General features: G+C 44.1%; 46 protein-coding genes, 1 tRNA gene and 1 pseudogene (1 of these 48 only partly in view). 24 read left to right on the forward strand and 24 right to left on the reverse strand.

All coding sequences use genetic code 11. The annotated features are described in order from the left end of the window. Nucleotides 1-106 precede the first annotated feature (106 nt). The 5 genes and pseudogenes from vxrA (at nt 107) to AC6I8Y_RS18240 (ending at nt 4,495) form a co-directional block, all read left to right on the forward strand. Nucleotides 107-1,534, forward strand: a complete 1,428-nt coding sequence (vxrA, locus tag AC6I8Y_RS18220; RefSeq protein ID WP_394151055.1) for a sensor histidine kinase VxrA — start codon at nt 107-109, stop codon at nt 1,532-1,534. Next, nucleotides 1,509-2,168, forward strand: coding sequence for a response regulator transcription factor VxrB (gene vxrB, locus AC6I8Y_RS18225; protein ID WP_128648732.1), 660 nt, complete (start codon nt 1,509-1,511; stop codon nt 2,166-2,168). Before vxrA ends, vxrB begins: the two co-directional genes overlap by 26 nt. Then, entirely contained in the window at nt 2,168-3,046 is an 879-nt protein-coding gene (locus AC6I8Y_RS18230; RefSeq protein ID WP_498022557.1) for a DUF2861 family protein, read from the forward strand. The genes vxrB and AC6I8Y_RS18230 overlap by 1 nt, the downstream gene beginning before the upstream one ends. Before the next feature lie 91 nt (nt 3,047-3,137). Beyond that, a pseudogene (locus AC6I8Y_RS18235) lies at nt 3,138-4,272 on the forward strand (conjugal transfer protein TraF). Nucleotides 4,273-4,345: 73 nt separating this feature from the next. Further along, nucleotides 4,346-4,495, forward strand: a complete 150-nt coding sequence (locus AC6I8Y_RS18240; RefSeq protein ID WP_081935824.1) for a YoaH family protein — start codon at nt 4,346-4,348, stop codon at nt 4,493-4,495. 1,199 nt (nt 4,496-5,694) lie between these two features. Here AC6I8Y_RS18240 and yciH read toward each other — a convergent pair. Both yciH and AC6I8Y_RS18250 read right to left on the reverse strand, forming a co-directional pair. Then, a complete protein-coding gene (yciH, locus tag AC6I8Y_RS18245) occupies nt 5,695-6,006 on the reverse strand; it encodes a stress response translation initiation inhibitor YciH (protein ID WP_042471618.1) in 312 nt (103 codons plus the stop codon). Nucleotides 6,007-6,010: 4 nt separating this feature from the next. Continuing rightward, nucleotides 6,011-6,376, reverse strand: coding sequence for a DUF3319 domain-containing protein (locus AC6I8Y_RS18250; RefSeq protein ID WP_042471621.1), 366 nt, complete (start codon nt 6,374-6,376; stop codon nt 6,011-6,013). Between the two features lie 93 nt (nt 6,377-6,469). Between AC6I8Y_RS18250 and AC6I8Y_RS18255 the strand changes: the two genes are divergently transcribed. After that, nucleotides 6,470-7,426 carry a tyrosine-type recombinase/integrase gene (locus AC6I8Y_RS18255; protein ID WP_498022558.1) on the forward strand — a complete coding sequence of 319 codons (957 nt, stop codon included), beginning with the start codon at nt 6,470-6,472 and terminating at the stop codon, nt 7,424-7,426. Here AC6I8Y_RS18255 and AC6I8Y_RS18260 read toward each other — a convergent pair. Together AC6I8Y_RS18260 and AC6I8Y_RS18265 are read right to left on the reverse strand one after the other, a co-directional pair. Beyond that, nucleotides 7,423-8,418 (reverse strand): D-alanine--D-alanine ligase, encoded by a 996-nt coding sequence (locus AC6I8Y_RS18260; RefSeq protein ID WP_394151060.1) that lies wholly within the window; start codon nt 8,416-8,418, stop codon nt 7,423-7,425. The genes AC6I8Y_RS18255 and AC6I8Y_RS18260 overlap by 4 nt on opposite strands. Before the next feature lie 157 nt (nt 8,419-8,575). Beyond that, nucleotides 8,576-9,196 (reverse strand): SPOR domain-containing protein, encoded by a 621-nt coding sequence (locus AC6I8Y_RS18265; protein WP_498023051.1) that lies wholly within the window; start codon nt 9,194-9,196, stop codon nt 8,576-8,578. 265 nt (nt 9,197-9,461) lie between these two features. Between AC6I8Y_RS18265 and AC6I8Y_RS18270 the strand changes: the two genes are divergently transcribed. Further along, nucleotides 9,462-12,140, forward strand: a complete 2,679-nt coding sequence (locus tag AC6I8Y_RS18270; protein WP_498022559.1) for a bifunctional acetate--CoA ligase family protein/GNAT family N-acetyltransferase — start codon at nt 9,462-9,464, stop codon at nt 12,138-12,140. Between the two features lie 51 nt (nt 12,141-12,191). Here AC6I8Y_RS18270 and AC6I8Y_RS18275 read toward each other — a convergent pair whose 3' ends face one another. Next, complete coding sequence (locus tag AC6I8Y_RS18275; RefSeq protein WP_234496752.1) at nt 12,192-13,079, reverse strand: LysR family transcriptional regulator; 888 nt, start codon at nt 13,077-13,079, stop codon at nt 12,192-12,194. Nucleotides 13,080-13,276: 197 nt separating this feature from the next. Between AC6I8Y_RS18275 and AC6I8Y_RS18280 the strand changes: the two genes are divergently transcribed. Next, a complete protein-coding gene (locus tag AC6I8Y_RS18280; protein WP_498023053.1) occupies nt 13,277-15,478 on the forward strand; it encodes a TonB-dependent hemoglobin/transferrin/lactoferrin family receptor in 2,202 nt (733 codons plus the stop codon). 115 nt (nt 15,479-15,593) lie between these two features. On the opposite strand, the gene AC6I8Y_RS18285 is transcribed toward AC6I8Y_RS18280, so the two are convergent. Beyond that, on the reverse strand, nt 15,594-15,959 hold the full coding sequence (locus tag AC6I8Y_RS18285; protein ID WP_128648771.1) for an NADH:ubiquinone oxidoreductase: 366 nt from the start codon (nt 15,957-15,959) through the stop codon (nt 15,594-15,596). A gap of 505 nt (nt 15,960-16,464) precedes the next feature. On the opposite strand from AC6I8Y_RS18285, the gene AC6I8Y_RS18290 reads away from it, so the two are divergent. The 3 genes from AC6I8Y_RS18290 to AC6I8Y_RS18300 all read left to right on the forward strand — a co-directional run bounded on the left by AC6I8Y_RS18290 (nt 16,465) and on the right by AC6I8Y_RS18300 (nt 20,457). Beyond that, a complete protein-coding gene (locus tag AC6I8Y_RS18290; protein WP_252017209.1) occupies nt 16,465-17,697 on the forward strand; it encodes an L-lactate MFS transporter in 1,233 nt (410 codons plus the stop codon). Nucleotides 17,698-17,886: 189 nt separating this feature from the next. Then, nucleotides 17,887-20,241 (forward strand): fatty acid cis/trans isomerase, encoded by a 2,355-nt coding sequence (locus AC6I8Y_RS18295; protein WP_498022560.1) that lies wholly within the window; start codon nt 17,887-17,889, stop codon nt 20,239-20,241. A 30-nt stretch (nt 20,242-20,271) separates the two neighbouring features. Next, nucleotides 20,272-20,457: a hypothetical protein gene (locus tag AC6I8Y_RS18300; protein WP_042471637.1), complete on the forward strand. Its 186-nt coding sequence runs from the start codon at nt 20,272-20,274 to the stop codon at nt 20,455-20,457. A gap of 120 nt (nt 20,458-20,577) precedes the next feature. Here AC6I8Y_RS18300 and AC6I8Y_RS18305 read toward each other — a convergent pair whose 3' ends face one another. Continuing rightward, nucleotides 20,578-21,675 (reverse strand): Fic family protein, encoded by a 1,098-nt coding sequence (locus AC6I8Y_RS18305; protein WP_252017211.1) that lies wholly within the window; start codon nt 21,673-21,675, stop codon nt 20,578-20,580. Between the two features lie 120 nt (nt 21,676-21,795). Further along, nucleotides 21,796-24,717, reverse strand: coding sequence for a TMAO reductase system sensor histidine kinase/response regulator TorS (torS, locus tag AC6I8Y_RS18310; protein ID WP_498022561.1), 2,922 nt, complete (start codon nt 24,715-24,717; stop codon nt 21,796-21,798). Nucleotides 24,718-24,877: 160 nt separating this feature from the next. Here torS and torT point away from each other — a divergent pair, with 160 nt between their 5' ends. Then, nucleotides 24,878-25,906: a TMAO reductase system periplasmic protein TorT gene (gene torT / locus AC6I8Y_RS18315; protein ID WP_498022562.1), complete on the forward strand. Its 1,029-nt coding sequence runs from the start codon at nt 24,878-24,880 to the stop codon at nt 25,904-25,906. Between the two features lie 160 nt (nt 25,907-26,066). Continuing rightward, a complete protein-coding gene (locus AC6I8Y_RS18320) occupies nt 26,067-26,522 on the forward strand; it encodes a methylglyoxal synthase (protein WP_128648739.1) in 456 nt (151 codons plus the stop codon). Nucleotides 26,523-26,605: 83 nt separating this feature from the next. On the opposite strand, the gene AC6I8Y_RS18325 is transcribed toward AC6I8Y_RS18320, so the two are convergent. Beyond that, a complete protein-coding gene (locus AC6I8Y_RS18325) occupies nt 26,606-27,493 on the reverse strand; it encodes a LysR family transcriptional regulator (RefSeq protein WP_394151066.1) in 888 nt (295 codons plus the stop codon). A 256-nt stretch (nt 27,494-27,749) separates the two neighbouring features. Between AC6I8Y_RS18325 and AC6I8Y_RS18330 the strand changes: the two genes are divergently transcribed. Then, nucleotides 27,750-28,118, forward strand: a complete 369-nt coding sequence (locus AC6I8Y_RS18330) for a MaoP family protein (RefSeq protein WP_128648740.1) — start codon at nt 27,750-27,752, stop codon at nt 28,116-28,118. Nucleotides 28,119-28,266: 148 nt separating this feature from the next. On the opposite strand, the gene AC6I8Y_RS18335 is transcribed toward AC6I8Y_RS18330, so the two are convergent. The 7 genes from AC6I8Y_RS18335 to AC6I8Y_RS18365 form a co-directional block, all read right to left on the reverse strand. After that, nucleotides 28,267-28,704, reverse strand: a complete 438-nt coding sequence (locus tag AC6I8Y_RS18335; protein WP_042471642.1) for an ATP-dependent zinc protease family protein — start codon at nt 28,702-28,704, stop codon at nt 28,267-28,269. Between the two features lie 4 nt (nt 28,705-28,708). Next, complete coding sequence (locus AC6I8Y_RS18340) at nt 28,709-29,728, reverse strand: succinylglutamate desuccinylase/aspartoacylase family protein (protein ID WP_498018965.1); 1,020 nt, start codon at nt 29,726-29,728, stop codon at nt 28,709-28,711. Between the two features lie 2 nt (nt 29,729-29,730). Next, on the reverse strand, nt 29,731-30,636 hold the full coding sequence (rimK, locus tag AC6I8Y_RS18345; RefSeq protein ID WP_128648742.1) for a 30S ribosomal protein S6--L-glutamate ligase: 906 nt from the start codon (nt 30,634-30,636) through the stop codon (nt 29,731-29,733). Between the two features lie 490 nt (nt 30,637-31,126). Beyond that, on the reverse strand, nt 31,127-32,140 hold the full coding sequence (gene galE / locus AC6I8Y_RS18350) for a UDP-glucose 4-epimerase GalE (RefSeq protein ID WP_394151068.1): 1,014 nt from the start codon (nt 32,138-32,140) through the stop codon (nt 31,127-31,129). Between the two features lie 98 nt (nt 32,141-32,238). Further along, entirely contained in the window at nt 32,239-33,648 is a 1,410-nt protein-coding gene (locus AC6I8Y_RS18355) for an FAD-dependent oxidoreductase (protein WP_394151069.1), read from the reverse strand. A gap of 254 nt (nt 33,649-33,902) precedes the next feature. Then, entirely contained in the window at nt 33,903-36,335 is a 2,433-nt protein-coding gene (locus AC6I8Y_RS18360; RefSeq protein ID WP_498022564.1) for an ABC transporter permease, read from the reverse strand. A 3-nt stretch (nt 36,336-36,338) separates the two neighbouring features. Next, the gene (locus tag AC6I8Y_RS18365; protein ID WP_234496740.1) at nt 36,339-37,013 is read right to left on the reverse strand and encodes an ABC transporter ATP-binding protein; all 675 of its coding nucleotides are present in this window, start codon (nt 37,011-37,013) and stop codon (nt 36,339-36,341) included. Here AC6I8Y_RS18365 and AC6I8Y_RS18370 point away from each other — a divergent pair. The 4 genes from AC6I8Y_RS18370 to AC6I8Y_RS18385 all read left to right on the forward strand — a co-directional run bounded on the left by AC6I8Y_RS18370 (nt 37,012) and on the right by AC6I8Y_RS18385 (nt 42,828). Next, complete coding sequence (locus tag AC6I8Y_RS18370) at nt 37,012-37,620, forward strand: arylesterase (protein WP_498022566.1); 609 nt, start codon at nt 37,012-37,014, stop codon at nt 37,618-37,620. The genes AC6I8Y_RS18365 and AC6I8Y_RS18370 overlap by 2 nt on opposite strands. 140 nt (nt 37,621-37,760) lie before the next feature. Then, complete coding sequence (gene fabV, locus AC6I8Y_RS18375) at nt 37,761-38,957, forward strand: enoyl-ACP reductase FabV (RefSeq protein WP_498018970.1); 1,197 nt, start codon at nt 37,761-37,763, stop codon at nt 38,955-38,957. A gap of 545 nt (nt 38,958-39,502) precedes the next feature. Further along, nucleotides 39,503-41,044: a putative bifunctional diguanylate cyclase/phosphodiesterase gene (locus tag AC6I8Y_RS18380; protein ID WP_498022568.1), complete on the forward strand. Its 1,542-nt coding sequence runs from the start codon at nt 39,503-39,505 to the stop codon at nt 41,042-41,044. Between the two features lie 128 nt (nt 41,045-41,172). Beyond that, on the forward strand, nt 41,173-42,828 hold the full coding sequence (locus tag AC6I8Y_RS18385) for a P-loop domain-containing protein (protein ID WP_498022570.1): 1,656 nt from the start codon (nt 41,173-41,175) through the stop codon (nt 42,826-42,828). A 33-nt stretch (nt 42,829-42,861) separates the two neighbouring features. Here AC6I8Y_RS18385 and AC6I8Y_RS18390 read toward each other — a convergent pair whose 3' ends face one another. The 4 genes from AC6I8Y_RS18390 to AC6I8Y_RS18405 form a co-directional block, all read right to left on the reverse strand. Next, the gene (locus AC6I8Y_RS18390; RefSeq protein WP_498022572.1) at nt 42,862-43,473 is read right to left on the reverse strand and encodes a DNA-J related domain-containing protein; all 612 of its coding nucleotides are present in this window, start codon (nt 43,471-43,473) and stop codon (nt 42,862-42,864) included. Nucleotides 43,474-43,605: 132 nt separating this feature from the next. Next, nucleotides 43,606-44,007: a hypothetical protein gene (locus tag AC6I8Y_RS18395; protein WP_042471662.1), complete on the reverse strand. Its 402-nt coding sequence runs from the start codon at nt 44,005-44,007 to the stop codon at nt 43,606-43,608. 109 nt (nt 44,008-44,116) lie between these two features. Then, nucleotides 44,117-45,169 carry a 3-deoxy-7-phosphoheptulonate synthase AroG gene (gene aroG, locus AC6I8Y_RS18400; protein ID WP_042471666.1) on the reverse strand — a complete coding sequence of 351 codons (1,053 nt, stop codon included), beginning with the start codon at nt 45,167-45,169 and terminating at the stop codon, nt 44,117-44,119. 204 nt (nt 45,170-45,373) lie between these two features. Further along, nucleotides 45,374-48,118 carry a M16 family metallopeptidase gene (locus tag AC6I8Y_RS18405; protein WP_498022574.1) on the reverse strand — a complete coding sequence of 915 codons (2,745 nt, stop codon included), beginning with the start codon at nt 48,116-48,118 and terminating at the stop codon, nt 45,374-45,376. Nucleotides 48,119-48,254: 136 nt separating this feature from the next. Here AC6I8Y_RS18405 and AC6I8Y_RS18410 point away from each other — a divergent pair, with 136 nt between their 5' ends. After that, nucleotides 48,255-49,871, forward strand: coding sequence for a VRR-NUC domain-containing protein (locus AC6I8Y_RS18410; protein ID WP_498022576.1), 1,617 nt, complete (start codon nt 48,255-48,257; stop codon nt 49,869-49,871). A gap of 81 nt (nt 49,872-49,952) precedes the next feature. Here AC6I8Y_RS18410 and AC6I8Y_RS18415 read toward each other — a convergent pair whose 3' ends face one another. Beyond that, nucleotides 49,953-50,633: a MaoC family dehydratase gene (locus AC6I8Y_RS18415; RefSeq protein ID WP_042471672.1), complete on the reverse strand. Its 681-nt coding sequence runs from the start codon at nt 50,631-50,633 to the stop codon at nt 49,953-49,955. Between the two features lie 332 nt (nt 50,634-50,965). On the opposite strand from AC6I8Y_RS18415, the gene AC6I8Y_RS18420 reads away from it, so the two are divergent. Then, a tRNA-Ser gene (locus AC6I8Y_RS18420) sits at nt 50,966-51,056 on the forward strand. Nucleotides 51,057-51,308: 252 nt separating this feature from the next. Then, nucleotides 51,309-52,232, forward strand: a complete 924-nt coding sequence (locus tag AC6I8Y_RS18425) for a LysR family transcriptional regulator (RefSeq protein ID WP_234496731.1) — start codon at nt 51,309-51,311, stop codon at nt 52,230-52,232. Between the two features lie 38 nt (nt 52,233-52,270). Here the strand turns inward: AC6I8Y_RS18425 and nfsB are convergent, their stop codons facing one another. Continuing rightward, complete coding sequence (gene nfsB, locus AC6I8Y_RS18430; protein WP_234496730.1) at nt 52,271-52,924, reverse strand: oxygen-insensitive NAD(P)H nitroreductase; 654 nt, start codon at nt 52,922-52,924, stop codon at nt 52,271-52,273. A 134-nt stretch (nt 52,925-53,058) separates the two neighbouring features. Beyond that, entirely contained in the window at nt 53,059-53,946 is an 888-nt protein-coding gene (locus tag AC6I8Y_RS18435) for a LysR family transcriptional regulator (protein WP_498022578.1), read from the reverse strand. A 171-nt stretch (nt 53,947-54,117) separates the two neighbouring features. Between AC6I8Y_RS18435 and AC6I8Y_RS18440 the strand changes: the two genes are divergently transcribed. Both AC6I8Y_RS18440 and AC6I8Y_RS18445 read left to right on the forward strand, forming a co-directional pair. Then, a complete protein-coding gene (locus tag AC6I8Y_RS18440) occupies nt 54,118-55,191 on the forward strand; it encodes a linear amide C-N hydrolase (protein ID WP_498022580.1) in 1,074 nt (357 codons plus the stop codon). A gap of 100 nt (nt 55,192-55,291) precedes the next feature. Continuing rightward, nucleotides 55,292-55,594 carry a hypothetical protein gene (locus AC6I8Y_RS18445; protein ID WP_042471687.1) on the forward strand — a complete coding sequence of 101 codons (303 nt, stop codon included), beginning with the start codon at nt 55,292-55,294 and terminating at the stop codon, nt 55,592-55,594. Here the strand turns inward: AC6I8Y_RS18445 and AC6I8Y_RS18450 are convergent. Further along, complete coding sequence (locus tag AC6I8Y_RS18450; RefSeq protein ID WP_394151091.1) at nt 55,591-56,469, reverse strand: LysR family transcriptional regulator; 879 nt, start codon at nt 56,467-56,469, stop codon at nt 55,591-55,593. The genes AC6I8Y_RS18445 and AC6I8Y_RS18450 overlap by 4 nt on opposite strands. Nucleotides 56,470-56,602: 133 nt before the next feature. On the opposite strand from AC6I8Y_RS18450, the gene AC6I8Y_RS18455 reads away from it, so the two are divergent. Then, on the forward strand, nt 56,603-57,671 hold the 5' portion of the coding sequence (locus tag AC6I8Y_RS18455) for a linear amide C-N hydrolase (RefSeq protein ID WP_498022583.1). The gene runs 5 nt beyond the window's last position; 1,069 of the gene's 1,074 nt are visible here — the first part of the coding sequence; it begins with the start codon at nt 56,603-56,605; the stop codon falls past the right edge of the window.

Genomic DNA, 57,671 nt, shown 5'->3' on the forward strand with positions numbered 1-57,671 from the left:
TAATTGCGTGCACTTAGCTTTCATCTTGCCGATAATGTGTAAAAATCCATGCCAACAAACGATCTACAAGACACGTCTTTTGAAGAACTTAGTTTATACAATACTGATGACGCTACCACTTAGCTTTTCGTTCGCGGCGAAAGCTGAGTCTTTGCCCGAGCGTATAGATAAGTTCGTTGAGTTCTTTGACTACGAGCAAGCGAATGCGTCATACGACGTCAGAGTGATCCAAGCTGACTACCCAACACAGCTTTTAACGCCAGTGTCTATGCTCCCTCAAACAACCAAATATCCACTGAAGGAAATTCAACAGCTTTATCGGTTAGCAGAAAACTGTAGTGGCACATTACCGCTCAGTCCGTTGATTACCGAGCCTTTGGTGTATACGAGAGCAATGTGTGGTGGTCGTAAACTATCAACTAAGTGGTTCGCGAGGAGCGGATTAATCCACCCCGGCGGTGGTACATACGCGGCTCGGTATATTCTTAAATATCCTGAGAAAAAAGATGAACTGCAAAAGTTCATGCACATTAAAGAGCGTGAACTTGCACCTCCTGGCTCGCTACTAGGGCGACTGCAAATCATGGATGAACCGACGGTGACGTCTTTGATCCGTGGCTCTTCAATGTTTGTTGAAAACTCGGAGCTTTGGCTAAGGCGAGGGGATATCTACTATCTCTTTGAGTCAAAAGTTTGGCGTGAAAATGCAAAGCAAGCTGGGTTGAACTATCAGTTAGCGTCTCAAACCAATACTTGTTTCGTTCAAAGAGGTAACTTGTGTTGGGAAGTTGAGGATCATTCCGATGTACTAAGAATTAGTATGATCGTACTGATCATTGCCAATATCCTTTTGGTGATTGGCTGGTCCATTTATCGTTGGAACACCAAGCGACAAGAGATGAAAAGCAGAATGTTAGTTCTGCAGATTTTAACTCACGAACTCAGAACACCCATCGCTAGCCTCTCTTTAACAGTAGAAGGTTTTCGTAGAGAATTTGAGCACTTACCCGAAACTGTATATGATGAGTTCAGAAGGTTATGTGAAGATACACGTAGATTGCGTCAGTTAGCGGAAGCGAGTAAGGATTATTTGCAATCAGATAACAAACCTCTTTCAACAGAATGGCTACCTTCCGTTCAAGATTGGCTAAGCTATAAGGCAGAGGAAGAGTTTGAAGCTGACGTAAAATTGACTATCAATCAAGATGTAGCAGCTAAAATAAACATCTATTGGCTGGGCACTTGTATCGATAACTTGATACGTAATGCCATTAAGTACGGCGTTGCACCAGTGAGTTTGAATGTCGTGACATCATCAAATTCACTCAGAATTGAAGTAATAGATGACGGACAATTAACGGCTAAGGATTGGCGAGAGCTTCGAAAGCCATTTGTAAGTAAAGCTGGATTAGGGCTAGGACTTACGATAGTAGAATCCATGGTTGGCCGAATGGGCGGGAAAATGTCCCTTATCGGTCCACCAACAACCTTTATATTGGAGATACCTTGTGAAACAGACACTGCTACTTGTTGAAGACGACAAGAATCTAGCTGATGGCCTATTGGTAAGTTTGGAACTGGCGGGTTACAACTGCCTGCACGCAGAACTTATCTCTCAGGTAGAGCAGCACTGGGAAGAAGCAGACTTGGTAATTCTCGACAGACAACTTCCTGACGGTGATTCTGTTGAACACCTAGCAGGATGGAAGCAGATCAAAGATGTGCCAGTTATCCTATTGACGGCACTTGTTACAGTGAAAGATAAAGTAACGGGTCTAGACGCTGGCGCTAATGACTATCTAACGAAACCATTTGCAGAAGCTGAGCTTTTTGCTCGCATTCGTGCACAGCTTCGCGCGCCTGAAACAGACTCTGAAGATGCTTCCAAGGTCGTGACTGATAGCTTAGTTATCGACAAAGCAACACGTGAAGTGAACTACAAGGGCGAGCTTATTACATTGACTCGAACTGAGTTCGATTTGTTGCTGTTTTTGGCGAGTAACCTAGGTCGCGTATTCACTCGTGACGAGCTGCTGGACCACGTTTGGGGTTACAATCATTTCCCAACAACTCGTACTGTTGATACACACGTGCTTCAGCTACGTCAGAAATTACCTGGACTTGAAATCGAGACACTACGCGGTGTCGGTTATAAAATGAAAGGCTAATGTTCAGCACACGCAAACTTGCAATTATCGCGCTACTTTCGGCATCAACATCTGTTGGTGCCGATTGGTTTGAAGGTACATCAACCATTTCTCAAGCGCATAAACACTTACTAAACAATGACCTCGAATCTATGTTTCAGTCATTGGTCGAAGAGTGGCAACAACAACCAACGAAAAGTCTGAAATCTCATATCAATAGGCTTTTTTTACAATCTCTGAGTGTGGATTGTGGTAAAGGATACTCTTCACATCCCTTACCGGATTGGGTCGAGAACGTTGTGGTAAGACAGCAAACGATCCAAAGCCCAGGTCGCGATACCTATCTTTCGACGATTGAATTAGATTCCGACCGTGTAGTGTCGGAAATTAGCTTGAAAAAATGGGTTGATAAACGTGTCTCAAACGACAGTGAATTCTATGTGACCGCGAACGGTGACGGTGTAACAGATTCGACAACGTATGGAATTCGCTACAACCTTACATCTCCTCTAGAGGTTGGGTTATATAGACTGGACGTTTCTCTTGTTGATGGTGACAGTTGGAGTCAGTGGCTCATCTTTACTAACCAACCTTTGAAACAAACAGTAAGGTGGTCAGCCAAAGATAAATGGCAGATCGAGAAAAACGCATTACTCAATCCTTACTGTCCTTTACCTAAGCTCGAAGTTGGTTTGTTTGACTATATCGATGGTAAATATACCCAGGTGTGGGGGAAAGAATACGAGTCTGATTATCCAACGACACTCGACACCTCAGATATCGCACCCGATCGTTATGTGTTGGCCGTTTCAATGAAGCAAAGTCGCTGGCAAGGGCCAATTCTTTTTGAACGCGCTCAGATACTTAACAAGACATTTGATGTGTCGGCAGATGAGTAGCACATTTTTACATATAATCTAGTTCTAGAGCTAAAGAAATTGAAATAGACGCCGTTAATACCTAGACAAAGGATTAACGGCGTTATTTTTTATGAACACAAAACTCAAAAAACTCACTCTCTTGTGTGCTACCGCAACGGCTTCTGGCCACTTGGCAGCGTCTACCATTGCCATCGATGCACGTGGTGATGCGATGGGGGGAACGGGGGTTGTGTCCGCGTCTTACTTAACCGCCCCCTTTTATAATCCTGCGCTTACTGCGATCTATCGTAGAAATGATGATGCTGGAATGTTGGTTCCAACTTTAGGCATTAGTTATGATGATCAAGATAATATGCTTGATAAAGCAGACGCCGCTTTCAATGCCGGGACTGCTGCGGAAGCCGAAGCAGCTCTAAATACACTGTCAGGTACACAAGCTAACGTAGATTTTGGTGGTGCTGTCGCTTTTGGCTTACCTAATAGATACATAGCAGCAAATATTTTTGGCAAGGCTTATGTCGAAAACGTCGCAACACCCGATATAGCATCAGACTTAGATCCTCAAGACAGAGCCCAAAACTCGGCGATTAAGACAGCCTCCGTAGCGGTTACAGAGATCGGTATTTCACTAGCCAAATACCAAACGCTTTTTGGCCAGCATTTCTCATTCGGAGTCTCACCAAAACTACAGCGCATTTATACCTACACCAGTGTTAACTCACTACAAGACTTCAAGTTTGACAACATTCGTGAAGAATCAACGGGCGAAACTGCACTTAACCTAGACGCCGGTGCACTTTGGTTTCATGGGCCATTTAGAGTTGGTTTCTCTGCTAAGAACATGTTGTCACGAAACATACAGACAAAAAGTGGTGTAACTCGCATTGGTTCACGTGATGTTGCCTATGGTTATGAGTACCAACTACAACCACTGTATACGGTAGGTGCAGGATTTATCGCAGACTACTTTCAGTTCTCAGTCGACTATGACATTAACAAAGAGAAAAAAATTTACCCAGTTTGATGATGATGTACAGATGTTCAGAGCAGGTGTAGAAGTAGACCTTGTTCGCCAAATTCAATTAAGGGGAGGGTACTACAAAAACCTTGCTCGTGATTCGGAAGGGACACTTACTGCTGGTATCGGTTTACGCCCACTCAACATTATCGAACTTGATATTGCTGCGAGTTACACATCGCCACAAGCCATGGGTGCATCCATTAACTTTGTCGCGACCTATTAGTTAAATGACTTGCGATAGAAACCAGATCCGCTATAGTCCGTCCATTATCAATTTCCGATGAGTTGGAAGAATTATGTTTGATGATTTAACGTTAAGCCATGAAGAACAGCAAGCCGCAGTAGAAAAAATCCAAGAGCTTATGAAGCAGGGCATTAGTACTGCTCAAGCAATCAAGATGGTTGCTGAAGAGATCCGCGCTGAACAAAGCGACAAAGACAGCTAAGCTAGTTTGAATAAGTCTCAACCCTCCAATTGGAGGGTTTTTTTATGTCTGAAGTATAGGTATTAATAAATCGAATAGATAGGAAGAAAAGCAACGAAACGCCAGCCTTCAAGCGAACATCATACTAGGATTTTGAGATATAACCAATCAATTCAACAGGATACGGCAGAGCAAATCACTGGGTGTGATTAATGGAAAGTGCAATCTGTAACTAAGTTACAAACCTAAATCTGCGAGCTAATATTACTAGTGAAATATTCTGCCTTATTTGAGAGGGCTACAAAAGCAGTAAGTATTCACATATGATCTTCGAAGATCTTTGTTCAGGAGGAAGCCGCCTAGTATGTAGCATTAGAAAAATAGCCAGGTGCGATAAAACATAGGCAATAAGACATCTCGATAATTAAAGTTACGATGTCACAATACTAGTGTGAATCCGTGCTTAAACTCAGTCGACTTGTTGATACGTAGACGTAGACTTACTCCCGATTCGGTTTGTTTAAGGAAGTAGACGTGCTTCGGCTTACTCAAAGGCGGAGAGATTTTTATTAATAGTGTCCGCATCGAAAAGCATTAGTTTTGCATGTTCGTTTCTATGATTGCTACCGTAAGACTACATATCAACAATTGCGTCACTATGAGACAGTTCAAGTTCGTCACCGGTTTTAAGTAAGAACACTGGATGCTTACGAATGGGCAACCGAACTTTTGGCGAAATGGTTATTATAAGAATGGTAACGTCAGGGTGAACAATTCCATAACTAGGGAGTTTAGACTTTAAATTCAATCCCATAATCCAGATTCGATTGTTAAGCTGTAGACTAGTGTTTGTAGAAAGCACTTGAGTTCAACGTCAATTTGCCAAATGGATGGTTGGTGTATTGAGGTTCAACGTGTTGTTTTAAAAATTCAAATGGAAATTGGCTGTCGGCTGTAAACCGGACATTACTATGTTGCTCTTACAACCTTAGTGCGCATTATGTATATTATGTTAAATTAAGGCTTAATCTCCTTAAAATCTTTGTCCCATACGCTAACCTTCTCCTCTCCGGACACGCTATTTAACGATAACGCTGATTTACCATAAAATACCTAATAACCACATTATCTTAATCTATCGATTTAGATAATGTGGTTCTAGATACGACAATGCCAACACATTCATTGTGTTGGCATTGTTTGTTCGAGTCTTAGTTACGTTAGCCGCCAGCGAGTTTGACTGTGTAGCCTTTCTTTTCTAACGCAGCTTTGATTTTATCTCTTGCGTCGCCTTGAATCTCGATCGTTCCATCTTTAACAGAACCACCGCAACCACAAACTTTCTTAAGCTCTGCAGCCAAAAGCTTTAGAGGTGCGTCATCAAGATCTAAACCTGTAATAATTGAAACGCCTTTGCCTTTGCGGCCCTTAGTTTGTTTTTGGATTCGCACAATACCATCGCCTTTTGGACGTTCTGGTTTCTGCTTTTCTTCTTTAATGCGGCCTGTTTCCGTTGAATATACGAGAGTCATAGTATTACTTTGCTTGTTCTGCTTTTTTCTTTGCGACTAGGTAAGCTTCGATATGTCGCTGAATAGCAAGCTTACCACCTTTGATAAGTTTACCATTAAACATGCAATACCACGCGTTGTTTTCACCGGTATCGTTCTTAATAGTGAAGCCATGGAAGTTTTCTTGCGCACCTTTAGACGGCGCTCTTTCCGAACTCGCTGCTAATGTAGAAGGATCGATAATTGAAGCAGTATCGCACCACCAATCTACACTCTTTTTAACGGCTGCCAGCGTGCCCTGCAATTCACGGTTTTTTATGGTGACCTTCCAAACTTGATTGGAAGAGCCTATAGATTTAAGGGTAAACCCTCGATAACTCGCTAGAGCCATAAAGACTTGTCTCTTATATCGTTGATGTAACACTGTCCGTCGGACATGTTATCAGTTATTGTATGGCAATCAATTAAGTTATAGTGCATTAGTATGAAAAAAGACATACCTCGGATTACAGAATCTGACAAAGCTAACAGATTTAAACACTTACTTAGTTCAGGAATAACCCCAGATGAGTTTAATGAACTGACTGCTCACCGATATTCACGTAGTACAAATCTGGCAATGGCAAAAGACTGGCGTGTCTTTAACGATTTCTGTTTAGAACGCTCGCGTCCCTCTTTACCTGCAACTTCGCCCTCTGTTCTAGAGTTCATCGAACACGTGAGTTCAAAGAGGAAATTTAGCAGTATTAGACGTTACGCGGTCACTATATCCGTTGTACATTACATTCTAGGTTATAAAGACCCTACTCAAGCACGTGAAGTAACTCTTGTTATGAGTAAACTTAAGCTTTCAGGAGAATCACAGGTAAAGCAGACAATACCATTTACCTCCGCTCACCTAGCGCAAATTCATACTAAATTAGCCGGTAGTGACGTAAAAAAGGACGCGCGAGATCTCGCTATGTATTATTTGCTTTATGAGTGCGCATTGAAGCGCCGTGAGCTCAAAGCTATGAAAGTAGAGGATATTTTAGAAGATGATGGGCGTTACGCCGTAACTATAGACGAAAGATGTTATCCATTATCAGCCGAAGCAAGCGCAAGCTTAAGCCGTTGGCTGGTACATGTTCCCTACTCTTATTTGTTCCGTGCTATCGATCGACATGGCAACGTCGGAGAAACTCAACTTGATGATTCGTCTATCCATCGTGTCTTACAAAGAGCAAGTCAAATATTAGGTCTAGACGACTCGTTAGGTTTCTCTTCTCAATCAGGGCGTGTCGGAGCGGTTCAAGAAAAGACCCGTGAGGGAATGAAAATACGCGAGATACAGGAGTTTGGACGTTGGCAAAGTCCTGCAATGCCACTGCAGTACAGTGGCAAAACGTCGTTGTCAGAACAGCAAAAAGCGATTTTTAAAACTAAGAAAAACTACGATTAGCGAAAAGCTGATTCGATACAGTCACTTAAAAAGTCGGAAAATGGTACACCTGAATGTTCAACCATTTTCGGAAACATTGAGATAGGCGTCATTCCTGGGAAGGTATTCACTTCGTTTAGATAGATTTTGTCGTCATCCGTCAGGAAAAAGTCGATACGTGATAAGTGTCGTAACTTCATTTGCGTAAACACTTTTCTTGCCGAGTCCTGAATTAAATCACGCTGGGCTTGCGTCAAGTTAGTGGCCTCAACCGTCGTCGTGGAGTGACTATCGGCGCTGTATTTCTCATCATAGCTATAGAACGAACCATCTGGAGCCGTTACTTCTCCTGGCTGCGTAATAACCAGCTTGCCCTCAAACTCATAGGCAGCCACTTCGAGCTCTCGCGGTTTAACCGACTGCTCTACAACAACTTGATCAGAATATCCAAACGCTGCATCAATTGATTCATCAAGCTTTGCCTTATCAGTGACGCTGTAACACCCAACTGATGAGCCCTGTTTCGCAGCCTTAACGAAGACTTTGCCCCACTTATCAAACGCTTCATGAGATGCGTTATGAGCCTCATCGTCATTATCCGTCAGAAAAAGGTAAGGTGTGTTTGGAATCCCAAGTGTGTCATACCATAATTTGGACGTAATTTTGTTGAAGCTATTACTGCTCGCCTCTGGCCCACATCCTAGATAAGGAATATTCGCCATTTCAAACAACGATTGAATATCACCCGTTTCCCCAGGAAAACCGTGAATACATGGCACCACATAATCTATGTCCAGTTTAAGATGCTCACCAACCAGTGCTTTTTGGTTTAGGTCTAGTACCACAAGGTTCCCATCACTGCATTTCCAGCCATCAGTCGTGATCTCAACTCGAGTCACGTTGAATCTAGCGTTTAATTTAAGCTGACTTTCTAGATAGTTGGCAGATACAAGAGAAACTTCGTGTTCGGCAGAACCGCCACCACACAGAAGAAGAATATTGAGTTTTGACATCTTAAGCTTGTCCTTAGATTGCTTTCATCGAATGATAAACGATTGAAGAGGAAGATTCAGTCCAAAATCTGTTAAAACTGATATTTATTCGATTAGGTGGGCAGATTACATACAAAAACGCCCAGCGCTTCAGCACTGGGCGTTTTCTCACTAATTCTTAGTTCAGTTTGCTTAACGTTGGATAATCAGATTTCTTGATTTTATCGATACTACGAACAAACGGCTTTAGGTCTTGGAACTCTTTTGGTAGCGTCTGGATAGCTTGCTTAGCTTTCACCTTGGATGCAAAGTCTCCATACAACAAGGTGTACCATTTTGTACCGTTAACCACTTTATAGTTTTGCCATACTGGCTGAGTACCTTTAGGTAGTTTGTCAGCAAACTGTGTGACCTTATCTTGACTACCCACGGCTACCACCTGAATGGTATATCCAAAACGGTAGTCTTGCTCTGCTTGTTTCTTCGATGGCGGTACAATCTTCACGACTTTACTACTTTCAGCTTGTTGAGCCGTAGCTGGAGCCGGTTGTGATTTGGTCTTCGCTGCCGTTGATTGCGGTGCTACTTGTTGTTTTGGTTCGCTTTTTTGAGCGGCAGTGACCGGTTTTTTCTCTGCAGCGACTGTCGTTGTAGTCGCTACAGCAACGGGAGCTGCTGCTTTCGCTTCTACTGGTTGATAGTCCTCACGATAACTTTCCGACTTTACTTCTGTTGTGTAATCACCAGAGGCGCAAGCTGCCAACATAGCCGCCAAGCTCACTATCACTACTTTCTTCATTGTATCACTGCCTGAATTCATTGTTGCTTATCCTTAATCAGACAGGAACGATTAGAATTTGAGATTCAAAGTGCCTGTCTTATCTACCTGTGACATGTTACACAATAATTGAGGTACAGCAATACGTTATCTCCAATTTTAAGAGCATACTAGCTTTAATCGATTTAAAGCTAGACTAGTATTGTCTGGTATATGTACTCGCTGCTTTAATGTGTCTAAAGCAGTGGCTGTTGCTCGGTTTCAATATCCGCTTTAGGGAGAATCTATGTCGTTGGATACACTTTTTAAACCTACTTCAATTGCGGTTATTGGCGCGTCGAGCAAACCAAGTCGTGCAGGTAGCGTGGTGATTAAAAACCTTTTGATGGGGGGCTACCAGGGCACAATATTACCCGTACATCCAAAATACAAATCGGTAAATGGAATACTTTGCTACCGTGCCATAAGTGAACTTCCTCTGATCCCGGATATCGCAATTCTGTGTACCCGCGGCGACCGTAATGTGGACATTATTAATGACCTCGCTATTGCAGGTGTAAAGGTTGCGATCATTATGGCGTCAGACATGTCTGTACTCTACGATGAACAACTTACCATCGAGCAAAAGTGCCAACAGATAGCGCAACAGGCCGGAATGAAAATCGTCGGGCCCAACAGCCTTGGTGTTCTTCTTCCGTGGCAAAACTTTAATGCTTCTTTTTCTCCTGTTGATTGCTTACCAGGGAAACTTGCATTTATCTCTCAATCGTCGGCGGTATGCACAACGATCCTCGATTGGGCAAACGACAAAGGGATCGGCTTTTCGGCCTTTGTTTCTATTGGCAGCGGTAGCGACGTCGATTTCGATGACATACTTGATTATCTATCGCGGGATAGTAAAACCGAAGCAATTCTCCTCTATGTTGACTCTGTAAGAGACGCTCGTCGGTTCCTCTCTGCTGCTCGTGCTGCATCACGAAATCGTCGTATCTTGGTACTCAAGGCTGGGCGTCATCAAACTGGTACCCCTAACGTCTCAGCGACTGCTGCTTCTTTTGATATCGTTTACGATTCTGCGATTCAAAGAGCTGGTATGTTGAGGGTAAACAATACTCATGAGTTGTTTGCAGCGGTTGAGACACTCACTCATTCGGTGCCTCTTCGTGGTGAGCGCTTAGCGGTTATTACTAATGGTATGGGGCCAGCCTTAATGGCGCTAGATACCCTAGCTGATAAAGGCGGAAGTCTCGCTCAGCTATCTACGGATACCATCGAGGTGTTAGATACAGTTCTCCCAAAAACGTGGTCTAAAACCAACCCTATTGATTTGGGAGGCGATGCGACGGCTGATCGGTATTGTAAAGCCGCTCAAATTATTCTTGATAGCGAAGATATAGATGCGCTACTTATCATGCACAGCCCTTCAGCAACGGCGGAGTCGACAAGTACTGCCCAGAAGATCATTGAGACCGTCCAAAAACACCCTAAATCCAAACGCTTTAATATCCTCACTAACTGGTCTGGCGAAGCTACCGCAAAAGAAGCAAGACTTCAGTTTACCAAACAAGGGATCCCCACCTATCGGACGCCGGAAAGTGCAGTCACTGCCTTCATGCACCTCGTAGAGTACCGACGAAATCAATGGCAGTTAATGGAGACACCCACCACCACCGACTCATATACCACTGAGCAACTCGATAAAGCGCACGATTGGTTAGCCGGACATATTTCAGCATTGCCTGATTCAACAGGCTCGACCGCTCTAGAATCTCACGTATGTGAACAACTTTTTGATCTATTAAATCTGCCGACGTTACCCACTTGGCTCGCTCACGAGCCTACGGAAGCAATACATCTTGCCGATAAGATTGGTTATCCTGTTGCGGTCAAACTACGCTCGCCCGATATTGCCCATAAGTCTGATATTCATGGCGTGATGTTAAACCTGAAAGACTCTCAGGAAGTCGCAAATGCCGCTCAATCTATCCTTGACCGAACTCGCCTCTCCTACCCTGATGCTCGAATCGAAGGTCTAACCGTCCAACAAATGGCTAAGGTCGCAGGCGGTCAAGAGATTAGGATAAAGGTTCTATCCGATCCTACGTTCGGCCCTGCTATTTTTATTGGCCAAGGAGGGTCAGATTGGAACATCGCCAAAGAGGCGGTGACAGCATTGCCTCCACTAAACATGGCACTGGCTCGATATCTGATCATTAACGCCATCAATAAAGGTGTACTGAAATTTCAACAGTCGACTAACACAATAAACCTTGCGAAACTTGCTGGATTTTTAGTGAAGATATCGCAAGTCGTTGTTGCCTGTCCGGAGATTCATGAGCTCGATATACATCCACTTCTACTCAATGGCGACGACATTACTATCTTAGATGCGTCGGTAGTCATAAAACGCTTTGAAGGTGACCCACAAGCTAGACTCGCGATCCGCCCGTATCCAACTGAGATGGAACAGGTTTTGACGCTTCGTGATGAGACTAGAGTATTACTTCGCCCTATTAGACCTGAAGATGAGCCGTACCACGCCGACTTTATTAATAACGTGACGAAAGAGGATTTGTATAAGCGTTTCTTCTCAGATGTTGGAGAGTTCAATCATGAAGCGCTCGCCAATCTAACTCAAATTGACTATGACCGAGAAATGGCGTTTGTCGCCGTCGACCTGAGCCACAAAACTCCGCATATTATTGGTGTATCAAGAGTGCTGGTCACACCTGATAACAGTGATGCGGAGTTTGCCATCCTGATTCGCTCCGATCTAAAAGGAAATGGTCTAGGTCGTATACTCATGAACAAAATCATCGACTACTGTAAGAATAAACAGACCAGGCAAATCTCTGGTATGACAATGCCGACAAACAGAGGCATGTTAACCCTAGCTCAGAAACTAGGGTTTGAACTAGACGTACAGTTCGAAGATGGCGTTGCAGATATGGTACTCAAGCTGTAAAGCTAAGTTCGTGAGTTCAGTTTTGAAGTGACAATGGGGGCGAAAACGCCCCTATTTTAGATCCCACTCTTTTGTCAGGTGTCGTATACACCATGACTTAGCTTCACCGATGTTGTTGCGTTTCCATGCCAAAACAACATCAATCTTTGCGACTTCAGTGTTTGCTATTTGTTTAAGTGAACCTTGCTGGATCAACTTCTCAGCGACTTGTGTTGGGAGTGTTCCAATGCCCAAGCCAGAAATTAAAGCTTCAACCTTCGCATCTAGGTTGGAAACGGTCAATCTAGGTTGCTTCTCTAAGATGTTAACGCTTAGCGCTGGTTGCTCTCTTGCAGTGTCGGCTATCGCAATAACACGGTATTTACTTCGAGCGTCACTGTCGAAGTCCCCCTTTCGCTTATGGACATAATGATCGGAAGCCGCTACCCATGTCATTGACATTTCGCCAAGCTTTTCCGCTTTAACACCTTGTGGCAAGACTTCAGGCTGTGGGCAGACGAGTAGATCACAGCGACCTTCATTGAGCGACTCCCAGCATCCTGCTAGCACTTCCTCTTCAAGCTTGATACGAGTTTTACTGACCATTCCTAGCTTGTCGACCAGATCAAAGAAATTGTTCACCGGAATAATGCTGTCGTAAGCAATGGTTAGGTCTAGCTCCCATCCATTAGCAATCAACCTAGCCTCATTGATCATGCTCTCGGTGGCTTGCAGTATCACTCGCCCTCTTTCCAAGATGAGTTTGCCCGCCTCTGTAAGGGTCGCTTTATGCCCTGAGCGATCAAAAATCATGATGTCTAAGTCTTGCTCAAGCTTTTGCATTTGATAACTCAGAGAAGACGTAGCGCGATCAAACTCGCCGGCTGCAGCAGCGAACGAGCCTCTGCGCTCTATTGCATCAAGAATAGTCAGTGCTTCTAGTGTAATCGATACCGACATTAGCAGTCCTTTTCAGTGAAAACTCTTAACTTACTGACAGTGATAGCAAAAACAATGCAAGAACACAACGTGAGTATTTTATAACCACTCAATCACATTTATTAATGAAAATAATAGTAATTCTCATTATGATCTGTATTATTTTCGGCAACTGCCCTTTGAAGGCTCACACACAATCAAAATTATGGACTAAAATGATGTATCAGTTTCCTTTCAAGAAGCAGCTCATTGCGACTTCAGTTTTAATGGCAATTGCCCCCCAAGTTTTCGCAGAGAACGAGCAAAAAAAGTTTGACGAAGTCGTTGTTGTTTCGGCTTCTAAAACACCACAAGCCTACTCAGATGTATCGACTTCTATCAGCAAAGTGTCTAGCGAAGAGTTCGAGCAGGCAATGGCGAATGACGTTAAGCAAGCCGTGAAATACCTACCCGGTGTAGAAGCTGAAGGTAGTGGTCGTTTCGGACTGTCTGGCTTCAACATTCGTGGTATGAATGGTTCGAGAGTCAAGATAATGGTGGATGGTGTACAACAACCTGTCGCCTACAATCCTGGTGCTGGCGAACAGAGAAAATATCCAAATGCCATTGAAGTCGACACCTTAGCAACTATCGAGGTGAACAAAGGTGCCTCCTCTTCGGTATTTGGCTCTGACGCCGTTGGTGGTGCTGTCGTCATGCGCACTAAAAATCCGGACGATGTTTTGGTGACTGATGGAGATGAGCACCGATTCGGTATTAAGACCGGTTACAGCTCTGCAGATGAGAACTTCAAAACCACTGCCACTTGGGCAATGCGTCAAGACAAACTCGAAACCTTACTGATGCTGACTTATGCAGATGGTTCAGAAACAAAAACACACGGTAGTGGCGCAGATGTGGTTGGTGACCAACGTGGTGCGGCTAACCCAGCAAGTAAGCAACTTGGCAACGTACTCGCCAAAGCGTTTTACCAGTTTAACGATAACCACCGTATTGGCCTGACTGGTGAGTATTATGACTTTACACACAAAGAAGACGAACTTTCTTACTACGGGATTTCTATCCCAATGGGCCCTGGTTTTGATTTCACCTATAACAGCCGTAACACCGAAGATAGAAACAAGCGTTTACGCCTAGGCTTTGAGCATGAGTGGCAAGTCAATGCGGCTATTGCAGACGATCTAAAATGGTCGGTCAATTTTCAAGACAGTAGCAGCCTAAACAAAAACTATGACAACACTAACATTTACGGTGACCGCTTAAGACAACGAGATGCGCAAGACAGTACTTGGCAATTCGACACTCAGCTAAATAAGCAACTCGATTTTGATAGCCACTATCACCTACTTACTTATGGTTTGAACTACAAAAACAATAAGTTTCAGCTAAACAACGATGACTTCAAGTCTAGTGGCGATACGGTAGGTTCAACGGGCGTACCAGATGCAACAACCGAGAACTTTGGGTTATTCGTCGAAGATCAGATTTTCCTTTTGAACGAGCGCCTTGTATTGAATGCGGGTCTTCGTTACGACAGCTTTAAGACTGATCCGAAAGCGAGCGAAGGATACACCAACGAAATAAGTCCGTATCAAGACGACGACTTCTCAGCCAAACTTGGCGCGGTATATCATCTATCCCAGCAGTACAGCGTATTTGGTCAAATTAGCCAGGGTTTCAAAGCGCCGACGGTTCACGACCTTTACTATACCTATAACCAAGGTGCCATCATCAAAGCAAACCCTGAGCTAAAGTCAGAGCGCAGCTTATCTTATGAACTTGGCTTTAGAAGCCAATCGAATGTCGCTAAATATGAACTAGTCGGTTTCTACAACCAATATACCGATTTCATCTCTAGTAAAGATCTAGGCACTGATCCTGACAGCGGTAAAGATGTTTACACTATGGTGAACTTAGATAACGTTGATATTCGAGGCGTTGAGTTCTCCAGTGATGTTGCGTTAGATGAGCTTCTGGGAGCTCCGCAAGGCCTATATACTCGATTTTCGTTGACCTACACCGATGGTGAAGACAAATCGACAGGTGAACAGCTTGATACAATCACCCCGCTTCGTTCAGTTTTCGCTTTAGGTTACGACAATCTTCAAAATAACTGGGGCTTGTTGAGTTCGGTAACAATGGCAAGTAGAAAGACCGACTGGCAAGACAATGATCAACCTGACAGTGAGAAGAATGTTGACGCCCCAGGTTACGCGGTTGTTGATTTAACGGCTTACTACAGACCGATGCAGGATCTAACGCTTCGTGCCGGCCTATTCAATGCGTTCGATGCCAAATATTGGTTGCATGACGACCTTCGCTACAAAACGGTTGTGCCGGGCTCAATGAGTCCAAAAAACTATGATCTATATACTCAACCTGGTCGCAACTGGTCGGTAACGCTAGAATACCTCTTCTAAGCCAAAGGTAATTAACGACTGGCACAAAAAAACGCCTCATTATTTATATGATGAGGCGTTTTTCTATATGAGGTGAGTTAGCTAGGTAACATACCTTGGAAACAATAAATAGACATTAAGCAGTTTGAGCTTTAAGTCCTTTAGGTGCTGGAGTAATGCTGTCTTTGTAACTAAACCACAAATAGCTCACCGCGATGAGGTAGAACAAGTAAGACAGTGCAAACACGATTGGCGAAGTAATTAAATCATTTGAGATGCTCAACCCTACCCCGACTACGGTCACTGTTAGCTTAGCGATCGTGCCTAATAGAAGCAGTCCCATAGCGAATTGTGGGAAACGCATGCTTGCAAACGCAATCATGTAACACGCGCCTACCGCTAGCGAGGCAATTGATAAACCAAGTAAATAAGAGTGGATATGGTCAGCGGCAGCGTAACCAGCGCCTAGAGACACACCAAGTAACATTAGGATTTTTGTCATGAACATAAGTCACCTCAATAAACAAATACAATCGCGATTGAAATGTCCATTTTCAATTTTTAAATCTCATTTTACGTGTATTGTTATCCCTAATTAAATTGATTTCAAGCTCATTTTTTAACCACTACAAGGGCAGTATTCACTCATTAATTTTCTGTTACATATAGACAACATTAGAAAACCCAAATCCACTTCACTTACAGTATGTTACGTATTTTACTTTGTGTTAACTTCATATTGTAACAATGTATTTACAACATAACTTTTTTCAGCTCTTGCTAAATTTGTGATCCAGCGACTTTGCGTAATAAGAGACACTATAAATTAAACTCAATTTTACATATCCATTACATAAATAAGTTAATTGAATTTATTCGGAAAAATCGATTCCAATTGTAGGAATATTGGTTATAATCCGCGCTCGATTGCGCTATCTGTTGATAAACGCAAACTAAATTTGAGTGTTTAACCCCCCGAACGTTGTTCGACATATCAGAGAACAAAAATGAGCAAGATTGATAAAGCAATGCGAATTCTGATTGCAGGATTCTGTATCAACCTTTGTCTTGGCATCCTGTATGCTTGGAGTGTATTTAATAAAGCCCTAGTGAGTGAATGGGGTTGGAGCGCAGCTGATGCGTCTTCACCTTACGCGATCGCGACCATCACTTTTTCTATCTGTCTTCTAGTAGCGGGCGTACTTCAAGATCGCATGGGTCCACGTAACATCCTTATCTTGGGTGCGACGCTAACGGGTCTAGGTATGATTGCATCAAGCTTTGCTGAGTCAGTAATGATGCTTAACATCACGTTCGGTATGATCACAGGTGCAGGTATCGGTTTTGGCTATGCATGTCTGTCACCTTCAGCAATGAAATGGTTCCACCCTTCTAAGAAAGGCATGGTAAACGGTCTAATTGCAGCAGGCTTTGGTCTAGCAGCTGTCTATCTTGCTCCCCTAACCTCTTCTCTGATTGGTTCTATGGGTATTAGCTCTGCATTCATGGTTCTTGGTGTTGGTGTCCTTATTATTGCAGTCCCTCTAGCAGCGACTATCAATAACCCACCAGCTGGTTATCAACCAGAAGCGCCAAAAGTAAAAGCGGGTCAAGCTCCGGTTCAAGTTAAGAAGGCTACTGACATTAGCTGGAAGGCAATGCTGAAAACCCCTCAGTTCTACTCACTATGGGTAATGTACGCATTTGCTGCTGCAGCAGGTCTTATGATCATCGGCAACATCACGAACATTGCAAGTGTACAAGCTAACCTGCCAAACGCAGTGTACTTGGCATCACTACTGGCTATCTTCAACTCTGGTGGTCGTATTGCTGCTGGTATCCTATCTGATAAGATTGGTGGCGTACGTACGCTGATGCTCGCGTTCATCCTTCAAGGTGTGAACATGGTATTGTTCTCAACGTTTACGTCTGAGTTCATGCTGATCATCGGTACCGCAGTTGCGGCGGTTGGTTACGGCACGCTACTAGCGGTATTCCCATCACTGACAGCCGAGTACTACGGCCTTAAGAACTACGGTACGAACTACGGCGTTCTTTATACCTCTTGGGGTATTGGTGGTGCTATCGGTGCAGCGATCGTTGGTTACTCGATGACTCACGGTGGCGGTTACAACCTAGCTTACACAATTTCAGCGGTGATGATGGGCGTATGTATCGTACTTTCACTTGTCACTAAGCCGATTACAGAAGAGAAAGCAGCGGAACTTAAAGCAGCATAATTCTTTTGGTTTATATAAATACCATCGCATTGAAAGCCTGACATTTATGTCAGGCTTTTTTTTGGTCTTCTTTCTACTTCAATGGGCATCTTTCTTCGTTAAATATTGGAAAATTATTGATTTATCCATGAAAATTAGCACTATGCACGAAGGAACGACTCGCACTACGCGACGCATTGAGAGCACACTATGACAACAAGACGATTTTCTTTAACACTGCTAATCCTCATCTTTTCTGGATGTGCGACCTATGCAGGCCTCAATTATGACCAGCTATTTGGTCAGCCCGAAGTTAGAGAGAGGACGGTCCCCCCTTCTTCGCCAGAAGCGGATGTATTCCTAACTAAGGTAAAACCAATCATCGATAATCGCTGTGTTGTGTGTCATGCCTGTTACGATGCTCCATGCCAATTAAAACTATCATCCGTCGACGGAATCGACAGAGGAGCCAGTAAAGAACTTGTTTATCAAGGGACCCGTTTGACAGCATCACAACCAACGAGACTGTTTGAGGATGCACAAACAACCGCAGAGTGGCGTGAGCTTGGCTTTTTTCCAGTGTTAAACGAACGCGAACAATCACTCGCTGGTAACTTAGACGCAGGTTTAGTAGCAAGAATGCTCACGCAAAAAGCGCGTCATCCACTACCTGAAACGGATCAATTAGAAGGCTTCGATTTCTCTATTGCACGTGAGCAAGTCTGCCCGACTATTGAAGAATACGACGCCTACGAGGCAGAATATCCTTTGTGGGGCATGCCGTATGGAATGCCAGCAATCACCAATAGTGAATATCAAACCCTTATCTCTTGGCTTGGCAGCGGCGCGAAAATGAATGCTCCTTTGCCACTGACAGAAGAAGAGCAAGGGCTGGTGGATGAATACGAAAAACTACTCAACAACGACGCGTTGAAGAACCAACTTACCGCTCGCTACATATACGAGCACCTCTATCTTGCCCATCTCTATTTCTCAGAAGTAGAAACGGAACGTCGCTTCTTTACGATAGTTCGTTCATCCACTCCGCCTGGGCAGCCAATTAAACGTGTGGTGACTCGACGCCCATATGATGATCCGGGCGTTGAGCGTGTGTATTATCGCTTGGTTGCTGTGCGCAGCACCATCGTTGATAAGACTCATATGCCATTTGCACTCAACATGCCACGACTTGAGAGTTGGTATCAGTGGTTTATCGAACCTAACTATAAAGTGGCTGAGTTACCGAGTTACGATATCTCGGTATCAGCAAATCCAATGACAGCCTTTAAAGATCTACCCGTCAAAGCAAGATTTAGATTCATGCTTGATAATGCTCAGAATACCATCATGGCGTATATCAAAGGTCCAGTTTGCCGTGGTCAACTTGCCCTTAACGTGATCAATGATCGTTTCTGGGTGTTCTTTCTGGATCCTGAAAAATCTGATCTACCAGAAGTCGACGAGTTCTATCAGCAACAGGCGGATAACCTCAAACTTCCAAGCGAACTTGAGAGTAATACTGTCCCTATTACCAATTGGGTCAAGTATGCAAATCAGCAAACTCGCTATTTAGAAGCGAAGTCAGAGTTCATGAATAAATGGTTTGAAGGTGGCAAACACCTCACGACCGATGTGCTCTGGACGGGTGATGGAGAAAACCCAAATGCGGCTCTGACCGTATTCCGCCACTTCGACAGCGCATCCGTAGTTCAAGGGCTCGTTGGCAATCAACCCAAAACGGCTTGGATCTTAGATTACGCCCTTCTGGAGCGAATTCATTACCTGCTTGTGGCCGGTTTTGATGTTTACGGTAATTTTGGTCATCAGCTCATTACTCGCATGTTCATGGACTTCTTAAGAATGGAAGGTGAAAGCAACTTCTTAGCACTGCTACCAAACACGGTTCGCCATGAAGAGTTCAGCAGTTGGTACCAAGAGCAAAGCCCTCAATTTAGTGAGTTTTTGCAGCGTAACATCAAACCATTTAGTCAACCGACTCAGGTGTTGTATCTGACGCAAGACTACAAAAAAGAGTTGTTTGATAAGCTAGAGAAAGAGCTAGCACCTGTTTTACATGATCGCTTTGATATTGTGAATACGGGGCTTTCTTCTGAAAACGAAGCATTGCTGCGTAGTATCGACGACATCAAAGGCGAAGGGCTCAAGACAGTACCTCAGATCGTCATGGTGATGATCGAAGCTGAAAATGGCAACCAGCAGTTGTTTACCCTGCTCCACAACAACGCTCACATTAATATCTCGAGCCTGTTCTCTGAAGAGAAAAACCGCGACTACAAAAACGATGACTTCACCTTCGTTCGAGGTGTGATCGGTAGCTACCCAGGTGCGTATTTAAGTCTCAAAGAGTCAGACATAGAAAATTTTGTCAAAACTCTGCGAGGCATCCAAGGAGAAGAGGACTACGTGAAATTGCTAGACAATTATGCAGTTAGACGAACCTCTAAAGATTTCTGGGGATTTAGCGATCAAGTTCATGAGTTTTACCAGCGCACCCAGCCTATCGAATGTGGTCTATTGGACTATAATCGATTTGAGAACAGATAGGTGCTCTCGTTAGCTCTTAGGAGGTGTGAGATGAGCATTAGAGATAGCATTGAAGCCATCGAGCAACAGATTTATGTTGCCTGTTCAGACGGTGACTACGAGACCGTCAACATGTTGGAACACCAACTCGAACATTTGAGAGGACTCTCAAACAAAGGGTTAGATGAAGACCCATATGCAGTTGAACACCGTACTTACTTCGAAGATGAGTGGTAGGCTTGAATACTGCACATACAACAAAGGGCTCACATTGTGAGCCCTTTGTTTATTAAGTGAGATGTTTATTCGGTGATTTTAATTTTGCGATAGAGACGGATGTCATCATCCTTCTAAAGTTTACACTGGAAGCTGATATCTCGTACTTCGCCCACCACCTGACTTAACCAAGCATCCTTGTTCTACTAACGCCGCCAAATGTCGTGTTGCGGTTGGTTTACTCACTTTGGCGACTTTGTGGTACTGAGTAGTATTGATGCCATCTGAAAAATCGCCATCCAACATACGATTGATCACTTTCATTTGTTCTTTGGTTAACGTCGTTTGGTCGACATTGCGCCAGAAGTTGGTCTTGTATACCGTCTGATTGATTTCCTTGTGTACCTCATCGAACGTTTGGTTCAGCGTATTAAAAAACCAAACCAACCACTCAGTAATGTTCATATCGCCTTTCTGAGTCTGCTCCAAGACCTGATAATAGCTTTTCCGATTCGCAAGGATACCCACAGACATTGCGTAGAAACGAACCGACTGATGTTCAGCCTGCGCTAACGCAAGGTCTGTCAATAAACGAGTGATACGACCATTCCCGTCGTCCAGTGGATGAAGCGTGACGAACCACAAATGAGTAATAGCTGCTCTAAGTAATGGATCAAGCGACGTATCACTCAGCGAATCATTGAACCAAGAGATAAACAACTTCAGTTCAGCGTTAAGTGCGTCTCGGCCAGGCGCTTCAAAGTGCACGATAGGTTTATCGATACGGCCAGACACAACTTGCATCGGCGCCGATCCGCGAAGTTCACCGCCCGTGACGGGGTTAAACATCGTGTACCCCTCGGGGAATAGCCTAGCGTGCCAATGTAAAACCCTTTCAAGCGTTAACGGTTCATCAAGGTTTTCAACGGCATCTAGCATAATTTCTGCTAGCCCATCAGTCTGGTCAGTGGTTGGAAAAGGGTGTTCTTCCGTCATACCAAGTCTATTTGCCAATGACGAGCGAACGGAGAAAGCGTTCAGTTTCTCGCCCTCTATCGCACTAGAGTGGATGATATTAGCCAACAGGGTATCTAACATACTCTCTTTGTCATCGACTGCATGGTTGAACATCTTGCCAAGTAGGATGCCCTGATTTAACCGAGTCTGCCTAACCAGTGGCTCAATGATCTCTTTATCCCAATGAAAATTTGGCCAGTCAGACTGCTGCCAGATCCACATGATGACTCCTTGATTTGATTACACCCAACAATCTAATCAAATTATGATTCGAATATTGCCGTTAATCAACTCATAATTCGATTAGATAAAGCATGGTGATCAAATCAATGAACTTGAGATTTAACCTGTATATTCATCCAGTATTGTTATTAAATGCTTGCTAGCGTGCGCCTGAGCATTTATTAACAACTCCAAAAGCTCTAAAAAGCGTCCAATATGGTCGTCGGCAGTTTCAATCGCTAAACAGACTTCAAACAACTGAGATAAGCCCAATGCAGCAGCACAACCTTTAAGCTTGTGAGCTAATGATTTCACCATCGCCTCATCGTCTGTCTGTGCCGCTATCTCCAAGTCTTTTATTGTCGTTTCGCTCGACTCAATAAACGCATTGACGATCTTCCGCACCCGTTCAACACCCAAGACGCTAATATCCCCCCTTACCACACTCTCATCAATTATCGCGATCTCATCCAATGTATTGAACGTGACGGTTTCACTTGGACTGTTCACAGGTTTGAATACCTCAACTTTGCTAGCTAAGTGTTGCTGGATGATGTCACGAAGATCTTCTCTATCAACAGGCTTTGGCAGATATCCGTTAAAGCCTGCTTCCAAGTAGGACTCGACTTCCTCGGTGAACACATGCGCAGAGACGGCAATCATCGGTGTTTTACCTTCTTGGCCGCGCTTGCGCTCTATTTGTTGGAAAGCATGTAGAAGATCCACACCACTACAGTCTGGTAGATTAATGTCGACTAACGCGATGTCGAACTCATGTTGTTCAAACATCACCTTGGCATCTTCACCCGTTTCAGCAGCAATCACATGGTGTCCCATATTCACCAAGAATCCTTCAGCCACCATAAGATTTACTGTGTTATCTTCTACCAGAAGAACACGACCATTTACCGTTTCAGCACCACCTATCGGTGTTGTGATCTCTTGACCTTCTAGAGTGCACTGTTCGAGCGGAATAACAAACCAGAAGCGGCTGCCTTCACCAAGGTATGAATCGACATAAATACCGCCGTTCATCGCGCGAACCAATTTCTGGCTTATCGCAAGCCCCAAGCCAGTGCCTCCAATTGCTGAATGCCCCGAATCTGCTTGGGTAAAGGCTTCGAACAGCGACAGTTGATCTTCGGGACTTATACCAATGCCAGTATCCGACACTTCTATCATGACGCAGCTTTCATCGTCTGGGTCCAGAGATACATAGATATCGACTTGGCCTTCTTGCGTGAACTTAATGGCATTTCCTACAAGGTTATTGAGCACCTGACTCAGTCTTGTTACGTCACCGCAATACACATCTGAGACATCACCCTCGATATGGAAGCGAAAGTCCAGATTCTTTTCCAAGGCTTTACCTAGCATCAATTGATAACAGTCTTGCACCATACGGTAAAGGTCAAACGGCTTGTTACGGATCTCTAAATGACCTGCTTCTATCTTTGAGTAATCAAGCACATCATTAAGAATGGCTAACAGGTTTTGTCCGCTACGGTTGATGGTTTCAAGGTAACTTCTCTGTTGTTGATTCAGAACTGTATCTTCCATCAGTGCCGCTGTGCCGAGGACACCATTCATTGGCGTACGAATCTCATGACTCATGGTTGCTAGGAAGGCAGATTTTGCACGGTTAGCCTGTTCTGCTGCATTACGCGCTTTGGCGTGGTTGAGTACTTCTTGATTGAGTTTTTCGTTGCTGGTCTGAAGCTGCAATGTGCGCTCAGTAACCACCTGTTCGAGTTGGTTTTTGTGTGACTCTAACTCTTTCTTAGCTTTGGCTTCTGCTTCCGCGACGACTTTAAGCGCCTGAGCGGTATTTCTCGCCGTGATAATGGCTTGCCCCATGTGAGCAAGTTCGTCATTTCCCTTGACGCTTACATCAACATTGAGTTGCCCCTTGGCAATTGAAAGTAAGGCGTTGGAATACTCTGCTAAACGCTTGACGACCGAAACGTACACAACGCGCCAAACAATCAGTACAACAACCAGGAAGCCGATGATGGATAATACACCAAGTGTCCATTGTGCATAACTTAAAGTTCTAGATAAGTCGTCGACCGCTCTAGTGGTCGCTAGGTTGGATTGATCTACGAGTTTGGACACTGTTGCATTTAACTTAGTGAATAGCTCTAGTGTTTCTTGCATTAACGTTTGCGAGCGCTGTTTTTCGTAATGCTTTTGCTTAAGAGAGCTGAAAATGGATTTCCCATCGGCAAGGCCTTTTAACAGTTCCGCCATTTGCGCCGACCGTGTGGGATCCTCTACGCCAGGAACGCGTCTCTGCATGATGTTGATATTGGACTTATACTGACGCTGGAGCTCTTCAATACGTCCAAGGTCTGATACCGTGCGAGCTTCTTCAATTTGATTCAAAGTTTTAAATGCGAGTAAGTGGAGCTCATGTAACCGCTCAGACAGATCAAGATCGACTTCCACTAAGCTATCTAATGCGTCCAAGGCCGCCGATTTTTGTTCTTGCTCTAATAAGCCATAGATATGAGTGACGTTTGCCACAGCGATAGTGCTGGTATTTAGTACTTGAGTACGAGTCAGTTGCTCCAGTTCATCAGCTTGAACACGTAGTTTAGACGTTTGCTCGTTGATCGACTGGTCAAGGGTGATAGTTTGCTCTACTGAACTTCCAAGCTCAGCAAGACTATCGATAATAGATTGTACGGTTTGCTCCAGTTCATCGAGTAGTTTGGAGTCAAAGGAATCGGAACCAAGTGCTTTGATGTGCATTAGCAGGGATTCAAGACGACTAAATAGAACACGTCCTGCTTCTTGATGCTGAGACTTAGTTTTCGCATTAGAAAGTACTTGGACGGACGCAATAATCCGCGAGCTCAACTCAGACACTTCACGAGCTTCTATCATAGAGGGTATTGCTGTATCGACAACATTGCGCTCTGTTTTTGCGACGAACGAAAACCCAGATACGCCTATCGCTGTAGAAAGCAATACAAGCATCGCCATGACCAAAAATGAAAACAACAGCTTTCGACCAATGCTGGCTTTGGAGAGCAACATAACCACCCCTATAGAATTCCCACTTTTTACGTCCAAAGCTTAATTGGCAGTGGTTAGGCTGAGCCAACCAATCACATATAGTGCTTGCCGATACGGAATGGACTGTATTACGCTATATTTTGCAATGTTGGCGACCGAGATACCACTACACGTTTACGATATGCCTAAGAATAATCACGTTTTTTCGACCATTTGTGCCTTAATTGCCACCACGAGCGTGCCGTTTTTGTCCGCCGAAGCAATTGCAGCACAATCTAAACCGGGTGAAGCAGCTGAAAAAGTCTGTGCTATCTATCCACACCTGAAAGATTCCTATTGGTTATCCGTTAACTACGGAATGGTCATGGAAGCGGAAAAACAGAACATTAACCTGAAAGTATTTGAATCAGGTGGCTACCCGAATGTCGATAAACAACGCTCACAGCTTGTTGCTTGTCGCGATTGGGGAGCTGACGCCATTATCCTAGGTACCGTATCGCCTACTGCCTTTAGTAATGATCTAAGCCAATATACTAAAGATACGCCAGTTTTCGCGACGGTGAATCATTTGGTCGCAGACAAAGCTCAAGAGTCACACATAAAAGGTGTTGTGGGTGTTGATTGGTACTGGATGGGTTATAAAGTCGGTGACTTCCTCGCGAAGAAACACCCCAAAGGAAGTGGCACAGTCGATATCGCATTTTTACCGGGCCCTCAATCAAGTGGCGGTACCAAGCCTGTGATTCTAGGTTTTTTACAAGCGATAAAAGGGAGCGATGTTAACGTAATGGAAACCCTTTGGGCTGATAATGACAAAGAGTTACAGCGTAACCTAATTCAGGAAGTTATCGAGAACCATCCTGCCCTTGATTACATTGTCGGCAGCGCGGTGGCGATTGAAGCCGCCATCAGCGAACTTAGAAACAACGAAGCTCGCAAAGATATCGAACTACTGTCTATCTACCTCAGTCATGGCGTATACCGAGGACTTCTGCGCGGAAAAGTTGAACTCGCGCCCACTGATAAAATGGTTGAGCAAGGAAAGCTATCAGTACAACAAGCGGTAAGCTACCTAAGAGGACAAGCCTATCAACCAGACTTAGCGCCAAAGATTGAAGTCCTGTCACCAAAAGTATTGGATGAGAGCATAGTAGCTGAATCGCTATCCCCTAGCGCGTACAGACCGATATTTAGCGTCGAAGCAGATTAACTGTCACAGATATCAATTATGGTAATTGCACAGCAAATGACTAACATTTAGTATCAAAGGCTTACTATAAATAATCTTAGATAAGATGAGATTTCAATGACTATTCACCAATATCAGTAATTATTGGAATCTACAGGTTAAAATTTAGGAAACAAAATACATGCAAAAAACCATTCGCACTATGCCAGCGCACAAACACATTGCTCTGGTGGCACACGATCATTACAAACCAGAACTTCTTCGTTGGGTACAAGAAAACAAAGAAAAGCTACAGGGTCACTTCTTGTATGCAACTGGAACGACGGGAAATATGCTGAGCAAAGAGACTGGGCTTGCGATTAAAAGTATGATCAGTGGTCCAATGGGCGGTGACCAACAGATCGGTGCACTGATTTCCGAAGGTAAACTAGACATGCTTATTTTCTTCTGGGATCCACTCAATGCGGTTCCACACGACCCAGATGTGAAGGCATTGCTTCGAATCGCAAGTGTCTGGAATATCCCTGTAGCAACAAACCGTGCTACGGCTAACTTCCTCTTCGAATCAAATCTACTTGAACAAGAAGTGGAGATTGAAATACCAGATTACGACGCTTACTTGGCTGAGCGAATCTAACAATAGTCACTCCCTACTTCTAGATAGATTAAATCCCTGCAAAAGCAGGGATTTTTTGTGTGTAGTATTAACAGTCGAACCCTTTACTCTCCACTTTCACCCGCTTGTTGAACCACGAATGATGTGGTTGGTTCAACGGTATTAATCAAGGACTCTACCTGCAAAATCGCCTCTAGAGACGTGCTGTTCTTGCGATAGCTAATATAAAGGGGACGAGACCACTCATCCGCACCTTCGACTCTGTGGAGCTGTCCAGACTCAATAAATGGCTCTACCAATGACGCGGGTAGATAAGCACAGCCGCCCTTCTCTAACACAAAATCTAGAGCGATACGTCCGGTCGAGGTACGCAAGTAAGGTGCTGGAATACTTGGATGACGATCGGCATGTTCAAAACCAAACTGTGTCCCCCAGTCTACATAAACGTATTTACTCGTGAATGCGGTTTCGATATTACTCGGTTCTGTAGATACCAAAACCAATGAAAGTTCGGATATCTGATGGCTCTTAAACTCTTCAACTTTGAATGGATCAAAAGAGAATGCGACGTCCAAGGTTCGCTCCAATAGCTTTCGGTTAAGCTGCTCACGACTTAATGACTCAGCGACAAAGCCATAACCCGAGAGAGAGTCGGTGACAACACTTAAACCGTTTTGGAGGTACGCATCCCAGATATTCGGAGTGCCGCCCAGTGTTAGCTGCAGCGCCTTATTACTTTCAAGGGATAAGTCGAACGTCGCTTGTTTTAGTGTCGATACCATAACTTCTGCGTAACCGATTAACCTCTGTCCTGCAGAAGTCAGTTGTATGTTGTTGCGGTGGCGAGTAAACAAACGAGTATCAAAGTATTCTTCAAGTTGTTTGATCCGAGCGCTCACCGCCGCTTGCGTAATGTAGAGGTTTTCGGATGCGCGACCGAAGTGTTTTTCCTTAGCGACTTCAAGGAAGGTTTGGAATACTTTTACGTCCATATCATGACTCTTATGATTATTCTAAGTTTTAGAGCTAACGTTTTGGTTAGCCACGTATTCTTACACAGTTAAGCTTACTTTAAGCATAAATAAAATTTGTGAGTTCGACAAAAACAATTCGTTATCTTTCTTTGTCATTTCCAACTATTTTCAGCATCGAACCAACACGGGATTCTAAGGCTTTAACGACGTCTTTGGATGGCATTCTAGCTCCCTGAATACCCTTGCTTTACTACCTATTTGCTTTGAGGTCTCTATGACTGAAACTCTATTTCGCCACGGCAAGAAACGTTTTTTTGATGCAGTAAAGTTCCCACGCGGATTCGCGAAATCGGGTGACTTTACACTTATGGAAGAAGACATCTTAGTGACTTATGGAGAAACAATGTTAGCACTTGAACGTGGTGACATTACTCCAGAAAACGCTGAAGAAAAACACTTCACAAAAGTGATCGTGAACCCGAGTAAGGCGAAGTCCAAACTGGAACATACCTGGCTTAAATACGTACGCTTAGCACGCGGAAGAAGAGCATTCCATACGTTGAACAGTAAGTCGAAGTTCCATGAGACTCCGAAAGACTACGATTACGATATGGAAAACGATGACGTTTTAGAGCCAGCATAAGTGTTGTGATCTTCCCTCCTAAACGCAAAAGTAGAGCACTGTGCTCTACTTTTTTTTTGCTCCTTTACTAGCCGCTAAATTATCCACTGTCGGCTAATAAGAAAGCCGCACAAAGGCGGCTAAACAGTTACTTTTGATTAATAGTCGATTAATCGATTAGAAACGCACGGCTTGGGTCAACATACACTTTATCGACCATGGCCTCGCGCCCTAGCAGCATCATATAAGACATATCTTGGCGATTACTCAAGGTTATCTCGATTGGCCACTCTCTATCACCCAGTCTAAACAGAGTTTGAATGACACAGCGCTGTTCAGAATCCCCATTCGATGACTTGATTCTTCGCGAATCATGAATCAAAGACTCGCAATGAACGATTTCATCGAGATGGTAGATGTCAGGGTGCAGATCATACTGAACATAAAGGCGACCATCTCGTTTCACTCGTTTGAGATTATCAACATGCAGAGACGATGTTTTTGCTCCCGTATCGATACGCACTTCCAAGTCAAAAATACCTAACTCTGGAAGACTGCATACCTCCAAGTTACCAATGATCATTCTGTCGTTATATGTATTGGGCATAGTGTTACATGCTCGGTTCTACTGGAACAATCGAGTCTTGCATGATTTCGATGTGTTCAAATACCTCTTCTGCGCTATCTCCAAAATACGCAATGTGATACATGGCTTCCCCTTCTTGAACAAGAGGAATATTTTGCTTGCCAATGATGATGCCTGCTCGGTTAGATTTTACTTGCTTGATGTTGTTACCTAATGGTCCGTTGATATCAGCAAGCACTTCACCTTTTTCTACCATAGATCCAAGCTGAACGTATTCCTTAACGAACCCACTCGCACCCGCCCGAGTCCAATCACTACGGTTAGCAATGAATGGTTCCGTTTTCGCCTTAGAAACTCGTTTACGGGTCATTCCCAAGGCTTTTAGTACGCGAAGTACGCCCTTGACCCCCATCTGAATTGACAGCTCATCAAATCTCAAAGCCTCTCCCGCTTCATATAAAAGCACTCTGGCGCCATTGTTAACTGCCGCTTCACGTAGTGAGCCATCGCGAATGTTCGCATTCAGCAATACAGGCACTGCAAACGCTTCCGCTAGACGCTTTGTCTCTTCGTCTTCTAAGTTGGCTCGAATTTGAGGTAAATTCGAGCGATGAATCGCTCCCGTGTGCAAGTCAATGCCATAGTCACAGTGAGAAACCACGCTTTCCAAAAAGATGTGAGCAAGCCTACCTGCCAACGAGCCCTTCTTGGAGCCTGGGAAACAACGGTTTAGGTCTCGACGATCAGGCATGTAGCGACTCTGATTGAGTACACCGTAAACATTGACCATAGGCACATAAATCAAGGTGCCACATTGCAGTTTCAGGTTCTCTGCAATAAGGCGACTAATGATTTCGATACCATTAAGTTCATCCCCATGAACCGCAGCACTAACAAACACCACTGGTCCTTCTTTTTTAGCTCGGATGACTTGAATCGGAATGGATACTTCCGAATCTGTGTACAGCTTCGCTACAGGGATGTTGATTTCTTTACGCTCACCTGGGCGTATATCTACGCCCGCAATGACAAGCTCTTTTGCCATTTTTAACCACGTCCTTTCGTCTTGTTGTTGTTTGGCTTGGCATTTTTCTCGATAAATTCGTAGATCAAACCCGCCACATCTTTACCCGTCGCGTTCTCAATACCTTCTAGACCCGGTGATGAGTTTACTTCCATTACCACTGGACCATTTTTTGATTGAAGGATGTCTACCCCGCAAAGGTTTAATCCCATCGCCTTGGCTGCTGCCACAGCAGTTGCGCGTTCTTCTTTCGTCAACTTAATGAGCTGTGCGGTACCACCACGATGTAGATTTGAACGGAATTCACCTTCGGCTGCTTGACGTTTCATTGCTGCAATGACTTTGCCACCAACAACAAAGCAACGGATATCCGCGCCATTGGCTTCCTCAATAAACTCTTGCACCAGAATGTTTGCTTTAAGACCCATAAAGGCTTCGATAACGCTTTCTGCTGCTTTTTGCGTTTCCGCTAATACCACACCAATGCCTTGTGTGCCTTCAAGTAGCTTAATCACTAGAGGAGCACCGCCGACATTCTTGATCAGGTCTGGAATGTCGTCAGGCTTGCTTGCGAAGCCAGTACGTGGCAAACCAATTCCTTTACGCGAAAGCAACTGCAATGAGCGTAGCTTGTCGCGAGAACGGCTGATTGCAACTGACTCGTTTACACAAAAGGTACCCATCATTTCAAACTGACGAACAACAGCGGTACCGTAGAAAGTAATAGACGAACCAATTCGTGGAATAATCGCATCGTATTGTGGCAACTCTTCACCCATATAACGGACTTTAGAGTTACTACTTGTGATGTCCATATAGCAATGAAGGGTATCGATGATATCCACTTGATGCCCCCTCGCTTCCCCTGCTTCTTTCAGGCGGCGAGTTGAGTACAAGTTTTCGTTGCGAGATAGAATCGCAATGCGCATGGCAGTATCCTCTTTTAGGTTTTTTGTTTTATGAGTGTGAAACGCCGGTTACGAACGACCGGAAAGAGCGTGCACCTTAAGAGTTTAGCAGCGAAAAATACAACGATTGTTTTTGTTCGTGGCGATAAGAAAAGTTTGTTGTTGAATACGCAAATTTCACGCATAAAAAAAACCGACTTTCGTCGGTTTTTGTTAATAATTTCATTCATTTAAAAGGTATGTAAACAAAATGTATGAATGAAGCTTATTTTGCAGCCATTTCTTTTTTAACCATTACAACCGCTGCTACTACGAAAGTAATGATGAGTGCTAACTCCATGGAGTCCCCTTGTACGTCAAGACTAATTTTACAGGTTAAATTAAGTACTGAAACCATTTTATCAAATATTCAACAAAATGTTACTTTTTAATCGATAAATTAAGCGACTCAGATCAAAAAAAGGCGCATTTAGCGCCTTTTGTTAAAAGATTGGTAAGCAAATCAAACGTCTTACTCTGGATAACCTTCTGGATTTTGCGACTGCCAACGCCAGCCATCAGTAGTCATATCAACTAGTGTGCGCGTAGCCGTCCAATTGAGCTCTTGGTTAGCTTTAGTTGGATCTGCCCAACACTCTGCGATATCACCAGGGCGTCGCTCAACGATTTTGTAAGGGACTTCTTTGCCTGATGCAACTTCAAACGCTTTCACCATATCTAGAACGCTCGTACCGTTACCAGTACCCAGGTTATAGATAGACAAGGCTTCTTGACCATTAAGTGTTTTCAGCGCTGCAATGTGACCATCCGCAAGATCCATTACGTGGATATAATCACGTACACCAGTACCATCTGGGGTTGGATAATCGTCACCAAATACAGATAAGTACTCTCTGCGTCCAACAGCTACTTGAGAGACAAACGGCATCAGGTTGTTTGGAATGCCTTGTGGATCTTCTCCCATTTCCCCTGTTGGGTGCGATCCAACTGGGTTGAAGTAGCGAAGCAACGTAATGGTCCAATCAGGATTAGCTTTATGGAAGTCAGTTAAACACTCTTCAACCATGAGCTTACTACGGCCGTAAGGGTTGGTCGCGCTGGTTGGGAAGGACTCAGTAATAGGCACTGATGCCGGATCGCCATATACTGTTGCTGAAGAGCTAAATACTAAATGTTTGACACCTGCTTCGCGCATCGCATCGACAAGGACTAGGGTACCGTTGACATTGTTGTCGTAATATTCAATTGGCTTTGCTACCGATTCACCCACTGCTTTCAAGCCAGCAAAATGAATGACTGAGTCGATGTTATGAGTCTTCATCGCCTCAATAAGCGCTTGCTTGTCACGAACATCACCTTTCACAAATACTGGGCGAGTCTTTGAGACTTTCTCAATACGATCAATGACCGCTTCTTTCGCGTTATAAAGGTTATCGAAGATGATTGGTGTCATACCTGCTTCGATAAGCTGCACGCATGTGTGGCTACCAATATAGCCCGCTCCACCTGTTACTAGTACGTTCATTATAAATTCCTTGTGTTGCTCAGTCCGATTATATGCAATCGATATAGATTTGCGACACTTTATTTAGACTTCTCTTTGTAAACCAGACAATTGGCCGTTTAGTAGGCGATCGCCAATGACTCTGGATAACCACGTTCTTTAGCGATATTCATTGCAACCTCTTGAACTCGCGTAGGGTCCAGACTGTAAGTATGAACCATAGATTGTGGTTGTTGAACAAACCATTTACTCATGATTTTTTTCGCTGCGATAAGCGCTGATGAAGCCTTGACGATTTCTAATCGAGCATACCGCTCGCCCTCGAAGCTCACGTCCGCTGTTCTCAAGCTCGCTTCGTTGCCTGGTATCTGCTGAGCGCCGTATAGTGGTTTCCCGGCAGGCTCGGCCGTTGAAAAGTCAGGGACAAACTGGCTAACGTGTCGAATAGCACTCTTTGAGCGCTCTATCTGCACATCGAGTGGCCACCCTTTATCGATTTTGTTAATTAGCGATTGAGGTAACTCTGGCTGAGAGGTTTGTGTAGTTGACCCCACTAAGCCTTTATCAAACAGCGTTATCTCTTTTGTCATTCCATGTAGCTGAAAATAGCCACCTGGATAAGGGGTCAACTGCGCCATACCCTGCGGTGTGCCGCGCTTGCCATGAAAGATCACCTCTGGCCATTTCTCTTCTTGATGTGATTCCCATTTCGTTACATATGCAGCTTTAAACTCAACAAGACGCTGACGTTTTATTTCAAGCTTGTCGTCGATTGAACCGGTACGAAAGCCACACGCGTTAATAACGAAATCAAATGCCCCAACCTCACCGTTATCCAGCGCAACGTTGTAATAAGACTCAAGAGCTTCAATATCGTCGACAACAACACCCGTTCTCACATGCAAATTCTCAAGGTGCTCAGTCCACAGCTGAACCGATGAGGCAACGCGGAATAAGCTTAGTCCATACTCTTGCACAACATAGATAGGGAACTTTAACTGCTCGAGATCAGTATACTTTGCAAATGGAATGAGCCATTCATCAAGAGAAGATGGTGCTTTGGGGCAATCACGCTGAGAAAGCGCTTTTAGCTGTTCGTAATCGTACTCATGAAAATAGTCATCTGGAGAGCCGAGCACGTTATTGTCGGCATCTTCATTAATTAAACCACGATAGGCCTCGCGAAGTACCTTCAGTCTTGGAAGCAGCGCAAGTGGTTCACCATCGTCGACCTTTGGTACAGCAATAACAGTTGGACGAACGTTAACACTTGATGGAAAAAAACGAACGAAGTCGATCGATTGCTTTAACAGATCCAGACACTGTTGTTGAGAAATCTCTCGGTATAAATTTCCACCAGCATGGAGGTGACAAATCGGTGGACCGCTGACAAGACTTTTGTTCTTATCAAAAAGCGTTACATCTACGCCCTGTTTTGCTAGAAAGAGCGCGACGGTTGATCCAGCGACGCCTCCGCCAATAATTGCCACACGTTTACTGCTTTGTGCCATTGTGAATTCTTGGTTCATTTCTTATAAGCTGGCGTAATAATGATGCGTCATTTTAGCCCTATCCATCACTAAAAAAAATCCCAAATTTTATGATGTTTTCTCTTGACAGATAATCGGTGAATAAGTTTTTTGACACAGTCCTTACACTGCAAAACACGCTCATCACCGACAAATCAAAGGCTACGGTTTTTTGACGCTAATATTACTCTTGAGTTATCCAAGACTTTATCCACCGATTTTGTGGATAACTTAACAAAATCGGTGGCTAACTATTAAGCGAACTGCTTCTGTGACGTAGTAAGCATCTGTCTTATCAATGAAAAAAGAACCAGTGCTAAAGTCAGGAAAGCGATTGCGGGGACGATGATCCACGTGGATAAATGCCAACTCCATGGAAGCTCAAATCCAAAGGTCATAATTGAACCCACAACAAGCTCAGCGCCAAACGTTGCGACGACACCGGCTGTTATCGCCATGATCCCATACTCAGCCCAGATCGTTCTTACAATGCGTTTACGACTCGATCCAAGCGTTCTATATAAACGTATTTCAGCTTGGCGCTGCGATAGGCTCAACCTAAGCAGCGTAAAGATCAACAAGACGCCAGACAAGACGCCCAACGCTGCTAATACCGTAATCGACCATACAATTTGGCTGAGTAACCCTTGAATTTTCTCCCCCATCAGACGAATGTCCATAAGACTAACCGTAGGATGGTTTCGAGATAGTTCACTGATTAGCGCGTTGTCCTTGTCTTCAAGCCTAAAGCTCACTAACCAAGCGCTCGGAATATTCGCCAACACATCGGGAGTGAAAATAAAGTAGAAATTAGGCTTCATATCTCGCCATTCAACGAAACGGATAGAGTTAACTTTTGCACTCACTTCTTGTCCATTAATGGTAAAGCCAAGTTCATCACCTAGTTGCAATCCAAGGTTTTCAGCGACTTCTTTCTCTACCGAGACGCCTCCGACATCAGTCCACTCACCAGATAGCACGTCGTTGTAGCTAGGAAGTTGTTCCGCGTAGGTGAAGTTAAGCTCTCGACTTAACGCGTCCTCTTCTTCAAGACCTTTCTTCTGACGGTTTTGAGCATCCTCACCATTAATCAGCGTTAATCTACCGCGAGAAATAGGAAAAGCCTCAGAACGTTGAATCTCATTGCCATCAAGTGCTTCCAAATACGCATCCTTTTCGTACTCTGCAATGTTCAGAGCAAAGGCATTTGGTGCATCTGCTGGCAAAGTTCTTTGCCAATCACTTAACAGATCATTTCTTACTAGCCAAATAGTCGTTAGGAGCATCAAAGACAGTCCTAATGCGCCATACTGCAAACCTGTGTGTCGTTTGCTGCGATTAATACGACTTACAGCAAGCTTCATTGAGATAGGAAGGGACACCTTACCGAGTAGCAACGTAAAGAGTACACTGATGGCCGCAAGCACCATAAACAAACCAACAATACCAGCTAGCACTATCCAAACTAGATTGTTGTCACGATAAGCAACAAGAAGCGGCACAAGTGGCACTAAAACCAGCAAGTTAATCCAGCCGCCCTGTTTCTCGTCAGCGCTTTGAAGTACTTCTACGGAAGAGACTGAAATGAGTTTATACAGTGGAGTACCCAATGCTGGGACACCGATCAGTAAGCTAGACATGACAGCGATAATGGCAGGCTTAAGCCCATAAGTTGGTAGTGGGTCGGGTAAGAGGTCGGTTAACGGCAGCCGAAGTAATGTCTCAAGCCCCATCCCTAACACCAAGCCGGCGGCAATAGACATGCTCACAAGCAGCAGTGTCTGTATCGATAGCCATCTAACTAGCCAACGTCGGCTCGCGCCCAAGCTTTTTAGCATAGCAACGGTTTGTCGCCTACTTTGGACATAGTTTTGGCAAGTTAGAACAAGTGTTGTCGCTGCCATAATAATGATGATAGCGACCGTCAGTGATAGATATTGAGTTGTACGGTCAAAGATATCGTTAGTACGGCTGCCCGATGATTGATCACGCCACCTATCACTCGGTGTCAGCTCAATCTGTTGTTTTAGCGCTTCAATTTGGGGCTCTTCGCCAACCAAATAGGCTCTAAATTGGACTCGACTACCAAGTTGAACTGCACCTGTTTGATCAACAGAGCTTTGATGAATATACGCGGTCGGCATTTGCTGAAATGGATTAAAGCTAATACCTGGCTCTTCCAAAATAACACCGCTTACAGCAAGCTCTGCATCGCCTATAGTGACAACGTCACCCTCAACAACCCCAAGCTGTTCCGCAATACGACTATCTAGCCATAGCTCACCTTCACCGACATGGTTTTGTTGCCCTTCATCAGAGCCCAAAGTAAGCGTACCGCGAAGTGGAAACTTTGAATCCACCGCTTTTACCGTAATAAGCTGCATACCATTGTCGCTAAACGACATAGTAGCGAAGCGAGTGTACCAGGAGCTGTCTAGCCCCGAGTTCTCAATGAACTGCTTGTTCTGTTCAGTAATTGGATTGGCAGAGATATAGATAGTGTCCGCTGTCAGCGCATCTTTCCCCTGCTTTACAATTACTTGTTCCATGCGTTCTGCAAGAGCCGCTAGACCGAAGATGCACGCAATGATTAGCGTCAATGAGATAGCGATCGGCCACAGTTGTCCTTGCCTAATTTCATCAAAGCTCCATTTCACTAAACGCGTATTCAGTGTTCCCTGTGACATAGCCTACTCCTGTTCCAATCTTCCAGCGTTCATGTGCAAGATGCGGTCACAGCGTTGAGCAAGCGACAAATCATGGGTGACGAGTACGAGTGTGGTTCCATGTTCTCGGTTTAAGTTAAACAGGAGCTCTACGATTTTATGAGCCGTATTTTGGTCTAAGTTTCCGGTAGGTTCGTCAGCAAACAAAATCTTTGGGCTAGTCATAAAGGCGCGAGCAATGGCGACACGTTGTTGTTCGCCACCAGATAATTGTGACGGCAGGTGGTCGATACGATGCCCTAAGCCTACGGACTCTAGAAGTTGTCTCGCTTTCGCTTCGTCCTCTTGCTCTCCTCGAAGAAGACAAGGCAGCGTCACATTGCCCAAAGCCGACAAGCTCGGGATGAGTAGAAAGCTCTGAAATACAAACCCCAGATACTCGCTACGAATACTGGCTCTCGCTTCATCATCTAAATCAGAGATTGTTTTTGATAGCAACTCAATGTTGCCTGAGCTAGGGACATCTAAACCCGCTAGAAGCGTCATCAACGTCGATTTACCAGCGCCCGATGTACCAACGATTGCAATCGTCTCCCCTTCCTCAATGGAGAGATTCACATCTTCAAGGATTGTTAAATGTTCCGTTTTCGTAGACACTACTTTGGTCACTGACTCAGCTTTTATTATGGAAGAACTCATGATTCGGCAACTTTCCTCTTTGATTATTATTTTTGTTTCCTTGGCCTCTTTTCACGCGAAAGCGGCTTCAATTCTGATACTTGGCGATAGCTTAAGTGCAGGCTACAACATGTCTGCCGACCTGAGCTGGCCAACGATGCTCTCTGATAAACTGTCCGGCGATTCAACAGACTTTACCGTTATTAACGGCAGCGTATCAGGGGACACGACAGGTAATGGTCTCGCTAAACTACCTGGTTTGCTGACGGAGCATCAACCTGACTATGTACTTATTGAGCTTGGTGCAAATGATGGCTTACGTGGATTCCAACCCAACATTATTCAACGCAACCTGAGTACACTGATCACTAAGAGTCAGGAAGCAGGTGCAGAAGTCTTCCTAATGCAAATTCGCGTTCCGCCAAATTACGGTAAACGTTACAGCACCATGTTTGAAAACATCTATCCAACACTTGCCGAAGAACATAACGTTCCGTTAATTCCTTTCTTTCTGGAGCAAATCATTATTAAGCCAGAATGGATGATGGAGGATGGTCTGCATCCTAAAGCCGAAGCTCAACCATTCATCGCAGAAATCGTCGCTGAATCCTTAAAACCCTACCTATAACAGTACCTTGGTGATTTTGGTCAACAAACTGAAAGCCAGTTTACGCCCAGAATCACCAATTTGATGCCCTAGCTCAATATAATTTACAACACTTTACGCTATCTTGAATTTTTATCATCGTCTTAGATAGGTTGTAATCAATGATAATTGAACCGATTATCAGCGGCGTCGTCGCTAAATCTGCTCACCCTGAGGGTTGTAAAAAGGCCGTCGATGACCAAATCGCTTACGTTAAATCTGCCAACCCGATCAAAAATGGACCCAAACGTGTCCTTATTTTGGGCGCGTCTTCAGGATTTGGTTTGGCAGCGCGAATCGCCCTCACCTTTGGTGGCGCTGACGCAGACACTATTGGTGTATCGTTCGAACGTGGTCCCTCTGAGAAAGGCGTAGGTAGCGCCGGTTGGTACAATAACATCTACTTTAAGCAACGTGCGAATCAGGCTGGCCGACGAGCAATCAATATCGTGGGCGATGCTTTTTCTCAAGACGTTCGTGAACAAGTTATCGAAGCCATTGAAACCTATTTTGAAGGCGAAGTTGATCTCGTTGTTTACAGCTTGGCGACAGGTGTCCGTCCAAAAGGTGATGGTGAGTTCTGGCGCTCGGCGATAAAACCGATTGGAGAAGCGGTCTCTGGTGCCTCTATCAACTTAGAAACTCAGCAATGGGAAAACAAACTTCTTGAGCCAGCAACCGACGAAGAGATCGAAGGCACACTCAAAGTAATGGGTGGCGAAGATTGGGAAAGCTGGATCGATACCCTAGTTAACTCTGACTCTATCGCTAACGGGTTTAAAACGGTTGCTCTATCTTATGTAGGCCCAGAGATTACTCATCCGATTTACCTTGATGGCACTCTCGGTAGAGCTAAAGTAGATCTTCATCAAACAAGTCATGCATTGAACCTCGAATTATCAAACTTCGATGGCAATGCTTATGCTGCTGTGTGTAAAGCGTTAGTGACCAAAGCCAGTGTATTCATCCCAGGCTTAACACCTTATCTACTTGCTCTTTATCAAACGATGAAAGAACAAGGTACACATGAAGAGTGTATTCAACAAATGCAACGCTTGTTTTCAACTAAGCTGTATGGCTCAGAAACTGTCCCACTAGATGGTGAGCGATTGATTCGAATGGACGATTGGGAATTAACTCCATCCGTTCAAGAAAAAGTAAAGACGCTCCTAGATCAGATGAACGAAGACAACTTTAAGGACCTTGGAGATTTCGAAGGTTTCCAACGATCCTTCCTTAACCTAAATGGTTTTGGGTATGACGATATAGATTACACGTTACCTGTAGATATCAACGAGCTTACCCGCCTCAAGCCTTAATATTTATACACGAGGCAAAGGACGTTTCCCTTTGCCTCCGCTACGACTCAATAGCTCCAAACAACATCTCAAACTTGAGAAACACGTCAATATTGCGCCAGTTTTTGGCGATTGGTAAAAATTAGCACTCTCTAAATTTCAGCGCTCATTATACTCATTTAATGACATTTCGTTTCGCAACGATTTAGCGAAACTCAACCACAGGATGTGGTAATTGAACATGACGAGAACCAAGCCTTCCATCTTGCAAACGATGAATGGTGCGGAAAAGCTGCGTATCATTGATTTTTCCGACGTTAATCATTCACCTGACCCGGACTATATTTGTTGGGGTTGGTGCGCATTATATCGTGGCATGATAGACCTAGTATATTCGTCCCACTTAGACGATTTCGATGTTGACGAGAATAGACGAAGGCTTCTAGTCTGACCGTTCTTCTGACAACACAGTCTTTGAGTCACTACATTCGCTCCTTTCGGTCAAGCCCGACGAACAAATCACTCACCTATACGTTTACTCTCTTGGAAAAGACCCCATCGGCGTCGTGTTTGCGATCCATCGTAAGCCACTGGCAAGCGTGTCTTTTTTAAATGGACTGCAATCTCGCTTGTCCAGATGGGTATCGCGCAAAGAAGCGTCATTCAAAAGTAGAGAGATCAAACGAGCTTATCAAACTAAACTGTGCAAGAAGGAACGTTTACTGAAACAGGCACAAGACGAACTCGAAGCTTTGAGAAAAGACAACTGGCAGCTAGAAAAAAGAATGCTGCACCAACGAAGCCACGATTATTCTACGGACATGTTAAACCGAACTGGGTTGGAAAATGCACTAAACGCCTCGTTCAACAACACGATAGTAATCGAAGGTAAAGCCTATCTCAGTGTTATCTTGGTACAGTTTACGAATGGTGAACGTGTACAGGCGCGTATTGGATGTGAGGGACTCGACCAACTACTCGCGGAGTTTGAGCAAAAAGTCACTGAGATAACATCTCAGATACACTACTTCGCCAGGATCTCTACAACTGAACTCGCTTTAGCGACCGTTGTCCCCGCTTTAGACGAACAATTCTTGCCAACACTATGCAAACAGATAGCAAACATTGCGAAACAAGGTTTTCAGTTTCATGGACAAGAGGTCCATTTACATACCTACATGGGTGTTGCCAACTCTTACCATACCCAAGATGCCAACCAATTAATTAACAATGCGTTTCACGCGGCTTTAGCCTGTAAAGAGTCAGGGGAGCTTGTTTCCTTTTTTACCCATGCTGATCAACAAGACCAAAAAGCATTCAATCAACTCGAACACTATTTAATTCAAGCCGTTAGAAACGACGATCTCATTCTCTATTTCCAACCTAAGGTTGAGCTTGAATCGCAAAAGTGGATAGGTGCAGAAGTGTTATTACGTTGGAAGCATCCGGTTTTGGGTGACGTATCTAATGAAGCTCTGATCCACATGGCGGAACAAAACGGTTTGATCATAGAATTAGGCTACTTTGTGCTGCGCAATGCAATTGATCGAGCTTCTGAATGGATAGAGTTCGCTTCAGATTTTTGCCTATCGATTAATATCTCAGCCAAACAAATATGTTCCCCTCTTTTCGCAGACAAAGTAACGGCTCTCTTAGAGCAATATGAGCTTCCGCCTCACAACCTTGAACTTGAGCTAACAGAGAGCTGCCTCGTATCTAACTTTGATATAGCTAAGAACAACATGGAAATTTTAACTCGGCAAGGTGTGAAGTTTGCGCTCGATGATTTTGGTACTGGCTATGCCTCTTTTAATTATCTAAAGAATCTTCCTTTCCACGCTTTGAAGATCGATAAAGAGTTCTTAGCAAATATCCTTGATAACGCCCAGGACAAATCTATCCTTCGTTCGATCATTACTATCGCTAAAAAGTTGGAGAAACAAGTCGTTATTGAAGGAGTCGAGACACAAGAACAGCATCAATTTGTCTTGAATGAGCAGTGTGATATTGGACAAGGCTTTTATTACGCTAAACCTATGCCTAGAGACATTTTTGAGATTCAAATACAAAAACAGTATCCATCTCCAACTCAGTTTATCATTCGTTGAACGTCGCGGCGTTCTTCCATGAACCGCTAACAGCCTTTGCTTTTGCTATTATTGAACCAAACCCTTTACCGCAGGAGGTTCGCCTCCTATAATCGCGCACCAACCTTTTGAAATCCGAGACATTCGATATGGATCTATTAATCGCCAAACTTAAAAAAATCGAAAAGCAAAACTATCGTGCTTACCAACAAATTAAAGGAAGCTACGATTTCACCGATTTTGAGTTTCACATCGATCATGTTCAATCGGATCCTTACGCTGCAGCGTCACGAGTCCGCGCTTTTCGCAAATGGGCACCAACAGGACTGGAATGGTTAAAAGAACAGTCTCCTGCCTATCAAATTGCTGCACGTGACTATATCGCGCGTCAGTTTGCTGCTTTTGCTAAACAGGAAAACTCTGTTTCTGTCTCTATCACGGGTCAGACAGTTCTTGATTCAACGTCCGTCGTTTTCACCGAAGAAGGTATTGAGCTTCGCTTTAGAGTGAACTTACCTGCAGAAGGTCGCTCAATTCTCGCGAAGAAGGCATCCAACATTCTTACTTTCCATCTTCCTAAGTACATCCGTAAAGCGACGCTTGAACGAGAGCTCGATATTGCGGACTTAAAACATCACTGTGAAGTCGTTGAAGATCAAGTCGCACTTCGTGAGCAGTTGGAAGCAAACAATCTCGTCGCTTTTGTTGCTAATGGCAGTGTACTGCCTCGTTTGGCCGGTAATTGTGACTATCCAATGAAAGATGCTATCCCGTTTACATCACCAAGTTCGATGGAAGTAACACTTCACCGCCCTAACCAAGGTTTTATCAAAGGCATGGGGATACCAGCTGGCGTCACTCTCATCGTTGGTGGTGGTTTCCATGGTAAATCGACGCTTTTGAACGCTCTTGAACGTTCGATTTACGATCATATACCAGGAGATGGCCGTGAAGGCGTGGTTACTCTCAATGACGCTTGTAAGATCAAAGCTGAAGACGGTCGCTCTATTCATAATCTCAACTTGAGCAACTATATCAATCATTTACCATTCGGTAAGCAGACAACAGATTTTAGTACTCAAGACGCTTCTGGCTCAACGTCGCAAGCAGCCTGGCTTCAAGAGTCTATTGAGTCGGGGGCTTCTGCGATAATGATTGACGAAGACACATCGGCAACCAACTTCATGATTCGTGACGAACGCATGCAAGCGCTCGTTTCAAAAGGCGACGAACCAATTACTCCATTCGTAGATCGTGTAGGTCAATTGAGAGACGAACTCAATATCTCAACCATTATTGTTATGGGGGGATCGGGTGACTACTTAGACGTTGCTGATACCGTGATTCAAATGCAAGATTACCAGGCTGTTGACGTAACCAACAAAGCTCGTGAAGTCATCAAACTGCACCCAACGGAGCGTCAAAACGAATGTGAAAAACCTCTAGAGCTCATCCCACCGAGGCATGTTGATTGCGCTCACCTTCAACAACTTCTTGTCGATGGGAAGTTCCGCGTATCGGGCAAAGGGGCTAAAAGCTTAAGATTTGGTAAAGAAACCATTGATATAGAAGCACTAGAGCAACTTGAGTCTAACTCAGAACTGAACGCTATTGGTTGGACACTATTCCAACTAGCACAACAACCAGGGTGGTCAATGCATCCACCAAAAGAGATTGAATCAATCTTAGAGGGCAATTGGAGTGGCAACATGCCAAATTCTGGCGATCTGGCAAAGCCACGCGTCGTCGATGTTTTAGCGAGTTTGAATCGCCTTCGAGCAGCAAAAATGCGTCAACCAAGATAGTAGTACTTGATACTAACTGGAGCCGCGTGGTCATCACTCCTTAAGGATTGACCACGCCTCACAGTATTTTCTGAACTTCTCACTATCTCCGCCGGGCCTGTCCGGATGCCACTTCAATGCGCAGCGCCTCCATGCCTGGCGAATCTCTCTCGACGAGGCGTTTTCATCTAACCCGAAACAGCTCAGCGCTTGCTTATGTGACATTGTCACATCTTTAACGCCCACATACTCTTTATAGCGAGTCCAAAACTGTTCAAGTAGTCGCTTAATTTCGTGATTGTCGGCTTCATAGTGAGACCAATCCAAGTAGTAGTCTCTAAGAGGGTCATTATCAGCGATTGCGTGCTGAGCGGCGTTATATGGCATGATTCGTATATCCATCGCTTCTACTTGCAGCCATTTTTCTGGAACGAGTAAGGCTTGAAGCTGATATAGCGCGTTCATAATCAGAAAGTTACGCTTGAATAGATCTTTTTCTGCACTCTCGTCGAGTACGGGAATCAGTTGTTGTTCTGCAAGGACGGCAAACAAACTATGTACCTTGATACTTTCGGTTTGCCGCTCTACGACATTGAGTACTGACCACAGCAATGGGTTCTCAGCATGCCGTTTTACATTGATTTGATTAGACTGGAATTCCGTCAAGCCAAGCTCCCTGTTGCTCAATCACGCTGACTAACGTTAGTTTAGCATTAGTACGAGATTTAGATCACTATGGCAATGACAGAACATGGAACCGAGATATACAAGCCCTCTTGATCGGTATTGTTGATTTGGCTAACTTTTTAGCTGATACGCTTTGTAAGTCTCACTCTTCACACCTGCTTTGCGTTTTTTCATGATGACTTCAATACTACGAGCGTTATCAGTGACCTTGTAACGTATAGTTTGATTTAGATAGCTATCATTTCGGCGAGTATCTCTCGCTTCAATTTTAATAGTTTTATTGCCTCTGCTCACATCGCAGCGATAGTCCCAATCACTTTGCCAATCCTTCACAGACAATAGCACACGCTTACCCGATGCTGATTTTGTTTTAATACCGCGTGGTTGCTTGTCGAGAGCCAGTGCTAGACCTGCAGTACAAACTTGTTCATTACTCAAACCCGCCGCCAGTGATGGTGTTGATAATGATGCAGCGATTACAGCTGCTAGTATCAAGGATAAATTACGTTTCATTTTGTCTCTTCTTAACCATATACAATTCGCAAAATTAAAACATGGCGTACGGTTAAGATCAAATAAAAAAGCCTTCACCGAAGCAAAGGCTTTGAATTAGATTAATAAATTAGGCTTTACGGCGAGCTTCTACCGCATCAGCGAGTTCACGAAGTACTTGTTCTGTGTCTTCCCAACCAATACATGCGTCAGTAATAGACTGACCATAAGTAGGTGCAACACCGTCAACTAGATCCTGGCGACCTTCTACTAGGTGTGATTCAATCATCACACCAAAAATTGCGTCTTCACCGCCAGCCATTTGACCAGCTACATCTGTCGCTACAACTTTCTGACGCTGGAACTGTTTAGAACTGTTTGCGTGGCTAAAATCGATCATCACTTTTGCTGGAAGACCGTTAGCCGTTAGTTCGTCTTTAATGCCTTTAACATGCTCAGCACTGTAGTTTGGCTCTTTACCACCACGCAAAATGATATGGCAGTCTGGGTTACCAGCAGTTTCAACGATTGCTGAATGGCCGTACTTAGTTACCGATAGGAAATGGTGAGAAGCACTCGCCGAGCGGATTGCATCAGATGCAATCTTAATGTTACCGTCTGTGCCGTTTTTGAAACCAACTGGACATGAAATACCAGAAGACAACTCACGGTGAACCTGAGATTCTGTAGTACGTGCGCCAATCGCACCCCAACTAATAAGGTCAGCAACATATTGCGGTGTGATCATATCAAGGAATTCACTCGCCGTTGGCATGCCCATATCAGTTAGGTCAAGTAATAGCTTACGCCCCATACGTAGACCATCGTTGATCTTAAAGGTGTCGTTTAGGTACGGGTCGTTAATAAGGCCTTTCCAACCCACGGTAGTACGTGGCTTTTCAAAGTAGACTCGCATTACGATTTCAAGGCGATCGCCAAGTTCATCGCGTAAAACTTTTAGGCGCTTACCGTATTCGACCGCAGCTTCTGGGTCATGAATTGAGCATGGACCAACGATAACAAGCAGTCTGTCATCATCGCCTTGAAGGATGTTGTGAATCGCTTTACGTGCATTAAACGTGGTAGAAGAAGCAACTTCAGTTGCTGGAAACTTCTCTAACACAGCAACCGGTGGTAAAAGTTCTTTTACTTTATTAATTCTTACGTCATCAGTTTGGAACATTGCTTACTTCTTCCTATTCTTTGTATCTAAATCACTTGAGCACGATCTGCACAATCCGTTTTGTGACTCGTATCGTGCTCTTTCCCGTAACTTATCTGCTTAGAACAAGAAGTGCAATCACTAATTATAAAAAAAGGCAAATTTCTTCACTGTTTTTTCCAATAAACGCCGTGTAAAAATTATTATACAGCCATTAATCGCCGATTAAGGATTGATTCTTATAGAAAATTTGCTCGCGTTTTGACCAAGCGCCTGTTGAGACATACGATCTAGATCACTTAAAGTAATACTATCAGCCACCGACTCATAGTTATAAAGCGCATCGATACCGTAACCCATTAACCAATATCGAAATAGCATAAAGCTCGCTCCTTCAGGATCATCAAGCCAAGGGGCAAGGTCACTTTTTAGCTGGGCAACAACCTGATCCCTTTCTGTCTTTTCAAATCCATTCAAGATGTCGTTAGCTACAGTTTCAAACAATTTAACAGCCCGTTCCTCATCGTTGGGATCGACATTGGCAAAGAACGACCAGGCAGCAATCCCATTGCCTTCATCGGCAAAACCATAGGCGTGCGGATTGTAATCAAGGGAGTTATCTGAACGTATCGTCTGGAAAATACGCTCGTTCAAAAGCCGTTGAAACATGTCTTCGGCAAACACATCTTTTGAGGTTCTAGGTTCATTTCTCTCAGATACAGCGATCAGATAGACTTGCGATTGACCATCCTGTGAATCGTGGCTGTCGATATTGGTTATGTCGTCAGCAAGGCCGTCACGTATTTCAACCGTAGGCCACGTGTACTTTAATTCTTCTCTAAACTGAATATTGGCGATGTACTGCTCTAACAGCGGCTGCACATCAGAAGCATTTTTAGCTCCCACCAACATCATTTTGTACCCACGATTTACGTTAATAAGCTCGTCATAGGCTTCCATAACTTTCTCTTTTGTCACTAGAGCAATTTCTGGCTCTGTTCTTGAGAGTAAATGACTGCCTTTATCAAAGGTTAGTTGTAGTGCATCGTTAACACTTTGAACATTCGAATCCTGTTTCAAACGCTTGAGTTCATTAATAACAATGCTTTTCGCTTTACCAACCGCAACGTCATCAACATCGTTAAGTGACATAGCATGGTGCACAACAGAAAACACATCAGCGATGCCCTTTTCGTTACTTCCAAAGGACATACCCTGCTTAACGTCACGTATAAACGGTTCTACGTAACTATTTGTTTTACTGAATGCGCGTTCAATTTGCTTCGCGGTTAGCGGTCCAATATCGCTGTAGAGCGTAATCAACGGTATCAGTTGACCTGCAGCGATGTTATCTCCGGTAAGTGCAGATGAACCGCCCAATGAGCCAAACCATCCGTAAAAACGATCGCCGCTGTCCTTGTGATTAAGGTAAAGCACCTCAATGCCATTCGCTAGCTTCCATTTTACTAAGCCATTTTCCAGAGTCTCCATCGAAGAGACCTTTCCTTTTGAGTTAGGGACTGCAAGAGCTTTGGTTACTGTCAATTCGAGTGGCTTGTCCGTTTTTTGCTCTAATCCCGAATAAATATCATTTAAAGAAAACGACCCATTTTTTACATTAGTACCGATAATAGGCTCTTGGATGAGCAACTTTTTAATTGCTTGATTAACCTGTTTCAGAGTAATTTCCGTCGCTAACTGGCGATGCACTTCTATGTACTGAATAGGGTCTTGGGCAACACTCTGCGCTAACAACATATCGAATTTGTAATCGATTATTTGCTTAGATGTCCAACTATCAATAATGGTCTTTAGCTCATCGTTGAACGAAGTCCAACTGCTTCTTACTGTATCTAACTCATCTTGGCTAATACCATGTTGCTGCAGAGAGGCGAGTTGTTCGGTTAGTGCTTGTTGGATCTTGGCCCACTCGGTTTCTTCAAAACTCGCACCAATTGCAAACAGTGAGTTCGAATGTATGTCTACAACTCCAGCATTCAAACCTTGTACAAGGATATCGTTTGAATGATACAAGTCTGAAATCCGATTCGATATTATGTCACCGACAAACTTTGAACTCAGTTGAACGTATTGGTCTGAAACAGTATTTAACAATGGGTTTGGCATTGGATAGGCGAGATCTAAAGCAGCATATTCAAAAGGCAATGCTTCAGAAACCAATGGGGTATCGTTGAACTTCACAGGGTCTATGAGAACGCGTCTCGGCTGCTCTCCTTTTTGAATATCAGCAAAGTACCTATTTACGATAGCGAGCAACTCACTTTGCTCCCAATCGCCAGCAATCATTAATTCCATGTTTTGGGGTTGATACCATTTTTTATAGAAAGCCTTCAGCTCAGTAATATCAACGTTCTCTATCGACTCTCGATTACCAATAATATCGTGTGAATCAAGAGGTGTACCGATCAACAGATGATCATAAATCTTTTGACTGTATGGTAACGGGTCCGGACGTCTCAATCGCATTTCACCCAGCACTACCCCTTTTTCCTGCTCTATCATCGCTTGAGTGATGTGCATAGCATCTGCGACATACGCTAACCATGTAAGCGCGTCATTTAGCATACCTACATTATCTATCGCCAGCTCATAACTCGTGTACTCATTAAATGTAAAAGCATTAAGATCTGGGCCAAAGCTCACCCCTGCTTGAAAAAGAGCATCTTTCGCTGCCTTCTGCTGAGGTACATCTTCTACACGAAAAAACAAATGTTCCAAAAAGTGTGCATAGCCAGTCTGTTGCGTCGTCTCTTGAAGACTCCCGGCATGAACGACAAGTCGCAGAGTAATAGGTTGACCCGATTTATAGTAACGGCTGACGGTTAAGCCATTATCAAGCTTGTCTATCTTCCAACCTGGGTCAGGTTTAATTGGTGTATCATTTTCTAAAGAGCACCCTATGAGCAATAACAAAGCCCAAGATGCAAACCAAGCTTGTAGTTTTTTCATCGTATTACCTTACTTGCGACTAATATGGCTAAACGCTACGATGATCAGAAGAGCAATGAAACACTACACATTGAATTGCATATTATTTAGTGCGTCGATGCGAGCTATTTCAAACAGTTAACACTCAGGTATTGCCGTGACCCACACACCTTCAGTGGTACTAGAACCCAAATACTATCTAACTAACTTCACGACACTTCTTTCGGGAGTAAAAGACTTATATCAAGACCTGTTAAATGAATCTGAGCAAAAGTGGCTCGCTCGTTTCTACGCATTGGAAGAAGATGAACAATGTCTACTAGTCCGAATGATGACCCGTAAAGGTGAGTGGTTTAGAAGTGATAAGTTATGTTATTCAGAACTCACGAATCCAGAGACACTGCTTGCCAATCTAGCTCTCTCTGGTTTTGTAGATCTAGCCCTTCCCGACTCTCCAAAGGTATTAGCAAACACACTTCTTACTAAACCGGAGCTTCTGGCTTTATTCCCCAAATTACCCAAATCACTCCGTAAAAGTGAGCTGGTGGCACTCTTGCCTGAACAGATGCCCCACTCGGTTTCAACGCTACCATTTCAGGTCATCAGGCTTGTGGATAACCAAATTCTTCCTATGTTTTGTTGGTTGTTTTTTGGCAATCGATACCAAGAGTTCGCTCAGTTTGTACTTGAAAATCTCGGTATTCACAAATTCGAACAGTATGAAATCTCAGTGAAAACACGCTTATTTCATACCAGAGAAGAGCTGGATTCGTCTTTTTGCATCAGTGAGATGTCACTACGCTACGAAGAGATAAACCGTAAATCACGAGAAGATTTGATTGAATTCTCTCAATTACTTCCCGCTCCTCACGGCAAACACGCCAAAAGAATGTATCAGAAACTCATCAACTCCGTAGCTCGAGACTTAGAGCGTTGCGGGGCACTAGATGAAGCTCTCGCGCTATTCCAGCAAAGTAACATCCCGCCATCTCGAGAAAGACAAGCACGCATTCTTAAAGCTCAAGGAAGACAAGAAGAGGCTTTATCTATCACAAAAATGATGCTGGCTGACCCGTATAGTACTGACGAGTCTGAGGTGGCAGAGCGCATCGCTTCTCCGCTAAAAAAGAAACTTGGTATTCCTTTACCAAAAAAGCAAGTTTCGACGCTACCGGAAGTCCATCGCCAGTTAGACCTTACAAATTGTCGAGTCGAAGTTGCTGTTGTGGAAGCCCTTAAAGCCGAAGGATGGGATGCGTTTTATCTTGAAAACCAGTTTCTCAACACTCTGTTTGGTCTAGCGTTCTGGGATATCTTGTTTGCACCAGTTGAAGGCGCATTTATCAACCCTTATCAACGTCAGCCTCTTGACCTCTATCGAAAAGAGTTTATAGACAGCCGAAGTGTCCTTATCGAAGATCGTCTTAACCAGATTAGAAGTGAAGGTATCACACAGCTAGTCGCCGTACATCTAAACAAAAATGGTCTCCAGAACCCATTCATTCTTTGGGAGTTAGTCGATGCATCTTGGATAGAGTTAGCGATGTATACCATAAGCTACCAACAGCTAGCTGGATTATTTGAGGTAATTCTTGAAGATATTCGTGCATACAGAGCAGGCCAACCTGATGTCATTGCATTTAAAAACGGAGACTTTATGTGGTGCGAGGTAAAAGGGCCAGGCGATAAGCTTCAACACAATCAAAAACGATGGATGAAGCACTTTGAGCGGCTCAACATTAGCTACCACGTTTGCTATGTGAACCACAGATAGATATTTGGCGTTAATATGAAGGCAAACATGCACAAAAAAGCCCAGCTTCAAGGCTGGGCTCCATAAAACTCATGTTTATCATCAAAAGTGAAGATGAATCACTGACGTCGCGATACACGCTGGACGTCGAATACCCTCAATCTCAACACGGATCTCACGTTCAATCTCAAGGCCTTTTTTGATCGGCGTCACTTTGACTAGCGTGCTTTTCGCGCGAACATTACTGCCGACTTTTACAGGATATGGGAAGCGAACCTGGTTCAAGCCGATGTTCACCATCATTTTCGCAGTCGGAAAAAGTGGCTTATCTGGGTCGACGCTATCCGTTAGTGCTGGCAATAAAGACAATGTTAGAAAACCATGTGCAATCGTTGTTTTGAACGGAGACTCTTGCTCTGCTCGCTCCGGATCGGTGTGGATCCACTGATTGTCTTCAGTGATAGCACCAAATTGATTGATACGCTCCTGCCCAACATGGATCCAGCTACCCTCGTGGATAACTTCACCTATCTTCTCTTGAAGCTCATCAAACAGCTCTTGAGCTGCGGGCTTGAGCACAATTTCTGGTTCGACCTGTGCAACTTCTGGTTCATTAACCGCTGGCTTGTGATAGTCTCGAACCCACGCTAAGAAATTGCTGTGGTTTGTTTTGTCTACAAACTCAGTCCAATACTCTCTAATCGCTGGCGACATCCATTGCATAAGCTCAGACTGATGCTTGATAGAATCAGCTCTTTGTTTAAACAATTTTACAACTTTCATCTTGACCTCAAATCACAGTTCGCGAGAACTAACCCTAATATTTTGAAGCAAACCCCTTAATCACGCAAACAATTTCGAGCGCACAAGCGTATTCTGAACATCGTTTTATTTTATATTTTCAATGACTTATCAATAAAAAACATTATTTTATTTTGAGTGATTGATCATGTTGATTACGCAATGAAATCGTTTGCCTAGCTAACGCTACTCTCACCAATCAACACATTGAAGACGATTTAATCAATGTGATCACTTTTAAAGCAGTCAAACCAAAGTCATGAAATTTTTTCTTTACAGCGAACTCCGTCCCCCCTATTATGAGCGCCAACAACGGAGAGATGGCTGAGTGGTCGAAAGCACCGGTCTTGAAAACCGGCAACCGTTAATAGCGGTTCTAGGGTTCAAATCCCTATCTCTCCGCCACGTTTTACGACAAAGCCCTTGTTTTACAAGGGCTTTGTCGTATCTATCGTACTACCAATCACCTACCCCGCAACATTTCTGTTTTGGAAACTTGTTCTAATTTGCAAGCTGGCACAAGCTTGTGTAACGAAGCCGAATTGGCTTTAGATGAGCTACGTTGCGTTTTCACGGTTTAAGCACCTTTCAAAGCTGTACTAAGCCATACTAGTTGCGCTAAGTTGGTTCTAAGACCTGACACGACTTGATGACCAAATGAAAGCACTCAACGAGCTCACACTATTTGTCGAAACAGCCAAACTTGGCAATTTTTCAAAAGTGGCTAACCAACTAAATATGACCCCAGCGGCCGTGAGTGCGTCAATCAAACGCTTAGAAGAGCAAGTCGGCTTTCCTCTTTTCGTGAGAACCACACGCAGTTTAAGCTTAACGGGCGAAGGTGAACGGTTTCTCTCTAAAGTGGTACTTGCTCTAGATACGTTGAACCAGGGAGTTGAAGAGATCGCCAGTGCTCGAGGGGAGCTTACCGGCAATATCTACATAACCGCTCCGTCGGATTTTGGTAGAAATCTATTGTTAGATTGGATCGATGAATTTACCCAGCTACACAATAACGTAACAGTAAAGCTTGAACTTTCAGATCAACTCATCGATATGTATAGCAAGCCCGTAGATATCGCGATTCGTTATGGAGAACTTCCAGACTCAGGCATGATTGCGACGCCTCTATGCACAGAGAATCTACGTTTGTTATGCGCGACCCCTCGCTATATCAAAGATAACCCGCCTATTTCAGTGCCTAGGGATATACTCAGCCATAATTGCATCAGTTTCATGTTAGCGGATGCGATACACAACAAATGGCCTTTGACCAAAGGCGATGAAGAACAAGTGATAACAGTGAAGGGCTCCTTCCTTGCCAATGATGGTGACGTAGTCAGAAGGATGGCACTCAAAAGCAAAGGCATCGCCAATAAGTCACTGATTGACGCGAGTCAGGACCTAATAGACGGAACGTTAGAGAAAGTGCTTCCTGACTGGCATGGGGAACCCGCCCCACTCTACATGGTGTGTGCAGACAAACGTCAGTTGAGACCTATCATCAAAGAGTTCCGTTCGTTTCTTAAACATAAATGCCAGCTTCAGCTAGACAAAGTGCAACGATTTCTTGTTAACTAATCGAGCTTTTCGGCTGGCAATAATTTTCTGTTCTTGCTCTAGAACTCGCTAAATAAGTATTCGGCCTCATGGCGCGACTTAGGAAGCTTCGCATTGAAATCCTCTTCACTTCGAACACCAAGAGGAACCACTACAGAACTGGTGTAGCCCTTTTCTTTCAAGCCAAACTCTTTATCCAGTATCTCAGAATCAAACCCTTCCATTGGAACGGCATCGATACCCAATGTGGACGCGCCGAGCAACACGGTCCCTAGGTTTAGGTATACCTGTTTTTCCATCCAGTGTTGCACGTCTTTGAGCTCTGAACGATGCATATCAACATAATAGCTGCGCACTTTGTGCTGACCCTGCTTCGCCTGGTCATTGGCAATACGACCATCCCTTTCCTCATTTTCAAGTAAAAGGTTTAAGTAGTGGTCATCAATATCTACTTTTGTACAGAATACAAGCACATGAGACGAGTTAAGCACCTTGTCCGAGTTGTAGATGTAATCGCCTTGCATCGCTTTAGCGATACGCGCTTTTCCTTCTGGGCTACCTGCGATCATAAAATGCCAAGGTTGGGAGTTCACGCTTGATGGACTGAAACGCAATAACTCTTTGATTGCCTCTATTTGCTCGAGGGAAAGACGGCCCGCAGGATCAAATGCTTTGGTTGAATAACGAGATTTAGCACTTTGAACAATACTCATAGGAAGATTCCTTTGTTACCTACTTTTGTCCAAGGCTACAGTAGCCACTCACAATAAAAAACCAGTTAGCCGTTAATAGAGTTTCAAATTAATTTTGAAAGTCAGCCATCCGAATCTTCGGCCAAAAGTGGTATTTATCGATTAGGCAATCTTGCTAGCTCTTCGATGACGTAATCCATCGCACTATTGACCGGTTTCGCAGTAAGCCAACTGATCTCAGTCGACCATTGATTCGGTCTTTTTGATGCTGTTGACGATATATACATTTTGTCTAGCTGACCGTCGCCTAGCTGTTGAGAGCACAAAAACTCAGGTACCATCGCCCATGCATCTACCTGCCCCAACAACTGCAAAGTGTTTTTCGAACTGTTACTGTAAATATTCCTGGTGCTCAGGTTGTGCGTATCTTCGCGACTTGTTTGCTTCATAAACCTTGCCGATATCTGCAACATACCTCTAACTTCATCTAGTGTGAGCACCTTATCCTTGCAGTCGAGATTTGGGGAAGCAACACAAGCAACATCAAACGAGTAGCCATCTGCAATCGTTAACTCATGATTGCCACTAAACAATGAGATACCAAAGCCAATATCAGCTTGTTCACTTAGAACATGACTCCTAACTTGCATAGGATCTACTGCAATGACATTAAGCTCTATCGCTGGGAACTTTTTTATGACTTTTGCACAGATCGCGCTGACATCACCTCCCATCAAATCATGGTCTATGGCTAACGTTAATCTCGAGGGCATGCCTTCCAACAAACTATTCGCTTTAACGCTGAGTAAGTCGCACTCTCGAAGCACAGAGAGGGCATATCGATAAATTTCTGTGCCCTTGGGTGTTATCTCTAGTGAACGAGGCTTACGGACAAAAAGCTCCATCCCCAACTCGGCTTCTAGATTGGCAATTAATCCACTTACTGTGGATGTGTGTTTTCCAAGTCGAGCGCTAGCCTGTTTAAAACTGCCACATTCAACCGTTTCTACAAAAGCATTCAGTTGTTCTAGAGTCATCGCCATTAGCATTACCTTTCAGTCACCAGCTTTAACATATAACTTAAGAGCGGGGTTTTCCCACTCTTGAGCCCGTTCAGAATAAGCAAAAGACCCGCCATAATCAATTCATCAGTTAACTATGAGCTGAAAACACCATCCCTTAACATCCTATGACTTTTATTTGGAATCCGTGAAATGAAAAAGAATCTGAACACGCTAGCCATCGCTATTGCAGCAACTGCGTCAATTGCATCTATCTCAACGAGCACGCATGCTTGCTCGCGAATTATCCAAAATACAGGTGACCTACATGGTATTTCGATAGCACGCTCTTATGATTGGGGTGGCAGCGAACTGCAATCGATAGCCCACGTTCAAGTTACGGACACACAGCGTGAAACCAAGCCAGTTCCTGAGTATAGAAATGCGAAATCATGGACGGTAAAGCACAACACTGTTTCATTCGAAGAGGTAAAAACCTTCCATAATACGACTGGCGAAGCAGTCAACACCGAAGGTCTTTCAGCGTCAATGTTGTATATGCATGACAGTGTAGAATTCATCAAAGACATTAAAGATGACGGTACTCCTGCAGTACACCTTTCTGATATCGTGCCGTACATTGTTGAAAACTATGCCACTGTTGACGAAGCAGTGAGAGCTTTTGAGCAAGGCGAGTTTCAAATTGCCTACAAAACGGGCATTGCCGGTCATCAGCATGGCTTCCATGTTTCCATTCAAGATAAAAGTGGCGACATTGCACTTCTTCAGCTCAACAAAGGGGGTGAAATGGTCGTGCACCGCGGCGACGTAACAACCGATCTCCGCGTAATGGCAAACTCCCCACTTCAACAAGATCATAGAGCCTATACCGCTACATTCGATATGAATAATGCCGAAAACTTGCCAGGTTCAATTAGCTCACGCGATCGTAATGTTCGTGGAATCTATGTCACAAGCAACACCGACTGGACACCACAAGCTAATGCGGATTGGATCGATGTGCGAGGAAAAATGAAAGCGGTATTCGATTTTGGTAATAAAGTCCCTCAAGATGTCATCGATCCTACGAACAATGAAAGTTATGCGACATGGGAGACCTTTGTGTATAGCTTAGAGACAGGCGGCATTACTTACTACAACGAAGGTTATGCTGGTCAGCTTTCATTTAATATCGATGATATTGCAGGAATGAAGCAAGAGTCCTGTGCGGACATCTATCAGCAAGGACGTAAAGGTGGTCAGATTGTTTGGGGGTCGTGTCAGTAATTAGTAATTTAGAGCTTGTGAATTATTCACAAGCTCGAGTTCTAAATTCATCTGACAGTTTACACCTAGCCAATAACTAGCTTGTTTGAATGAGATTCACATGAAAGACACCACACTTGCTCACTTACGAGAACTAACACAAACACTTGAGAGCCACAAACACCTTTTCAACCGACATAAATTAAGAGCAGCTCTGCAAGGGAAGCTGCCTGAGTTACCTATCATGAAACGAGAATTCAATACAAAGCGAGGTAAAGCGTTACATATTTTGAATACGACAAACCAATGCTTCACCAGATTTAATGGCGCTGAGAGTACACTGATACAAAAAGCTTGTGTTGTGACTATCTCAGCTATTCAAGAACTATCTCTTGATACTGGCACCGTACATGAAGTCGACTAGCGATACTTAGGTAACTTTTGTATTTCATTCACAAGCCACCTCATCGCTGGATTGAGAATGTTTTGTTTCGACCAAACCAGATTCGTGTTCCAATCTGAAATACTATCTGGTGTAGGTTGATACAGCCTTACCTCTTCGTTTTGAATCGCCGTTTGGCAAACAAAGTTTGGCAAGTAGCCCCAACCGGCACCTGCCTTAACTAGATTCAATATTTGTACGGCATCATTACACAACATAAAGCGGTGACTTGTAATATCAGCGTTTCGAACGCCTATCTCGTCTAAAAAAGAGAGACTTAGCTGCAACTTATCTAAAAGAGAACTGGTATCAGCTTGTTCCGGCAGGTCCCATGAACAAGGTACAACGCAGTTAACCCCAAACGCATAGGCTTTTTCAGAGCTCAGCTCGGTGTGCAGTTGCAGCGTGTTAAATATAAGTCCGATATCCACGACCCCATCTAATACCCATGCCTTTATCTGTAGGGTGTCACCGGTGCGTACCTGCAGAGATAAATGTGGAAACGCTTCGACAAACCTTGCGATGATTGCATCAACTGCGGGTTCCTTTAAACCACTGTCTACAGCAAATGTCAGCTTTTCTGGGACACCCTGTAATATGCTCTCGACATTGGCATCGAATAGCGACGCTTCTCTCAACATGGCTGTCGCGGATTTATATAACTGTTCACCTTGAGACGTAACCTCTAAAGAGCGAGGATATCGATCAAATAGCGTAATACCCGTGTCTATTTCTAAATTGTTGATTTGCTCCCGAACTGTGGAAACATGCTTTCCAAGGCTTCTCGCGGCTTGAGCTAACCCCTTATTCTCTACGGTTGCTACAAATGCTCTTAACTGATCTAAAGATGCTGGCATAACACCACACTTCCTCTGCTGTACACTCAATAGATATCATAGGGGATATACCTAGTCTTAGCAGCTTTTCATCGCTAAATAAATTGAAATAATAGACTCAAGTTACCAATATCAACCAACTTTGAGGTTTGTTATGAAAACACTAACACTAAATAAATTGGCAATCGCATCTCTAACTGCAACTACGTTAGCACTAACTGCTGGCGCGGCTAATGCGTGTTCACGCTTCACTCTCGATACGCCGCATGGTGTCTCTACGGTTCGTTCATTAGATTGGGGAGAGCAGTTAGGCAATGTAGCGCAGGTGAACCCTGTTGGCATAAGTAACAGCTCAGAAGCGCCAAGCTACAAAAACGCGATGACGTGGACCACCAAGTTTCACGCTATTTCACAGATGGAATGGGATGTCTTCGGCGGAGTCGCATCAGATGCCATCAATTCTGAAGGACTCGCAGCTTCACTGCTCTATATGTACGATTCCGCTGAGTTTATTGCAGATTACCAAGATAATGGCGCGCCAGCGGTCAGCTTCCTTGATGTAATTCGTTACATAACAGAAAATTACGCGACGACAGAAGAAGCCGTTAAAGCGTTCAACAACAACGACTGGCAAATCGCCTGGAAAGATGGTTTACACGGCACACAGCACGGTCTTCATATTTCTATCCAAGATAAGTCCGGAGACATCGCACTGCTTCAGCTAAACAAAGGCGGCAAGATGGTCGTTTATCGTGGTGACACCAAGTCTGACCTGCGTGTTATGGCGAACTCGCCACTGCAACAAGATCACCGTGCATACGTTGAGAAAGTAAATCTCGACGATATAGCGGCGAAAGGCATCCCAAGCTCAATCAGCTCACTAGACCGCAACCTACGTGGCCTATTTAACACTCAGCACGTCACGTTCCAAGAAGATGCCAGCTGGGCACAAACTCGCGGCAAGCTTCTAAGCACATACAACGCGGGTAACCTGATCCCACAAGATCTGATCGACCCTGAGAATGGTGAAACTTATGCGACGTGGACTCAGTTTGTCTACAACCACGATAGCGGTGACTTCCTCTTCACTAATTACGATACTCGTTCATCAATTGGATACAACTTCAACGATACTAAATCGTTCACCAAAACCATGTGTGCAGATACCATAAAACAAGCGGAGGAAGGGTTATCCGAAGCTGTTTTCACTGAGTGCAAAACAA

The organism is Vibrio sp. KUL78 (assembly GCF_059725505.1).

What these genes read in the sequence shown, in the direction of transcription:
- vxrA (WP_394151055.1), top strand. Translation starts at nt 107, where the DNA reads ATGACGCTACCACTTAGCTTTTCGTTCGCGGCGAAAGCTGAGTCTTTG.
- AC6I8Y_RS18230 (WP_498022557.1), top strand. Translation starts at nt 2,168, where the DNA reads ATGTTCAGCACACGCAAACTTGCAATTATCGCGCTACTTTCGGCATCA.
- AC6I8Y_RS18240 (WP_081935824.1), top strand. Translation starts at nt 4,346, where the DNA reads ATGTTTGATGATTTAACGTTAAGCCATGAAGAACAGCAAGCCGCAGTA.
- yciH (WP_042471618.1), bottom strand. Translation starts at nt 6,006, where the DNA reads ATGACTCTCGTATATTCAACGGAAACAGGCCGCATTAAAGAAGAAAAG.
- AC6I8Y_RS18250 (WP_042471621.1), bottom strand. Translation starts at nt 6,376, where the DNA reads ATGGCTCTAGCGAGTTATCGAGGGTTTACCCTTAAATCTATAGGCTCT.
- AC6I8Y_RS18255 (WP_498022558.1), top strand. Translation starts at nt 6,470, where the DNA reads ATGAAAAAAGACATACCTCGGATTACAGAATCTGACAAAGCTAACAGA.
- AC6I8Y_RS18260 (WP_394151060.1), bottom strand. Translation starts at nt 8,418, where the DNA reads ATGTCAAAACTCAATATTCTTCTTCTGTGTGGTGGCGGTTCTGCCGAA.
- AC6I8Y_RS18265 (WP_498023051.1), bottom strand. Translation starts at nt 9,196, where the DNA reads ATGAAGAAAGTAGTGATAGTGAGCTTGGCGGCTATGTTGGCAGCTTGC.
- AC6I8Y_RS18270 (WP_498022559.1), top strand. Translation starts at nt 9,462, where the DNA reads ATGTCGTTGGATACACTTTTTAAACCTACTTCAATTGCGGTTATTGGC.
- AC6I8Y_RS18275 (WP_234496752.1), bottom strand. Translation starts at nt 13,079, where the DNA reads ATGTCGGTATCGATTACACTAGAAGCACTGACTATTCTTGATGCAATA.
- AC6I8Y_RS18280 (WP_498023053.1), top strand. Translation starts at nt 13,277, where the DNA reads ATGTATCAGTTTCCTTTCAAGAAGCAGCTCATTGCGACTTCAGTTTTA.
- AC6I8Y_RS18285 (WP_128648771.1), bottom strand. Translation starts at nt 15,959, where the DNA reads ATGACAAAAATCCTAATGTTACTTGGTGTGTCTCTAGGCGCTGGTTAC.
- AC6I8Y_RS18290 (WP_252017209.1), top strand. Translation starts at nt 16,465, where the DNA reads ATGAGCAAGATTGATAAAGCAATGCGAATTCTGATTGCAGGATTCTGT.
- AC6I8Y_RS18295 (WP_498022560.1), top strand. Translation starts at nt 17,887, where the DNA reads ATGACAACAAGACGATTTTCTTTAACACTGCTAATCCTCATCTTTTCT.
- AC6I8Y_RS18300 (WP_042471637.1), top strand. Translation starts at nt 20,272, where the DNA reads ATGAGCATTAGAGATAGCATTGAAGCCATCGAGCAACAGATTTATGTT.
- AC6I8Y_RS18305 (WP_252017211.1), bottom strand. Translation starts at nt 21,675, where the DNA reads ATGTGGATCTGGCAGCAGTCTGACTGGCCAAATTTTCATTGGGATAAA.
- torS (WP_498022561.1), bottom strand. Translation starts at nt 24,717, where the DNA reads ATGTTGCTCTCCAAAGCCAGCATTGGTCGAAAGCTGTTGTTTTCATTT.
- torT (WP_498022562.1), top strand. Translation starts at nt 24,878, where the DNA reads ATGCCTAAGAATAATCACGTTTTTTCGACCATTTGTGCCTTAATTGCC.
- AC6I8Y_RS18320 (WP_128648739.1), top strand. Translation starts at nt 26,067, where the DNA reads ATGCAAAAAACCATTCGCACTATGCCAGCGCACAAACACATTGCTCTG.
- AC6I8Y_RS18325 (WP_394151066.1), bottom strand. Translation starts at nt 27,493, where the DNA reads ATGGACGTAAAAGTATTCCAAACCTTCCTTGAAGTCGCTAAGGAAAAA.
- AC6I8Y_RS18330 (WP_128648740.1), top strand. Translation starts at nt 27,750, where the DNA reads ATGACTGAAACTCTATTTCGCCACGGCAAGAAACGTTTTTTTGATGCA.
- AC6I8Y_RS18335 (WP_042471642.1), bottom strand. Translation starts at nt 28,704, where the DNA reads ATGCCCAATACATATAACGACAGAATGATCATTGGTAACTTGGAGGTA.
- AC6I8Y_RS18340 (WP_498018965.1), bottom strand. Translation starts at nt 29,728, where the DNA reads ATGGCAAAAGAGCTTGTCATTGCGGGCGTAGATATACGCCCAGGTGAG.
- rimK (WP_128648742.1), bottom strand. Translation starts at nt 30,636, where the DNA reads ATGCGCATTGCGATTCTATCTCGCAACGAAAACTTGTACTCAACTCGC.
- galE (WP_394151068.1), bottom strand. Translation starts at nt 32,140, where the DNA reads ATGAACGTACTAGTAACAGGTGGAGCGGGCTATATTGGTAGCCACACA.
- AC6I8Y_RS18355 (WP_394151069.1), bottom strand. Translation starts at nt 33,648, where the DNA reads ATGAACCAAGAATTCACAATGGCACAAAGCAGTAAACGTGTGGCAATT.
- AC6I8Y_RS18360 (WP_498022564.1), bottom strand. Translation starts at nt 36,335, where the DNA reads ATGTCACAGGGAACACTGAATACGCGTTTAGTGAAATGGAGCTTTGAT.
- AC6I8Y_RS18370 (WP_498022566.1), top strand. Translation starts at nt 37,012, where the DNA reads ATGATTCGGCAACTTTCCTCTTTGATTATTATTTTTGTTTCCTTGGCC.
- AC6I8Y_RS18365 (WP_234496740.1), bottom strand. Translation starts at nt 37,013, where the DNA reads ATGAGTTCTTCCATAATAAAAGCTGAGTCAGTGACCAAAGTAGTGTCT.
- fabV (WP_498018970.1), top strand. Translation starts at nt 37,761, where the DNA reads ATGATAATTGAACCGATTATCAGCGGCGTCGTCGCTAAATCTGCTCAC.
- AC6I8Y_RS18385 (WP_498022570.1), top strand. Translation starts at nt 41,173, where the DNA reads ATGGATCTATTAATCGCCAAACTTAAAAAAATCGAAAAGCAAAACTAT.
- AC6I8Y_RS18395 (WP_042471662.1), bottom strand. Translation starts at nt 44,007, where the DNA reads ATGAAACGTAATTTATCCTTGATACTAGCAGCTGTAATCGCTGCATCA.
- aroG (WP_042471666.1), bottom strand. Translation starts at nt 45,169, where the DNA reads ATGTTCCAAACTGATGACGTAAGAATTAATAAAGTAAAAGAACTTTTA.
- AC6I8Y_RS18405 (WP_498022574.1), bottom strand. Translation starts at nt 48,118, where the DNA reads ATGAAAAAACTACAAGCTTGGTTTGCATCTTGGGCTTTGTTATTGCTC.
- AC6I8Y_RS18415 (WP_042471672.1), bottom strand. Translation starts at nt 50,633, where the DNA reads ATGAAAGTTGTAAAATTGTTTAAACAAAGAGCTGATTCTATCAAGCAT.
- AC6I8Y_RS18425 (WP_234496731.1), top strand. Translation starts at nt 51,309, where the DNA reads ATGAAAGCACTCAACGAGCTCACACTATTTGTCGAAACAGCCAAACTT.
- nfsB (WP_234496730.1), bottom strand. Translation starts at nt 52,924, where the DNA reads ATGAGTATTGTTCAAAGTGCTAAATCTCGTTATTCAACCAAAGCATTT.
- AC6I8Y_RS18435 (WP_498022578.1), bottom strand. Translation starts at nt 53,946, where the DNA reads ATGGCGATGACTCTAGAACAACTGAATGCTTTTGTAGAAACGGTTGAA.
- AC6I8Y_RS18440 (WP_498022580.1), top strand. Translation starts at nt 54,118, where the DNA reads ATGAAAAAGAATCTGAACACGCTAGCCATCGCTATTGCAGCAACTGCG.
- AC6I8Y_RS18445 (WP_042471687.1), top strand. Translation starts at nt 55,292, where the DNA reads ATGAAAGACACCACACTTGCTCACTTACGAGAACTAACACAAACACTT.
- AC6I8Y_RS18450 (WP_394151091.1), bottom strand. Translation starts at nt 56,469, where the DNA reads ATGCCAGCATCTTTAGATCAGTTAAGAGCATTTGTAGCAACCGTAGAG.